This is a genomic window from Tumebacillus lipolyticus, assembly GCF_042682745.1.
In the GTDB taxonomy this organism is placed as follows: Bacteria; Bacillota; Bacilli; order Tumebacillales; family Tumebacillaceae; genus Tumebacillus_A; species Tumebacillus_A lipolyticus.
The window spans coordinates 338,541-395,219 of sequence record NZ_JBHUIO010000002.1; the positions used below are offsets into that span (position 1 = coordinate 338,541).

General features: G+C 53.5%; 57 protein-coding genes (1 of these 57 cut by a window edge). 6 read left to right on the top strand and 51 right to left on the bottom strand.

The window, feature by feature from the left end; translation table 11 throughout:
• From ACFSOY_RS00950 to fabG, 5 genes are all read right to left on the bottom strand, one after another.
• Positions 1–120: the beginning of a GNAT family N-acetyltransferase gene (locus tag ACFSOY_RS00950; RefSeq protein ID WP_386043431.1), read on the bottom strand. The gene continues 309 nt to the left of window position 1, outside the view; the window shows 120 of its 429 coding nt (coding positions 1–120); it begins with the start codon at positions 118–120; the stop codon falls past the left edge of the window.
• Positions 121–363: 243 nt separating this feature from the next.
• Complete coding sequence (locus tag ACFSOY_RS00955) at positions 364–1,893, bottom strand: beta-N-acetylglucosaminidase domain-containing protein (RefSeq protein WP_386043433.1); 1,530 nt, start codon at positions 1,891–1,893, stop codon at positions 364–366.
• 198 nt (positions 1,894–2,091) lie between these two features.
• Positions 2,092–2,256 (bottom strand): hypothetical protein, encoded by a 165-nt coding sequence (locus tag ACFSOY_RS00960; protein ID WP_386043435.1) that lies wholly within the window; start codon positions 2,254–2,256, stop codon positions 2,092–2,094.
• A gap of 731 nt (positions 2,257–2,987) precedes the next feature.
• Positions 2,988–3,569, bottom strand: a complete 582-nt coding sequence (clpP, locus tag ACFSOY_RS00965; RefSeq protein ID WP_386043437.1) for an ATP-dependent Clp endopeptidase proteolytic subunit ClpP — start codon at positions 3,567–3,569, stop codon at positions 2,988–2,990.
• 204 nt (positions 3,570–3,773) lie between these two features.
• A complete protein-coding gene (gene fabG / locus ACFSOY_RS00970) occupies positions 3,774–4,514 on the bottom strand; it encodes a 3-oxoacyl-ACP reductase FabG (RefSeq protein ID WP_386043439.1) in 741 nt (246 codons plus the stop codon).
• A 221-nt stretch (positions 4,515–4,735) separates the two neighbouring features.
• On the opposite strand from fabG, the gene lexA reads away from it, so the two are divergent.
• Positions 4,736–5,359 (top strand): transcriptional repressor LexA, encoded by a 624-nt coding sequence (gene lexA / locus ACFSOY_RS00975; protein ID WP_386043441.1) that lies wholly within the window; start codon positions 4,736–4,738, stop codon positions 5,357–5,359.
• Positions 5,360–5,403: 44 nt separating this feature from the next.
• Here the strand turns inward: lexA and glnA are convergent, their stop codons facing one another.
• The 9 genes from glnA to ACFSOY_RS01020 all read right to left on the bottom strand — a co-directional run bounded on the left by glnA (position 5,404) and on the right by ACFSOY_RS01020 (position 14,556).
• The gene (glnA, locus tag ACFSOY_RS00980) at positions 5,404–6,738 is read right to left on the bottom strand and encodes a type I glutamate--ammonia ligase (RefSeq protein WP_386043443.1); all 1,335 of its coding nucleotides are present in this window, start codon (positions 6,736–6,738) and stop codon (positions 5,404–5,406) included.
• 55 nt (positions 6,739–6,793) lie between these two features.
• Complete coding sequence (locus tag ACFSOY_RS00985) at positions 6,794–7,219, bottom strand: MerR family transcriptional regulator (protein ID WP_386043445.1); 426 nt, start codon at positions 7,217–7,219, stop codon at positions 6,794–6,796.
• Between the two features lie 182 nt (positions 7,220–7,401).
• A complete protein-coding gene (locus ACFSOY_RS00990) occupies positions 7,402–8,667 on the bottom strand; it encodes a methionine gamma-lyase family protein (protein ID WP_386043447.1) in 1,266 nt (421 codons plus the stop codon).
• Between the two features lie 35 nt (positions 8,668–8,702).
• Entirely contained in the window at positions 8,703–9,416 is a 714-nt protein-coding gene (locus ACFSOY_RS00995; RefSeq protein WP_386043449.1) for an ATP-binding cassette domain-containing protein, read from the bottom strand.
• Between the two features lie 2 nt (positions 9,417–9,418).
• Entirely contained in the window at positions 9,419–10,270 is an 852-nt protein-coding gene (locus tag ACFSOY_RS01000; RefSeq protein ID WP_386043451.1) for a hypothetical protein, read from the bottom strand.
• Positions 10,267–10,800, bottom strand: a complete 534-nt coding sequence (locus tag ACFSOY_RS01005) for an RNA polymerase sigma factor (protein WP_386043453.1) — start codon at positions 10,798–10,800, stop codon at positions 10,267–10,269. Before ACFSOY_RS01005 ends, ACFSOY_RS01000 begins: the two co-directional genes overlap by 4 nt.
• 30 nt (positions 10,801–10,830) lie before the next feature.
• Positions 10,831–11,508: a hypothetical protein gene (locus ACFSOY_RS01010; protein ID WP_386043455.1), complete on the bottom strand. Its 678-nt coding sequence runs from the start codon at positions 11,506–11,508 to the stop codon at positions 10,831–10,833.
• A complete protein-coding gene (locus ACFSOY_RS01015; protein WP_386043457.1) occupies positions 11,508–13,685 on the bottom strand; it encodes an ABC transporter permease in 2,178 nt (725 codons plus the stop codon). Before ACFSOY_RS01015 ends, ACFSOY_RS01010 begins: the two co-directional genes overlap by 1 nt.
• Entirely contained in the window at positions 13,678–14,556 is an 879-nt protein-coding gene (locus ACFSOY_RS01020; RefSeq protein WP_386043459.1) for an ABC transporter ATP-binding protein, read from the bottom strand. Before ACFSOY_RS01020 ends, ACFSOY_RS01015 begins: the two co-directional genes overlap by 8 nt.
• Before the next feature lie 176 nt (positions 14,557–14,732).
• On the opposite strand from ACFSOY_RS01020, the gene ACFSOY_RS01025 reads away from it, so the two are divergent.
• The gene (locus tag ACFSOY_RS01025; protein WP_386043461.1) at positions 14,733–15,404 is read left to right on the top strand and encodes an HAD family hydrolase; all 672 of its coding nucleotides are present in this window, start codon (positions 14,733–14,735) and stop codon (positions 15,402–15,404) included.
• 223 nt (positions 15,405–15,627) lie between these two features.
• On the opposite strand, the gene hflX is transcribed toward ACFSOY_RS01025, so the two are convergent.
• Complete coding sequence (hflX, locus tag ACFSOY_RS01030) at positions 15,628–16,998, bottom strand: GTPase HflX (protein ID WP_386043463.1); 1,371 nt, start codon at positions 16,996–16,998, stop codon at positions 15,628–15,630.
• 140 nt (positions 16,999–17,138) lie between these two features.
• On the opposite strand from hflX, the gene ACFSOY_RS01035 reads away from it, so the two are divergent.
• Positions 17,139–17,414: an LPD28 domain-containing protein gene (locus ACFSOY_RS01035; protein ID WP_386043465.1), complete on the top strand. Its 276-nt coding sequence runs from the start codon at positions 17,139–17,141 to the stop codon at positions 17,412–17,414.
• Positions 17,415–17,714: 300 nt separating this feature from the next.
• Here ACFSOY_RS01035 and ACFSOY_RS01040 read toward each other — a convergent pair whose 3' ends face one another.
• Entirely contained in the window at positions 17,715–19,262 is a 1,548-nt protein-coding gene (locus ACFSOY_RS01040) for an ABC-F family ATP-binding cassette domain-containing protein (protein ID WP_386043467.1), read from the bottom strand.
• Between the two features lie 392 nt (positions 19,263–19,654).
• Here ACFSOY_RS01040 and ACFSOY_RS01045 point away from each other — a divergent pair, with 392 nt between their 5' ends.
• Positions 19,655–19,873 carry a hypothetical protein gene (locus ACFSOY_RS01045; RefSeq protein ID WP_386043469.1) on the top strand — a complete coding sequence of 73 codons (219 nt, stop codon included), beginning with the start codon at positions 19,655–19,657 and terminating at the stop codon, positions 19,871–19,873.
• Between the two features lie 39 nt (positions 19,874–19,912).
• Here ACFSOY_RS01045 and ACFSOY_RS01050 read toward each other — a convergent pair whose 3' ends face one another.
• The gene (locus ACFSOY_RS01050; protein WP_386043471.1) at positions 19,913–20,674 is read right to left on the bottom strand and encodes a DnaD domain-containing protein; all 762 of its coding nucleotides are present in this window, start codon (positions 20,672–20,674) and stop codon (positions 19,913–19,915) included.
• A gap of 122 nt (positions 20,675–20,796) precedes the next feature.
• On the bottom strand, positions 20,797–22,095 hold the full coding sequence (gene asnS, locus ACFSOY_RS01055) for an asparagine--tRNA ligase (protein WP_386043473.1): 1,299 nt from the start codon (positions 22,093–22,095) through the stop codon (positions 20,797–20,799).
• Between the two features lie 129 nt (positions 22,096–22,224).
• Between asnS and ACFSOY_RS01060 the strand changes: the two genes are divergently transcribed.
• Positions 22,225–22,758: a GNAT family N-acetyltransferase gene (locus ACFSOY_RS01060; RefSeq protein WP_386043475.1), complete on the top strand. Its 534-nt coding sequence runs from the start codon at positions 22,225–22,227 to the stop codon at positions 22,756–22,758.
• A 99-nt stretch (positions 22,759–22,857) separates the two neighbouring features.
• On the opposite strand, the gene ACFSOY_RS01065 is transcribed toward ACFSOY_RS01060, so the two are convergent.
• From ACFSOY_RS01065 to surE, 9 genes are all read right to left on the bottom strand, one after another.
• On the bottom strand, positions 22,858–24,069 hold the full coding sequence (locus ACFSOY_RS01065) for an acetate/propionate family kinase (protein WP_386043477.1): 1,212 nt from the start codon (positions 24,067–24,069) through the stop codon (positions 22,858–22,860).
• Positions 24,066–24,962, bottom strand: coding sequence for a 3-hydroxyacyl-CoA dehydrogenase family protein (locus ACFSOY_RS01070; RefSeq protein ID WP_386043479.1), 897 nt, complete (start codon positions 24,960–24,962; stop codon positions 24,066–24,068). The genes ACFSOY_RS01065 and ACFSOY_RS01070 overlap by 4 nt, the downstream gene beginning before the upstream one ends.
• 104 nt (positions 24,963–25,066) lie before the next feature.
• Positions 25,067–25,408, bottom strand: coding sequence for a DUF1801 domain-containing protein (locus tag ACFSOY_RS01075; RefSeq protein ID WP_386043481.1), 342 nt, complete (start codon positions 25,406–25,408; stop codon positions 25,067–25,069).
• A gap of 434 nt (positions 25,409–25,842) precedes the next feature.
• Entirely contained in the window at positions 25,843–26,664 is an 822-nt protein-coding gene (locus ACFSOY_RS01080; RefSeq protein WP_386043483.1) for an SRPBCC family protein, read from the bottom strand.
• A 136-nt stretch (positions 26,665–26,800) separates the two neighbouring features.
• Complete coding sequence (locus ACFSOY_RS01085; RefSeq protein WP_386043485.1) at positions 26,801–28,303, bottom strand: AAA family ATPase; 1,503 nt, start codon at positions 28,301–28,303, stop codon at positions 26,801–26,803.
• Entirely contained in the window at positions 28,300–28,839 is a 540-nt protein-coding gene (locus ACFSOY_RS01090; protein ID WP_386043487.1) for a hypothetical protein, read from the bottom strand. The genes ACFSOY_RS01085 and ACFSOY_RS01090 overlap by 4 nt, the downstream gene beginning before the upstream one ends.
• Before the next feature lie 154 nt (positions 28,840–28,993).
• The gene (locus ACFSOY_RS01095; RefSeq protein WP_386043489.1) at positions 28,994–29,554 is read right to left on the bottom strand and encodes a hypothetical protein; all 561 of its coding nucleotides are present in this window, start codon (positions 29,552–29,554) and stop codon (positions 28,994–28,996) included.
• A 24-nt stretch (positions 29,555–29,578) separates the two neighbouring features.
• On the bottom strand, positions 29,579–29,755 hold the full coding sequence (locus ACFSOY_RS01100) for a DUF4264 family protein (RefSeq protein WP_386043491.1): 177 nt from the start codon (positions 29,753–29,755) through the stop codon (positions 29,579–29,581).
• Positions 29,756–29,778: 23 nt separating this feature from the next.
• Positions 29,779–30,537 (bottom strand): 5'/3'-nucleotidase SurE, encoded by a 759-nt coding sequence (gene surE, locus ACFSOY_RS01105; protein ID WP_386043493.1) that lies wholly within the window; start codon positions 30,535–30,537, stop codon positions 29,779–29,781.
• Between the two features lie 106 nt (positions 30,538–30,643).
• Between surE and ACFSOY_RS01110 the strand changes: the two genes are divergently transcribed.
• Positions 30,644–30,844: a hypothetical protein gene (locus tag ACFSOY_RS01110; RefSeq protein ID WP_386043494.1), complete on the top strand. Its 201-nt coding sequence runs from the start codon at positions 30,644–30,646 to the stop codon at positions 30,842–30,844.
• A gap of 120 nt (positions 30,845–30,964) precedes the next feature.
• On the opposite strand, the gene ACFSOY_RS01115 is transcribed toward ACFSOY_RS01110, so the two are convergent.
• The 24 genes from ACFSOY_RS01115 to ACFSOY_RS01230 all read right to left on the bottom strand — a co-directional run bounded on the left by ACFSOY_RS01115 (position 30,965) and on the right by ACFSOY_RS01230 (position 56,644).
• A complete protein-coding gene (locus tag ACFSOY_RS01115; protein WP_386043495.1) occupies positions 30,965–32,263 on the bottom strand; it encodes an amidohydrolase in 1,299 nt (432 codons plus the stop codon).
• A gap of 28 nt (positions 32,264–32,291) precedes the next feature.
• Entirely contained in the window at positions 32,292–32,972 is a 681-nt protein-coding gene (locus tag ACFSOY_RS01120) for a class II aldolase/adducin family protein (protein ID WP_386043497.1), read from the bottom strand.
• 16 nt (positions 32,973–32,988) lie between these two features.
• Positions 32,989–34,017, bottom strand: coding sequence for an S-methyl-5-thioribose-1-phosphate isomerase (gene mtnA / locus ACFSOY_RS01125; RefSeq protein WP_386043499.1), 1,029 nt, complete (start codon positions 34,015–34,017; stop codon positions 32,989–32,991).
• 21 nt (positions 34,018–34,038) lie between these two features.
• A complete protein-coding gene (gene mtnP, locus ACFSOY_RS01130; protein ID WP_386043501.1) occupies positions 34,039–34,830 on the bottom strand; it encodes an S-methyl-5'-thioadenosine phosphorylase in 792 nt (263 codons plus the stop codon).
• A gap of 88 nt (positions 34,831–34,918) precedes the next feature.
• Positions 34,919–35,848, bottom strand: a complete 930-nt coding sequence (ligD, locus tag ACFSOY_RS01135; protein ID WP_386043503.1) for a non-homologous end-joining DNA ligase — start codon at positions 35,846–35,848, stop codon at positions 34,919–34,921.
• Positions 35,849–35,934: 86 nt separating this feature from the next.
• Positions 35,935–36,885: a non-homologous end-joining DNA ligase gene (ligD, locus tag ACFSOY_RS01140; protein WP_386043505.1), complete on the bottom strand. Its 951-nt coding sequence runs from the start codon at positions 36,883–36,885 to the stop codon at positions 35,935–35,937.
• A complete protein-coding gene (ku, locus tag ACFSOY_RS01145; protein WP_386044439.1) occupies positions 36,882–37,760 on the bottom strand; it encodes a non-homologous end joining protein Ku in 879 nt (292 codons plus the stop codon). The genes ligD (ACFSOY_RS01140) and ku overlap by 4 nt, the downstream gene beginning before the upstream one ends.
• A gap of 96 nt (positions 37,761–37,856) precedes the next feature.
• Positions 37,857–38,483, bottom strand: a complete 627-nt coding sequence (locus ACFSOY_RS01150) for a redox-sensing transcriptional repressor Rex (protein ID WP_386044441.1) — start codon at positions 38,481–38,483, stop codon at positions 37,857–37,859.
• A 63-nt stretch (positions 38,484–38,546) separates the two neighbouring features.
• Positions 38,547–39,218, bottom strand: coding sequence for an RNA polymerase sporulation sigma factor SigH (sigH, locus tag ACFSOY_RS01155; protein WP_386044443.1), 672 nt, complete (start codon positions 39,216–39,218; stop codon positions 38,547–38,549).
• 258 nt (positions 39,219–39,476) lie between these two features.
• Positions 39,477–42,362 carry an ATP-dependent DNA helicase DinG gene (gene dinG / locus ACFSOY_RS01160; RefSeq protein ID WP_386043507.1) on the bottom strand — a complete coding sequence of 962 codons (2,886 nt, stop codon included), beginning with the start codon at positions 42,360–42,362 and terminating at the stop codon, positions 39,477–39,479.
• A gap of 150 nt (positions 42,363–42,512) precedes the next feature.
• Positions 42,513–43,481 carry an S-layer homology domain-containing protein gene (locus ACFSOY_RS01165; protein ID WP_386043509.1) on the bottom strand — a complete coding sequence of 323 codons (969 nt, stop codon included), beginning with the start codon at positions 43,479–43,481 and terminating at the stop codon, positions 42,513–42,515.
• A 202-nt stretch (positions 43,482–43,683) separates the two neighbouring features.
• Positions 43,684–45,258, bottom strand: coding sequence for a tetratricopeptide repeat protein (locus ACFSOY_RS01170; RefSeq protein WP_386043511.1), 1,575 nt, complete (start codon positions 45,256–45,258; stop codon positions 43,684–43,686).
• A gap of 80 nt (positions 45,259–45,338) precedes the next feature.
• A complete protein-coding gene (gene panD / locus ACFSOY_RS01175) occupies positions 45,339–45,719 on the bottom strand; it encodes an aspartate 1-decarboxylase (protein ID WP_386043513.1) in 381 nt (126 codons plus the stop codon).
• Positions 45,720–45,745: 26 nt separating this feature from the next.
• Positions 45,746–46,603 carry a pantoate--beta-alanine ligase gene (gene panC, locus ACFSOY_RS01180; RefSeq protein WP_386043515.1) on the bottom strand — a complete coding sequence of 286 codons (858 nt, stop codon included), beginning with the start codon at positions 46,601–46,603 and terminating at the stop codon, positions 45,746–45,748.
• Positions 46,604–46,608: 5 nt separating this feature from the next.
• Positions 46,609–47,475: a 3-methyl-2-oxobutanoate hydroxymethyltransferase gene (gene panB / locus ACFSOY_RS01185; protein WP_386044444.1), complete on the bottom strand. Its 867-nt coding sequence runs from the start codon at positions 47,473–47,475 to the stop codon at positions 46,609–46,611.
• 298 nt (positions 47,476–47,773) lie between these two features.
• A complete protein-coding gene (locus ACFSOY_RS01190; RefSeq protein WP_386043517.1) occupies positions 47,774–48,748 on the bottom strand; it encodes a biotin--[acetyl-CoA-carboxylase] ligase in 975 nt (324 codons plus the stop codon).
• 208 nt (positions 48,749–48,956) lie between these two features.
• Entirely contained in the window at positions 48,957–49,826 is an 870-nt protein-coding gene (locus ACFSOY_RS01195; RefSeq protein WP_386043519.1) for an NAD(P)-dependent oxidoreductase, read from the bottom strand.
• A gap of 120 nt (positions 49,827–49,946) precedes the next feature.
• Complete coding sequence (locus tag ACFSOY_RS01200) at positions 49,947–50,591, bottom strand: dTMP kinase (protein ID WP_386043521.1); 645 nt, start codon at positions 50,589–50,591, stop codon at positions 49,947–49,949.
• A complete protein-coding gene (locus ACFSOY_RS01205; protein WP_386043523.1) occupies positions 50,566–51,405 on the bottom strand; it encodes an isopentenyl phosphate kinase in 840 nt (279 codons plus the stop codon). The genes ACFSOY_RS01200 and ACFSOY_RS01205 overlap by 26 nt, the downstream gene beginning before the upstream one ends.
• 5 nt (positions 51,406–51,410) lie before the next feature.
• Entirely contained in the window at positions 51,411–51,959 is a 549-nt protein-coding gene (locus tag ACFSOY_RS01210; RefSeq protein WP_386043525.1) for a thiamine pyrophosphate-dependent enzyme, read from the bottom strand.
• A gap of 11 nt (positions 51,960–51,970) precedes the next feature.
• A complete protein-coding gene (locus ACFSOY_RS01215) occupies positions 51,971–52,477 on the bottom strand; it encodes a thiamine pyrophosphate-binding protein (protein ID WP_386043528.1) in 507 nt (168 codons plus the stop codon).
• A 147-nt stretch (positions 52,478–52,624) separates the two neighbouring features.
• Positions 52,625–53,872 (bottom strand): MFS transporter, encoded by a 1,248-nt coding sequence (locus ACFSOY_RS01220; RefSeq protein ID WP_386043530.1) that lies wholly within the window; start codon positions 53,870–53,872, stop codon positions 52,625–52,627.
• 876 nt (positions 53,873–54,748) lie between these two features.
• Positions 54,749–55,432, bottom strand: coding sequence for a hypothetical protein (locus ACFSOY_RS01225; protein WP_386043532.1), 684 nt, complete (start codon positions 55,430–55,432; stop codon positions 54,749–54,751).
• Positions 55,433–55,912: 480 nt separating this feature from the next.
• Positions 55,913–56,644, bottom strand: a complete 732-nt coding sequence (locus ACFSOY_RS01230) for a tyrosine-type recombinase/integrase (protein WP_386043534.1) — start codon at positions 56,642–56,644, stop codon at positions 55,913–55,915.
• Positions 56,645–56,679 lie beyond the last annotated feature (35 nt).

Below are 56,679 nucleotides of genomic sequence, written 5' to 3' on the forward strand. Positions count from 1 at the left end.
ACCATCCGGGCAAAGAAATTCGGGTGAGATCCCCGGATGTTCTTCTGCACGAACGTGCGTTGCAAAAAATCGAACAACATCGTTGGCAAAAACTCGCGGTGCTAAACCGATTTGGATCATCTGCAACATACTCCACGATTTTGTGATTTCGTCTACCTTCTGTAGAGCGCTTCTCGAAACGCTCTTCCACCTCTGCAAGCTTCCGCAATGTTGAAACGAGATCGTTTCAGTTAAATGATAACATAATAAATATTATGGAAACTACAATCGGTTGCTACGCATCGATTCGCACAAAATCGATGCAGCATGATCGGTGCGCGAGATCTGAGCGTTTCGCGTGGCAGCTCCGTTTATGCTCTAGCTCTACTCCTTCCAAAGCAGCTGCTCAACATATGCTAAAATCTCTTCTCCGATCTTATACGGCTCCAGTTTCAGCTGCTCCAACTCCACACGCGTTTTCTCGATCAGCTCGGCGCGCTCAGCAGACCCTTGCTCCTTCGCCAACATCTGGAGCGCCAACAGACCTAACTCCCCCTCACGGCTCAGTTTCATCAACCACGGGTCGATCTCCGTTACCAGCTGTCGATTGGTGATCGCTTTGCTCAGGTTCTTTCGCAGATCGCGAAGCTCCTCAAACTCTTTTCGCAATCGCTCTTTGTCACCCGCATCGACCAACGCCTTAAACTTCGGATTCCATTTATCATCGGCAATGATCGACCGACGAGAATAATCTGTAAATTTATTGAATAGTTCTGTACGCTCGATACCGGATAGAGATGATAGGCTCTCCACATACGCTTTTTGCGGATCATAGGAGGCTGGATGATCTAAATATTGTCCGATCGAATACAGGGCAGGCTTGGATGATTCCAACTGCACCATCGTGTTGGCCAGCAGACCGGTCACATGTGTTTGCAGATCGTTGGAGCGATGCTCAAGCGGTCCGAAAAACAGCTTCGGCGCTTGCTCAACTTCGTACGTATAATCGTTGATCGGATAGTGATCCCAGACCAGAGGCTTGCGGCCGAGCAGCTGTGCCGCTTTATCCGCGTCGGCAGCTTCAATTTTTTTGGAGAGGATCTCCGGGCCTGTCCAGATCACTTCGATCGATCCTTCCAACTGCTCCCTCAAAGTCACCCAATAGCTGTTCTCCTTGACGCCATAATATTGGGTCGGCATAAACCACAGCTGAAAGTTCGAATCTTTTTTCCGAACCTCCTCAAGAAGCGAGTTCGCAAGCGTCACATGAGCTTGCGCATAATTGGTGCCATAGGTCCCGCGATCTTTGTCTGACAACCCCCCCTGCGCCTGGTCGAATGACAGCAGGATCGTGTCCACGCCAAGCTTTCGCAACTGCTCCGTCTTGGCGAACAACTTCTGTTGATCTTCTTCCGATGAATAATTGATCGCCTTGCTCTTCATCTCCGCCGAATTGGAACTGCTCTGGCTGGAAAGCGAGAGCCCTGGCGAGATCGAATAGACAAATCTCAAACCGCTCTCCTTGGCTTTCTGAATCAGTTCCTTTAGCTTGGACGCCTGCTCCTCCGGATAAGGCAGAGCCCAGTCAACACGTTGAAACGGATCATTTGCTGGCGCGTATACGTATGTATTGTAGCGGTTGCTTGACATGAACTCAAACATGGACAGACGCTGTTCGTGCGTCCAAGATGCCCCGTAAGTTCCTCCTTCGATGACCCCACGGATGGCGAAAGACGCAGAGGCTTGCTGTTTCTCCTGCTGCTGTTTCAACTGGTCTGCCGAATTCGCCGCAGGAGAAGTGACGGCGGTCGCTTCGCCTTTTTTCTCGTCGTATCGCTGCGTGAGATACCAAGCGCCGCTCGTTCCCAACAACGCGACGAGGACTCCGGTCCAGACAATCGCTCTTTTGTTCACCCTTCTCCCCCATTCCTACACTCTTTTACTGCTTCCTTTACTACCTTAGCAAGAATAAGAAAAAAGCACCACCCAAAAAAGCGAATGGCGCCCGTTTTTTTCAGATTTTTTCGCTTATTACCAATTCTGAGTGAACATAAAAAATCTTATGACAACCAAAACCTCAAATTGACTGTCATTTGGTCTGAAATTTCAGACTTATGATGCGCTATCGTAATTGTGTCTCCACTTGACGATCCACCCATCATGTACCGCTTCAGGCTCGCCTGTTTCGTAGCCGAGAGCTTTTAAGATACATGTATATTTTTCCACTTGGTCCAGCTTGGGCATCGTCATGCTCACCTGCCAGTTCGCCATATCCACCCTCGATCGCCTCCTTCGCGTTCGATCCAAGAAATACCGCCTTGCTCGTCCTTTCGATCTATGGTTCGAGTCAAATTCTCGATCATTCACCATATTGTGCAGGGAATCGATGAGATATCGAATTCGGCCCTCCTCTCGCTCTCACAGTTTCAGCAACGATTCCTTCCTTTATATAGACGAGCATTCCCCGCATTTGGTTACAGATTTTACAAAAAAAAGACCTCCGCTCAAGAGGTCTTGGGGCGATCGATCAGAATCGATGCGTGATCGATCATATTTCTATGTACTTCCAGCGAAAGTCGCTCAACATTGTGAGCTCGGGATGCTTTCATCGTAGATCGAAAATCCTTCGCTCTCCTCATAATCGATCACAAGATCCTGTACGAGTGTCGCCGTCTTCGCGCCAAACAGGAACAAAATGCCCGACTCCATCACTTGCGTATCTCTGTGTGTTGGCTCATCCAGAGCCAATTTATAGGTAGGACCGCCTCAGCCCGGCAACACATAGATGCGCACGCCCAACTGCTCGCCATCCTTTTCGGCCAGCATTTCCTTCATCCGCTCCACCGCAACGTCGCTCACATCGATGATCATTTTGTTCTCACCTCACTTTGAGTGTAGCACAATCTCACCGCAAGATCAGCTTCCTGCCTTGCCCGAACCTCGCTCCTCAGGAAGACGAAAAGACCACCGCAAGCGGTGGATCCGCTCACGGTGGTCGGTGTGGTGCCTTACAGCTTCTCGATCACCTTGTCGATCAAGCCGTACTCTTGCGCTTCCTGGGCTGACAGCCAGTAGTCGCGATCCATGTCGGACGCCACTTTGTCATATGGCTTGCCGGAGCGCTCAGCAAGGACGGTGGTCAACAGCTTTTTCGTGCGCAGCATGCGTTCCATTTGAATCTCCATGTCGGACGCTTGCCCCTGTGCTCCACCGAGCGGCTGGTGGATCATGATCTCTGCGTTCGGCAGTGCGATCCGCTTGCCATCTGCGCCTGCTGCCAGCAAGACAGCTCCCATCGAGGCTGCCATGCCGAGGCAGATCGTCGATACATCAGGTTTGATGTATTGCATCGTGTCATAGATCGCCATGCCGGCAGACGTCGAACCGCCCGGTGTATTGATGTAGAGATGAATGTCTTTGTCCGGATCATCAGCCGCGAGGAACAGCAACTGTGCGATAATCGAGTTGGCCACGTTATCGTTAATCTCGGTACCTAAGAAGATGATGCGATCTTTTAACATCCGTGAGTAGATGTCATAGGAACGCTCTCCCATGCTGGTTTGTTCCACGACGTACGGAACTAGATTCATCAGTATGTACCTCCCTGTCGATGCGCGAAACTATGTAGCAAGGCTTTGCAGCACAACCATTTATCTGGAAAAACGACCTGACAGGTTGCCCCGTCGCATTTCCCTGTTCACCTCGCGCTTTTGCAATACTTTGCGCATCGTAAAAATATAGTAGTACGTTCTTCAATCTTTGTCAAAATGAGACTGCTGTGCCGATCGATCCGTTCAGAAGCTCAAGCCTCCATCGACAGACAGCACCGCACCATTGATGAAGCTCGCCTCATCTGATGCCAAAAACAGATAGGCGTTGGCAATATCTCGCGGTTGACCGAGCCTGCGCAACGGCGTCTGCTCCTTCATCAGCTGCAAGACCTTTTCCGGCACCTTTTCGGTCATCGCCGTCGCAACAAATCCCGGGGCGACCGCGTTGACCCGCACACCTTTTGGCCCGAGCTCTTTCGCCCACGTTTTGGTCATCCCGATCACGCCCGCTTTCGTCGCCGCATAGTTGGTCTGGCCGACGTTCCCGTACAGAGCGACGACAGACGCCGCGTTTAGAATCACGCCTTCCCCTTGGGCGATCATCACCCCTGCCACCGCTTGCGTGCAGAGAAAGACGCCGGTCAGGTTGATCCCGATCACCCGTTCCCACTGTGCTTGTTCCATCTTGACCAGCCAACCATCGCGCGTGATGCCCGCGTTGTTCACCAGAATGTCGACGCGGCCGAAAGCTTCGACTGTGCGCGTAACGAGCTGGTTCACATCGTCTGCAGCCGATACGTCCGCTTTTACAAAATGCGCCTGTGCACCGAGCGCTCGAACCTCTTCGACTGTCGAGGTTCCGCTGTGCTCATCAAAGTCGGCAATGATCAGCTTCGCACCGTTTTTGGCGAACAGCAGCGCCGTCTCTTTTCCGATCCCGTTTGCCCCGCCGGTGATGATCGCAGTCTTATCGGCTAACCGCATCTGCCACTCCCCCTTGCATTTATATGTTGATGCTTTGATTATAGCACGACCTTCTCACATGCGCGGAAACTGTCCGAACGCTCGCCAGCATTGAGAAAATAAGAACTTACGTTTGTATCTATTACCAACCTGTGGTATAATTCTTTCAACAATCAATCTGCGAACATATTTTCTCATTCTGATAACCTACTCATACCCTGTAGTCGAGGAGTGTATTTGACATGATAAAGCTATCGAAGCGTCAGCAAGAGATCATGGAGTTCATCAAGAGAGAAGTAAAAGACAAAGGGTACCCACCGTCCGTTCGCGAGATTGGCGAAGCGGTCGGTCTCGCTTCCAGTTCTACCGTGCACGGCCATCTGGCACGCTTGGAACAGAAGGGGCTGATTCGCCGCGACCCGACCAAGCCACGAGCGATCGAAGTGCTCGACTTGGATCAGTCGACCGACTCTCGCTTTGAATATTCGACTGTGATGGCGCCGATCGTCGGCCGCGTGACCGCAGGCACGCCGATCACCGCGATCGAAAATGTCGAGGATTATTTCCCGCTGCCGACCCGTTTTGTCGGTGACAACAACGTCTTCCTGCTAAACGTTGTCGGAGAGTCGATGATCGATGCGGGCATCTATGATGGCGATCTCGTGATCGTCCGCCAACAGGCGACCGCCCTGAACGGCGAGATCGTCGTAGCGATGACCGAAGATGACGAAGCGACCGTCAAGCGGTTTTATCGAGAAGCTGATCATATCCGCCTGCAACCGGAGAATCCGACCATGGAAGCGATGCGCTATGCAAACGTTTCCATCCTCGGCAAAGTGATCGGCGTTTTCAGAGAGATCATGTGATTGAACGATAAAAAGCCCCGTCCATCGGACGGGGCTTTTGCTGTTTAGTATGTGGTCAGGTACTGCGTGCGCTCCCATTCGTGAACGGTCGTGCGGAACATATCCCACTCGATTTGCTTCGCTTCCACAAAGTTCGCGATCACGTGCTCGCCGAGCGCTTTGACGATCACCTCGTCAGCCAACAGCTCATCGATCGCCTCTTTCAGCGAGGAAGGCAAGGAGTGAATGCCAGCTTCGAGACGCTCTTCTTCGTTCATCACGTAGATATTGCGGTTCACTGGGTCTGTCAGCTGCAGTTCGCGGCGGATGCCATCCAGACCTGATTGCAGCATCGCAGCCAACGCGAGGTACGGGTTGCACGCCGGATCTGGGTTGCGCACCTCGATGCGGGTGGAAAGACCGCGCGATGCCGGAATGCGAACGAGCGGCGAACGGTTTTTCGCAGACCATGCGATGTAGCAAGGCGCTTCATAGCCAGGAACCAGACGTTTGAACGAGTTGACCGTCGGGTTGGTGATCGCAGTAAAGCCGCGAGCATGCAACAGCACGCCAGCCAGGAAATGTTTTGCCGTCTGAGACAAGCCCAGCTCATCCTTGTCGTCGAAGAACGTGTTCACTTTGCCGTTGAACAGGGACAGGTGGCAGTGCATGCCCGAGCCGCTGATGCCAAAGATCGGCTTCGGCATGAACGTCGCGTGCAGGCCGTGCTTGCGAGCGATCGTTTTCACCACCAGCTTGAAGGTCATGATGTTATCTGCTGCGGTGACAGCATCTGTGTATTTGAAGTCGATCTCATGTTGGCCAACAGCGACTTCATGGTGAGAAGCTTCGATCTCAAAGCCCATCTCTTCCAGCGTCAGCACGATCTCACGGCGGCAGTTTTCACCGAGGTCGACCGGTGCGAGGTCAAAGTATCCGCCTTGGTCGTTCACCTCAGTCGTGATGTTTCCTTGCTCGTCAAGCTTGAACAGGAAAAACTCCGGTTCCGGACCTACGTTCATCGTGTCGAAGCCCATCGCTTTTGCCTCTTCCAGCGCGCGCTTCAAGGTGGAGCGCGGGTCGCCTGGGAACGGGGTGCCGTCCGGCATGTAGATGTCGCAGATCAGGCGGGCTACCTTGTAGCCTTTCTCTGTCTCCCACGGGAAGATCAACCAGGTGTTCAGGTCCGGATACAGGTACATATCGGACTCTTCGATGCGAACGAAGCCATCGATGGAGGAACCGTCAAACATCATCTTGTTGTCCAGCGCTTTGTCAAGCTGAGACACCGGAATCTCTACATTCTTGATGACGCCAAGCAGATCGGTGAATTGCAGGCGGATATACCGCACGTTCTCTTCTTTCGCCATGCGTTTGATGTCTTCTGTGCTGTAGTTCATTTCTGGTTCTCCTCCTTAGGCTCCACCCTCATAGGAATGAATGCTCTATATTGTTTTAGTGGAAAAACCGCGACAGATCGCCAGCATTAAACGGGTTGTGCCCCTGCATGCCCGGACGACGCAGCATTTCCTGTTTCAACCTTTCGCGAAGCTCGCGATCGGTCAGATCGCGTTTCGCATCTTGAGCCACTCTCTCCGCCTGTTCTTTCTTTGTATCAGGCAGGAGGCTTGAAGCGGTCTTGGCAGGCCCAAGCACCGTCTTGATCCCTGCAATATTCAGCCCTTGGTCGATCAGCCGCTTGACTTCGAGCAAGCGTTCCACGTCATTAAAGGAAAACAATCGTTGATTTCCTTCTGTGCGCGCCGGCTGTACCAAGTTATGTTGCTCATAGTAGCGAATTTGCCGGGCAGTGAGATCGGTTAGCTTCTGGACGATGCCAATCGGAAAAAGGGCGAGATTGCGTCTGAGTTCATCGTTCATTCACATCAACGCCTCTCCTGTGATAGCCATATTATATGCCGTGTCAAGGATAGGTGTCAACGCATGTAAGGAAATCTGACATAGATTTTTTTCTGGCTCACCGGCCAACAGCAAAAGACCATACTCAAAGCGACTGACGTCACTTTTAACATGGTCTTTTCTGATGTTCCGTATGACAACTGTTACAGCAGTCCTTTCTCTTTCAGCGCTGCAACTGCAGAAAGCACAGCCACTTTCGCATGCGCATAGGTCAGACCGCCCTGCAGATAGCCGATGTACGGCTCGCGAATCGGTCCATCGGCAGACAGTTCGATCGACGAGCCCTGAATGAACGCTCCTGCCGCCATGATCACCTCATCCGCGTAGCCGGGCATCGCCCACGGTTCCGGCTTGACATGCGAATCGACCGGGGCTGCCGCTTGGATCGATTGGCAAAACGAGATCAACCTCTCCCGCGTGCCGAGCTGAACCGCTTGGATGATGTCTGTGCGCGGCGCTGTGGAGGCTGGATGTGTGACCAATCCGAGCTCTTCGAATAGCGCAGCAGCAAAGACGGCACCTTTCACCGCTTCCCCGACCACGTTGGGTGCCAAAAAGAACCCCTGGAACATCGTGCGGTTGGTTCCGAGCATCGCGCCCTGCTCCGCTCCGATGCCAGGCGCCGTCAGACGGCAGGCAGCGCGGTGCACCAGATCGGCGCGTCCAGCTACATACCCACCGCTGTGCGCCAAGCCGCCGCCAGGATTTTTAATCAGCGAACCGACGATCAGGTCTACGCCCACTTCTGTCGGTTCACGCCGCTCCGTAAATTCGCCGTAGCAATTGTCGACGAAGACGATCACATCCGGCTTGATCCCTTTGACGAAGCGCACCATCTCCCCGATCTGCTCGACCGAAAAGGAGGAGCGCCACGAGTAGCCCGCCGAGCGCTGAATGCCGATCATCTTCGTGTTCGGTTTGATCCGCTTTGCAGCGAGTTCGTAGTCGACCTGATCGCCTTTTAGCGGCACCGAGTCGAAGGAGATACCATACTCTTTCAACGACCCCTCCCCCGACTCTCCGCGGACGCCGATCACCTCTTCCAACGTGTCATACGGCTTGCCTGTCAGGTAGAGCAACTCATCGCCTGGGCGCAAAACACCATAGAGCGCCAGCGCGATCGCATGCGTTCCCGAGACGATGTGTGGGCGAACCAATGCAGATTCTGCTCCGAACGCTTTCGCATAGACGCGCTCAAGCACTTCTCGACCTGCGTCGTTATGGCCGTACCCGGTCGAAGAGGCAAAATGAAAATCGCTCACCCGCTCCTCTTGAAACGCTTGGAGCATCTTCGCTTGGTTGTAGACGACCGTATCGTCGATCAGAGCAAACTGTTCGGAAATCTTCTTTTCAATCTTGGCGGTGAGCTGAAGCCAAGTCGGATTTTGTAAGAGTTGCAACAAGGACAAAGCACGTCTCTCCCATCTCTAAAACGTCCTTTTCACTATACCATAAAAAATCGGTGCAGATCTCCTAGCGACTGAACGGTTCCACTCGCTCTCAACGCACCACTTTCGATCACCATCACATCGGCTGTCCCCAGTAGATCGATCTGTTCAATCTGGTGTGTGCTGATGATCACGACCGAATGTTGCGACAACCGTTGCAGCAGATGGCGAAAGTAGAGCATCTCTTCTAGGTCTAGATGTTCGAACGGCTCATCCAAGATGCAGATCGGAGGGTCGTGAATCACCGCTTGAATAAGTCCGACCTTTTGCAATTCACCCCCGGATAGATGGCGGAGTTTTTTCTTGCGCAGAGAATGCAAGCGAGTGCCTGTGATCATCTCTTCGACTCGACTTCTCACCCGCGAAGGGGGGATACCTTTATGGATTGCCGTATTTTTTATGAATTGTTCAACCGTCATTTGCGGATAGCCGGTGAACTCTTGAGGCAAATAGCCGATCAATCTGCGCACCTCTTCGATTGATAAAACTTTCCGATGCCTTCCCAACTGTGGTTGTATGCTCGACTGAGTGAACAGAATCTCCCCGCAACTCGGCGGGATCACTGTGGTCAGCAATTTGAGCAACGAGCTTTTGCCAGCTCCATTGCGGCCGATCACAAAAGTGACCCCCGTCGTAAAGGTATGTTGAATCTGATCTAAGATCGTCATCGATCCGATGCTGTACCCAACGCTCTTTACCAGAATCCGCATGTTCAAACGCTCGTTCCCACCCATCGCTTTTTGTTGTAAAAGAGACTGAGCAACAGCAAGATGATCCCGAATGCTACCCATCTGGATTCAAGAAAATACAGATCACCAGGTGCTGAGAACAGGTCGAAGACTTTTAAATGTTCATGAAACAGCACCTCAATCGACCATACCAAGAGACAACAGCCGATCGCAGCTTTTGTAGACAACAAAGTGGCAATGACGAAACAGGTGACACCGAAAAATAGCATTGGAATCGACCATGACAACAAAAGTCCACCGATTGATGCGCTTTCTGAACCGATCAGCGATGCCAATGGTACAGAAACGATCATATGAAATCCGACCACGAGTACAAAGCGAGCACTCAATTGTTGCATCAGGGTGTAAGCGCTCAACTTTTCCAAGATTTCCATTCCCTCATTTTTTGGCCAAAAAGCATAGGAGACCGAAAGAATCATGATCAATGTTGTTAAACTTACCCATTTGATCAGCACGAAGATTGGAGGCTCAAGCGGCAGGTATGTGATGGTGCCGACTGTTGAAAGAGCCATCAGCAACGCTGTCAACAGCCAGCTGCGACCTCCATATACGTTCCACTGAGCAAGGAAGAGGTTGCACAACTTGCGCAGTGTCAGTCGCTCCCGATGATAGGCTTCTAGTTCAGCCCGCAATGCTGTCTGTTGCGGAGCTACACTTGCTTTTACGCTAGAAATAAGCTGTAAGCTCTGCTCCAAAGTCGGCACCGGAATCGTGAATCTTTCCATGCGTCCGCTCCAACTGCGCTCTAACTCTTCTAGTTCTTCCTCCAAAACCTCTTCCTCTTCAAGCTCAAAAAACGGATTTTGATCCTTCACCTTCTACCCACCTCCGCTCGTATGTCCTCTTCTCGCAAGATGCACTCCAATTTTTTTAACCCACGGCCGACTTGCGTCTTGATCGTATTGATCGGTAAATCGACGACTGAGGCAATCTCGCTATACTTCAAATCTTGATAGAAGCGCAGGTACAAAACGGTGCGATACATGATCGGCAGTTGATTCAACGCATCGATCATCCACTGACGTTCCACTTGTCTTTCGATTAGATTTGCAACCTGTGAAGTTTGTTCACGAGGCGGCGCTTGCAGCGACTCTTTTCGAAAAGAAGCCTTCTTCCAATAATCTTTGCAAGCGTTGGTTGCAATTTTATACAACCAAGGTTTAAACCTTTGCGGGACGATCCCCTGCTGCCCCTGTTGATAGATCGCAACAAACGTCTCCTGCACCAAGTCTTCCGCTACTTTCTCATCGAGCGTCAGCCGATAAAGGTACCCAAACAGCGGCTTGTGGTACCGAATGATGATCATGTCGAGCGCCGCATCGTTGCCTGACGCAAGTTCCAACATGTATTCTTCATCCTGCAAAGCGGGTCCCCCCTAGCGTTCCTTTCTTGCAAACCAAACGATCGTCGCTGTCCCGAGGAGCAAAGCAAGCAAGAGAAAGAAAAGTCGATTGTACAAAATCCAAGTGTCACTGCTGCTAGCAAGTTCATGATGGAAAGCAAAATACCTGACCCCAGTAAAGTGAAGAATCACTCCCGAAAAAGGCCCGAGCAAGCCTCTTGCCAAAGCAAAAAACAGCCAAAACATCAACCCGAGCAACAATCCACCCAGCGAGTGTTTCACAAGCACTGTTCCCAATCCCACGACTCCGGTACAGGCTAGATATACAGGCATGACAAACAGGAGCTCCTTCCAAATCGGAAGGGACATCTGGAAGGAATACGCCACCGAAAGCAAACACATCGTGAGTGAGAACAGCACCCAGCCAAACAGAAAACGCTCAAGGAGTACCTTCCATCGCCATTGCGGATAAGTGAAGATCAGTTCTAAAAACTTCGAATCGAAGTCAACTTTACTCGACCACTGCATGTAGCAGATCAGGAACAAAACACCTACTGTTTCATAGAGCAGGGAAATCGCATCACGCTCAAGCTGTCCCAATCTACCAGTCGCATACACAGTGAGCAAAAAGAGAGCGAGCATTCCGTAAGCTGACCACGAGCGGAAAAAGAGTCGCCAGAACAGTAGATGACGAGCTATCAGTCCATTCATCATAATTCTTCAGTCTGTCGATAAAGTTTTAACGCTTCTTCCAAATCAAACTCATCCGGTGTTTTGCTACGATCAAATTGTTTGTACAAGAAGCTGACCACTCGCTTAAATTCTGTCCTGTCCTTTATGTCATACTCGCCTAGAACATCGATCAACTTTTCGACTCGCTCGCGCAGAACAGCGTTGTCTTGCGAACCAGAAGCCGAAGTGGAAGTCCAGTAGCTGCTCTCTCGATAGAAATCGGCAAAATGAGTGTGCGTGACCCTGTCCTGAAAATGATTGCGCACCACCCACTTCATCGCCTGTACGAAAAGGTCTCGATCATAAGCCGGCTTGGATATTTCCCCCCAGCTCATACCGTTCGCAAACGGTAACTGCACCAGATAATCGGTCTTGTAGTAGTAGTTCTCTTCCTTGATGCGCAACGCCCACGCTCCCCATTTTTGCACCAGCGGATCATCATATACTGGGTCGGCAAAACCAGGGGCACTGATCACAAATACAGTTTGTGGGACCAACTCATCGCCCAACCATTGCTCAAGAAATTTCCAGCCAGACACTTTTTCTTCCACTCGCTTTACCGCTAGTTCAATCAGATCGGGGTGCGCGACCACCCGAATCCCACTCACTGAACGCTCGGTCAAATTTCCAGATAGGAGTATCAGATCTGTGCTTCGCCCAGAAAATGTCATTTCATCCTGTTGAGCGATCGACATGACAAGCGGATTCTTGGTCGGCATCTCGCTTTCAATCTTCACCGTAAAATCGGTGGGACTCGGCTCCCGCTCTGACACCTTGTACAGAACAGCGTTAAAATAGCGACCGTTGTGCGCATATGCTTTCCATAATGATCGCTTCCCGATCAAAGGATACCATCCGCTCGATTTGCTCAAATTGATCCGATCAGGTTCTGCAAATGAGCTTTCGGCCATCAGGTCGTCACTTGTTTGTTGAATGCTTCCTTCATACTGGAGGGTCAGGTGTAACGGCTGCTCAGCAGCGATCGGCTCAGGGAACATGACCGCGATCTGATCCCCCTCCTGCTCCCACTCGATTTCTCCTGCGTTTTCGGCAACCAAATCAGCAATTTTCAGACTCCCTAACAAGGTGAGATCAAGGCGCTTCGTTCTCTCTTTGCCATGATAAGTGACGGTCAACATCGCCTTTGCCTTGATCTGATCGCCTCCGAACAACCGCACTTCAAGATTGGTACGATCCATCGTAAAGCTCGTGTCAGCTCGATCGTTCATGCCTGCAACAAAAGATCCGGTGTCCTCCTCGACCATTCTCTCCTCAACAAATTCCCTATGACTCTTCATTTTCTCCTCGAAAGCCTCATATCGAAATGTGGCGAGCGTCGTGCCCGCAATGAAGACCACAAGCAACATTGACCAACCCCTTCGGCGCTCCCAGACCTCCATGCGAAAAATGCGGTAAACGCTTAACAAAAGCAGTAAAAAGCACACACCGGTCAAAATGGCGGCAGTCTGATGCACCCAAACCTCTGGAAATCGCCCTGCTAACTCGAACACATCCTCGAATGGGGAAAAATAGTACACCGAATCATATGGAGCCAAAAGTCGCCATTTCGGATTCCAAGAGGAAACTCCAGTGATGTTAAGTTGAGCCCAAACCATCACACCCCAAAGTGCTGTCAGCAGCAAATAGACGAAGCGACTGCGCATTGCATGTCCCAGCAAAAAACCGAGCGAGGAATAGAACAGCATCCCGCCTCCGACATTTAGCAACACGTAGATCATGTGTTGGAACCAATCCAGAAGACCATAGCTGCCTAAGCCAAACCAACTACCGCAGACAATCAATGTGATCGAAGTGATCACGCCCACATAAGACTGCAGCACTATCCACTTGCCGAACAACCAGACATCGTTTTTTACATTCCACGCAAGAAACAGCTGTTCAAAACCGCTCACTCGATCCTTACGCGCAAGATGCACGCCGGCCCACCCGGACACAATCAAGAGCACCCACAACGTGTATTGTCGAAACAACATCTCATAAAAATAACCGGCACGCGGTTCAGGGACTTCCGCCATCACATAATACCCGATCGCCCCCGCCCAAAAGAGCGCGTACAAAATCAAAAAACTGATCGCCACCCTGTTTCGCAAAAGCAACAGACCTTCGAAGCGTATGACTTTCAGCAATTTACGCATGGGCAACCCCCTTCAAGATCGCCATATAACCGTCTTCTATGGACGGTTTGACAAGCTTCGTCTCATACGGAGGCGGCTCTTGTGCCAACACGCGCAAGATCAGATTGTTCTGCTCTTTTCTCGAAGCGAGAATGATATGATTTTTTTCGAACTCCTCATAATGACTCGCTGGTATCCCCACTTCGTAGACGAACCCGTCAGCCAGTGACGCAAGCTCTGACAACGAGCCTTTAAACTCCAGCTCTCCTTGTAAGAGCACAGCCGCTTGTTCACAACTCAACTCAATATCGCTTACGATATGTGTAGAAAGCAAGATCGTTCGCTGCTCGCCAAGGCTCGCGATCAGATTGCGAAAGCGGATTCGCTCTGCCGGATCAAGCCCAGCAGTCGGTTCATCGACGATGATCAACTTGGGTTCACCAAGCAGAGCTTGCGCGATTCCAAGCCGCTGTTTCATACCGCCAGAATAACTTTTCACTTTTTTCTTTGCACATTCTTCCAAGTTGACTTCAATCAGCACACGCTCAACCTCACGTTTGCGCGCTCGTTTATCCAACACCCCTTTCATCGAAGCCGCATACTCCAAAAATTCCTCACCGGTAAATTGTAGCGGCAAGTTGACCTGTTGCGGGAGATAGCCGAGCATTTGGCGCACCTGGTGCCCCTCCGTTCGCAAGTTCAAACCATGCACAAACACTTCGCCTTCCTCATAGGCGAGCAGCGTGCTCAAAATTTTGATCAACGTCGTCTTCCCCGCTCCATTTGGGCCAAGAAGTCCAAATAGTCCCCGCTCTAGCGTTAGGTCGATCCCCTTTAACGCTTGGAATTTGCCATATGATTTTCGCAACCCTGCGATTTCTAGCGTTACCATGAATTCTCCTCTCCGAACATGTTCATTCCCAATGTTTGCATTTGTGATCACACTATTTACACGACTTCACAGCATAAAAAGTTTCATCGAAGGGTCGAAAAATATGAAAAATCAAGATTGACCGCACGCGGTCAGCTCGCCTATTCTTGTATTAATCTTCCAAAGGAGGCATCGCGATGATCCGAGCCATCATCTTCGACTTTGACGGATTGCTGGTCGACACGGAGACACCGTGGTACGAAGCACTGCTTGCAGTCTACCAAGAACATGACGCTCACCTTCCGCTAGACACCTATCTGCAGTGCGTCGGCACGAGCCTCGAACAGTTCGACCCTTACAAACATTTGGCGACCTGTATCGGTCGCTCGCTCGATTTAGATGCGATTCGGAGGAGAACTTCCGAAAAACATGCGCAGATCATGGAACAGGTCGGCCTGCGCCCCGGCGTGGAAGCATACTTGGATCAAGCAAGATCGCTAGGACTCAAGGTCGGCCTCGCTTCCAGCTCCAAGCGAGAATGGGTGGTCGGCTATCTGGAGCGCTTCCGCATTCGAGAGCATTTTGAAGTGATTCGGACTGCCGATGATGTCCAAAAGGTCAAACCTGATCCGGAGCTGTATCGATCCGCGCTGCAGGCACTCGGCGTCGATCATTCGCACGCGCTCTCGTTTGAAGACTCCCTCAATGGTCTTCGCGCTGCCAAAGCTGCTGGTATGCACTGCGTCATCGTCCCCAACTCGATCACCCAGCATCTCGCATTTGCAGGGCACAGCTATCGGTTGGAGTCGATGTCCGCCCTGCCGTTGCAAATGGTGATCGAACAGGTTCTGCGCGCAGAAGTGCAATGATCACCCTGCTCGATCGCCGGTTTCCAATGCAAGAAGGAGCACCCGAGGGTGCTCCTTCTTTCGCTGCTCTCATCATCTCTTTTTCTCTATTGCTTTCAGTATAATCTGATGATTCCATAAAGTCAATAAGTTTCCTATTGAAAAAATTCTACTCTGTATCTAATTCGCCTAAATAAAATAACCCCCGGAATTTAACAACATTCCAGGGGTTATTCGACGACCTCTATTGTAACGTCGAATCGGTCATATCGAAAATCATCTGATCACTTCGCTTCGCCTGCTTGCTCACCTTCACTGCTTGTGGTTCGCCAATCAGGTGAGCGCGCAGCTCTTCTGCCAACCACTGGGGAACTTCCGCGTGCAAGAACGTGCCCAGCTCACGGTGCTCCTCCTGAAACAGGCGTCCTTCGCGATATACTTTGGCCACCAGCGCACTTTCCTTGTATGGCACTTCCGCCCGGACGATCAGATGTCGAACCCCGACCAGATCGTCGATCTTCTCCATCATATCCTGCACGCCATCCCCCTGCAGGGCAGAGAGGCGGATCGTCTCCGTCGCGTTCGGATCATTGCCGATCCAAGTTCCCGGCACGAGGTCAATCTTATTGAATGCGGTCAGGACCGGCCGGTTCAGCACATCCAGCTGTGCGAGCACCTGATAGACGGTCTCCATCTGCACATCGCAGTTCGGGTGCGACGCATCGACCACATGAACGATCAGATCTGCCTCTGCCGTCTCTTCCAATGTCGAGCGAAACGCTTTGACCAAGGAATGCGGCAGCTGTTGAATAAAGCCGACCGTATCGGAGAAAATCGCCGTCTTACCATCTGGCAGTTGCACTTGGCGCGTCGTCGTATCCAGCGTGTCGAACAGTCGGTTGCGCCCTTCTGCCACCTCTTTGCTGCCCGTCCCGTACCGCTCGACGATCTTGCGCATCAACGTCGATTTGCCCGCGTTTGTGTAGCCGACAAACGCGATCACCGGCACTTCTTGCTTTTTCCGCCGTTGGCGATGCAGCTCGCGATGCTTTCGCACCTCGTCCAACTGGCGACCAAGCTCGACCAATCGGCGATGGATATAGCGGCGATCCGTTTCCAACTTGGTCTCACCCGGTCCGCGAGTCCCCACACCGCCGCCCAATCGCGACATCGAAACGCCACGGCCGGTCAAGCGCGGCAGCAGGTAGTTGAGCTGGGCGAGCTCCACCTGAAGCTTGCCTTCTCTCGTCCGCGCGCGCAAGGCGAAGATGTCGAGGATGATCTGCGTCCGATCGAGCACGCGGCAAGGCAAAGCCGCTTCCAGGTTGCGCACATGTTTCGGCGATAGTTCTGCGTCAAAAACGACGAGATCTGCTCCCAGCTCCTCAATCACCGCGCACAGCTCGGCTAGCTTCCCACTGCCGATATAGGTTGCCGCATCGGGAAGACCTCGATTTTGCACCACTTCTGCGATCACGTCAGCCCCTGCGGTCTCGACCAGTCCGCGGAGCTCCTCGAACGCCATCGTCCAGATTTCATCTTCCTGCTTGTTCAAGCGCAGTCCGACGAGCACCGCTCGTTCTGTTCGGTTCTGCTGCTCATTTATTTCATGCATAGTATCATCCCTTTTTCTGTTCTTCTTCGTTATTTTACACCGCGGCGCATCCCGCGACCACCACCTCCACTTTTGTTCCGTTCTCCGCTTCGAGTATAATGAAGCGGAGAACGGAAAACGCGATGGAAAGGATGAGCGCAATGCGTTATCTAAAGTTTAAAGGTCAAAAGGTAGGCATTACGACAGATCGCATTCAAGAGGATGACCGAGATCCGGAGCTCTATTATTATGAGCTGCGACGCGATGAGGATCGCCCTTATCTCCCTTACATGATCGAAGAGTCTGTCCAAGCGGATCACTTCTGGGGAACGATGGTCGCCGAAGCACCGATTGAGTTTAACCAAGGCGACTTTCATACGCTGAGCGAAGATCTCGGTCACAAGCTCGCCGAAAAGTTTGGTCTGTTGCCCGCATAGTCAGTTGGCAAGTTCCTTACACGAGCAACCTGCGGGCGGCGAACAGCAGGTTGGACTTCGATCGTCGCTCCTGCACGAGCACCCACTTGACGCGATCGACAGGTGGGGTTGCTCGCTCTCCTGTGCGGTTCGATGCGGCTCAGAGCGCTGCGACCGCGCTACCCACCGCGCTCCTCCGCACGCTGCCATTTCCGCGGAAATGAGATCTTTCGATCATTTTCCCCCTCAAAAAGCATTTTCTCGTCATGTCCTGTCGCTTCACCAGCGATGTGCCATCTGCACCCGCGCTCTACCCATCTCTTATTTTTTCCAATGTACGACATCCCACACGCGGTTGACCCAGCTTTGATAAAATTCAGGTTCATGCGAAACGACCAGCACTGTACCCGCATACCGGCTCAGCGCTTCTTGCAGTGCCTCTTTGGCCACGCTATCCAAATGGTTGGTCGGCTCATCGAGCACGAGCAGATTGCTGTCGGAAAGCATCAGCTGGCACAGGCGCACTTTCGATTGCTCCCCACCGCTCAGCGCTTTCATCGGCTGTCCGATATGCTCCGTCCGCAACCCGCATCGCGCAAGTGCTGAGCGCACCTCTTTTTGCGTCATTTTCGGGTGAGCATGCCAGATCTCTTCAAGCGCTGTATGCAACGCTTGCGACTCTGCTTCCTGCTCAAAATAGGCAGGTCTGACCCGCTCGCCCAACTTCACCACTCCGTCCAAAGCGGGAAGATGACCGAGCAAAGTGCGCAAAGTGGTCGTCTTGCCGATGCCGTTGTATCCGACCAGCGCCACCTTTTCCCCGCGCATCAGCTTCAGATCGAGCGGTTGAAAGAGCGCGCGCTCATATCCGACCGTCAGCTTTTCGGTCGTCAGCACTTTGCTGACCGGCTCCACGTTGATCTGAAAAGAGAAGCTCGGTCTCGCCGTCTGAAGCGGCTTGTCGATCCGGTCGATCTTCTGCAGGCGCTTCTCGCGGCTTTTCGCCTGCTTGGCGGTGGAAGCGCGCGCTTTATTTTTCTGCACGTACGTTTCCAGCTTTTGAATCTCCTGTTGCTGCTTCGCGTACGCTTGAAAGACTTGCTGTTTCCTAAGCTCATACGCCTGCAAAAACTGCTGATAATCACCAGGGTAGCGCGTGAGTGTCTGATGCTCCAAGTGATAGACCACGTTGATCACCCGATTCAAAAAGCTGGTGTCATGGGAGATCAGGACGAATGCGTGCGGATAGCCTCGCAAATATTCGACCAACCACTCGATGTGTGCCGTATCCAGGTAGTTGGTCGGCTCATCGAGCAGCAGCACATCTGGCTTTTGCAACAGCAGCTTCGCCAGCAGCAGCTTGGTGCGCTGACCGCCGCTCAGATCGCGAACATCCCGCTCCAGTCCGAGCTCGATCAAACCGAGCCCCGCAGCGATCTCTTCAACCCTTGCATCGACCGTATAGAAATCCTGCTCTTCCAAAAACTCTTGCAGCTGCCCGAAACGCTTTAACATAGAGTCTAACGAAGCGCCAGTGGCGGTCCCCATCGCTTCGGCAGCCTTGATCATCTCTCGCTCCGCTTGATAGAGTTCCTGAAACGCATCGCGCAAAAAGCTGCGCATCGTCTCCCCTGCTCGCAACTCCACATGCTGCTCAAGAAAGCCGCGACGCACTTGTGGTAGCCAATCAACCCTGCCCTCATCAGGCAGGATCTTTCCGGTCAAAACTTTTAGCAATGTCGACTTTCCCGCTCCGTTTGGTCCAACCAGGCCGATATGCTCGCCTGGGAGCAGTCGAAATTGGACATTGCGCAATACGATCTTCTCGCCAAAACTATGCGTCAGTCCTTCTACATGGATCACGCTCATCACAGTCACTCCTCCGCTTGGTTTTTCTTCCAAGCGCAAGCCGCGAAACTGGCAACAAAAAACGGGTAGAGCAAACACGCTCTACCCGTGTGTATGGCAAAAGAAATACCTACACCTGAGGAAATCCGTGTGCTGTCTCGCTGTGCTTGCAACTTGGAATTGGCAAAAATGGGCATAGTTCTCCCGTCTTAAGCCAATACGCGTTGCATAACAACAGACATAGACATTGGATTCCTTCAACTCCTTCGCAGATAATAGTACATAATTTACCACGACCGGATCAAAAATGCAACCCTCTCGCAAATATGAACCCTCATTTCTTGAACAGTTCGCATAGGCCAAGCGCCTTGTTACGTACTGTAGGAACAATACAAGAACAGGAGGTCTTGCATATGCCATTGGTCCTGTTAGAAGATATGCGAAAACCGATGCCCAAAAAGAGCTTTGCCTTGATCGGCTCGGTGCGTATTTTTCGGCCGCTCGTCAAAATCGCCAGGTTTGCCTATCAGCGAAGTTCCGCCCTGCTGCAACGGGGAATCGAACGGTTGCAGAGGATACGTGAGGAACGATCGCCAGAACCGAACAGCCCTGTCGAAAGACAAGGCCTGTAAAAAGCAAAAAAACCGAGGCATGCGCCTGGGTTTTTTGCTTTATTCTTGACCGCCATATACTTTGTAGAACATATCATACTTATTTCCCGTTTCTGGAGTCGGTGCTTGCTTGGCAGCGGCCGTGCTTCTGCTGTTCTGTCCGCGTGTCGGAATACGATTGCGAAACTGCTCGCGATGAACGGTCAGGTCTTGCAAGGAACGGATGTTGTTCTTTCCCCACTCGAAGAGGATGCGGTCGATGTAGCGGAAGTTAAACTTACCCGCCAGCACCGCCTCGCGCAACGCTTCGCGAATCAGCTCTTCACGATGCATGTCCTCATCGATCCAACAGGCGATGCGCTCATATTCGATCGGGGAAAGCGGGCGACCAAACTCCTGTTCAAACAGGCTAAACAGATTCTTGCTGTCCTTCTTCTCCAACAGATCCAAGCTCGATTGATGGTTGACTTTCACATTCGCTTGCAGCAGATCTTCTAATTTTTCATATAAAGGCTGAATGCTCAACGACTCTTCTCCATACCCGGGAGCACCCGATGTCTCGATGTCGAGAAATCCCCTGTTCATCAGCTGTTGTACCATGCTGGTGATCATTTCGGTGCTCAGCGTCATGCGTCCACTCAGTTCGAGCGCCGTCGGGAAGGCAACCCCTTCCTGTCGAAACTGGATCAGTTGGAGCAACAACATCATCTCATTTTCACTTAAGCCCAACCGCTTGTACTCGCGCAATAAAATTCCCGGAACGGTGACAAATCCGGATGTCATGAGAACGGAGAAAGCATTGTTAGGTGACAGTCTCTGCATCCGTCTCTCCCCCTCTTCTCTAGTAGCGACAATAAGTATACCACAAAACAAATGCGAACGGATGTGCGCACATGCAAAAAAAGAGGACGAGCTATTCTGCTCGCCCTCTTGTCGCCACAAGATTACGGATACAGTCGATACAGAGTGCGCGGGATCATGATCGTTTCCCGAATGTGGTCGATCCCACAGATCCATGCGATCGTGCGTTCCAAACCGATGCCAAAGCCAGAGTGCGGAACGGTACCATATTGGCGCAACTCCAAATACCAGTTGTAGGAGTCATCAAACTTCTCTTCTTCAAAGCGCTTCTTCATCAGCTCATAGTCGTGAATCCGCTGCGAACCGCCGACGATCTCCCCATATCCTTCCGGTGCCAGCAGGTCAGCTCCCAAGATCAGATCGGGGTTGTCCGGGTCAGGCTGCATATAGAACGCTTTGATGTTCGCCGGCCACTTTTCAACAAACACCGGCAGATCGAAGTGATTGGTCAATTCGGTCTCATGCGGCGCCCCAAAATCTTCGCCGTACGGGAAATCATGCCCTTTATCTTGCAGAATCTGAACCGCTTCCGCATAGGTGATGATCGGGAATTTCTCCTTCACGATCCGTTCGAGCGGCTCAAGGTTGCGATCCAAAGCTTTCAGTTCGTATTGGCAATGCTCAAGCACATGCTGGATCGTATATTTGACCAGCGCTTCCTGAATTTGCATATTCTCTTGATGCTCGACATACGCCATCTCCGGCTCGATCATCCAGAATTCGTTCATATGCTTGCGGGTCTTCGATTTTTCAGCGCGGAAGGTCGGGCCGAACGAGTACACGCGACCGAGCGCCATCGCAGCCGCCTCCATGTAAAGCTGACCCGATTGGGACAGGTATGCGCTCTCGCCGTTCACATATTCGGTTTCGAACATGTTGGTCGTCCCCTCTGCAGAAGAAGGGGTGAGAACTGGTGGATCGACCTGGGTAAAACCGTTCTCGTCAAAGAAGGCACGCATGCCTTTGATCACCTCAGCGCGCACTTTCAAGATCGCGCGTTGACGGGGTGAGCGAATCCAAAGATGGCGATGGTCGAGCAGGAAGTCGACACCATGCTCCTTCGGAGTGATCGGGTAATCCTCCGTGCGCGCTACCACCTCGATATCGCTCACGGTGATCTCGTAGCCGATCGGAGAACGTTCTTCGCGGCGCACCAACCCGGTGATGCGAATCGAAGACTCTTGGGTCAGCCCTTTGGCCAGGGTAAACAGTTCCTCCGGCACATCTTGCTTGGCGACCACACATTGAATAAATCCGCTTCCGTCACGGAAATTCAAGAAGGCGATCTTGCCTGAGGAACGCTTGTTCCAGAGCCAGCCTTCGAGGACAACTTCTTGATCGACATATTGGCCGATGCGGTCAATTCTTGCTTTTACAGTCACTTGCTATCCCTCCAACTGTTGCGAAAACAGAGTATTACTCCTGTATGTAGATAGCCAATATTATAGTCCACTTTGTCCAAAATGACCAGTTTTCGTTTATACTTTCGATCAGAGAGAGGTGGCTAACGGATGCTACAGTTTCGCATTTTACAAGAGCAAGACCTTCCGCTTCTGCACGATTGGCTGAACAGGCAGCATATCAAGCAGACTTTCAGCGGGCCGCTCGGCATGACCTATGAAAATGTCAGGCAGAAATACATCCCCCGCATCTTGGGCGAAGATCCTGCTCGCCCCTACCTGATCTGCGCTGATGAAGTTCCGATCGGGTATATACAGACCTACCTGTGGCGCGACTATCCTGCCTACAGCAGCGAACTTCAGCTCGAACAGGTGACGGCAGGCCTTGACCTCTTCATCGGCGAGGAGGCGTATCTCGGCCGCGGATTGGGCGCGGAGCTGATCCGATCGTTTGCCCTGCAGGTGATCTTCGCCGATCGGGAAGTCGAAAGCTGTGTGATCACCCCGCTGATCAGCAATCGTCGAGCATTGCGCGCCTACAGCAAGGCAGGGTTTCGACAACTAGCTACGATGCACCATCCGGAAGAGCCTGAGCAGATCGCGGTGATGAAGCTCGATCGCCACGATCTGCTCGCGCCGATGTAGGCTGACCGCGAAGCAAGTGCCGCCCTGATCTGATGGGAAAAGCGTCTGCACGATCTGGCGCATCGAGCGAGGATCATCGCTCTTTTTCGGCGCAGGCGATCATTCCTCATCTCTTTGCAACCCGATGACCAGCGCGTGTGCATCGCGAGCGATCATCAGCTCTTCAGCGGTCGGGATGACGCATACTTTGATCGCCGAGGCAGGGCTTGAAATGATTCGCTCGCCCGTCCCCTGCTCGTTCGCTTCGCGATCGAGCGCAAGTCCGAGGTAGGTGAGGTTGGAACAGATCAGCGCTCGCAGGAGCGGCGAGTTCTCCCCCACGCCGGCGGTGAACAGGAGTACGTCAACCCCGTTCATCGCCGCCGCATAGGCGCCGATGTACTTGCGAATCCGATATTCGTACATCGCGAAGGCGAGCGTCGCGCGGATGCTGCCCTTTGCCCGCGCCTCCAGGATCGTCCGCACATCGCCGGAAATGCCGGAGATGCCGTACAAGCCGCTGTGCTTATTCAACATCGAGGCCAGCTCATCAAAGCTAAGCCCTTCGCGCTCCATCACAAACTGGTGCAGGCTCGGGTCGAGATCGCCACTGCGCGTCCCCATCATCACGCCTTCCAGCGGCGTCATCCCCATGCTGGTGTCGATCGAGCGCCCGCGTTCGATCGCCGTCACGCTGACACCGTTGCCAATATGACAGGAGATCACCTTTAACCCGCTCAGGTCATGCTTGACCAAGGCTGGGACGCGAGAAGCACAATAGCGGTGTGACGTGCCGTGGAAACCGTAGCGACGCACCTTGTGTCGCTGGTACAGCACAAAGGGCAACGGATAGAGATAGTGCTCCTGCGGCATCGTCTGGTGAAAGGCTGTATCGAACACGGCGACCTGTGGCACGTTAGGCAAGACTTCCTCCATCGCTTCGATCCCGAGCAAGTTGGCCGGATTGTGCAGCGGGGCAAGCGCCGACATCGCCCGAATCGACTCCTTCACCTCGGCGGTGAGTACGACCGAGGAAGAAAAGACTTCCCCACCGTGCACGACTCGATGTCCGACCGCCCCGATCTCCTGCGCAGAGCTGATCACCCCAGCCTGCTTGGACGTGAGCGTCGCCACCACTCGGCTCAGCGCCTCGCGATGGTCGTAGATCGGCTCGGTCAAACTGCTCTCCTCACTTTCAGTCCCATAGCGATGAATCGCATCCTCTGTTCCGATCTTCTCGATCACACCTTTGGTCAACACGCTCTCCTCCGGCATAGCAAACAGCCGATATTTGAGTGAAGAACTGCCGCAGTTGAGCACAAGGACTTTCATCTGCTGGCTCCCCTTTCGCTCGCCTCGATTCGATTCCCCAGCTCATCGTAGCGATAAAATCCTCGACGGACATTCTGCCCGACGTGCCCCGCTCGCACCAGCTTGCGCAGATAGGCGGTCGGCCGGTAACGTGGATCGGATGTCTCCTCATACAGCGATTGGAGCATCTCCACCACCGAGTCCAGCCCGTACTGATCGGCAATCTCGAACGGGCCATATGTAAACCCGCACCCCACCTTCATCGCAGTGTCAATATCGGCGATGCCCGCCACCCCTTCCGCCAAAAGGGAAGACGCTTCATTGATCAGGGGCAACATCAAGCGGGTGGTGACATAACCTGGCGACTCGTAAACTTCGATCGCCGTCTTTCCGATCGTGTGAACGAAATGTGCTGCGACTTGGAATGTCCGATCTGAAGTCTGCAACCCTCGCACCACTTCCACCAATTCGTGATGCTGTGGGGGATGTAGAAAATGGAGACCGATCATCCGCTCTGGATGTTTCGTCTTTGCCGCGATCTCAGTCAGCGACAAGGTCGAAGTGTTCGAGGCCAAAATCGTGTTGGCCTCAACTACATGCTCGATGCTCGCCATCAGCTCGCTTTTCACATCGATCCGCTCGGTCACACATTCGATCAGCAGTTGACAGCCGCCTAGCTCCGCAAGTTCGGTCGTACATTTGATGCGTGACAGGATCGCCTTTTTCTCCGCCTCCGTAATCCCCCACTTGTTCAGCCGTTGGTCGAGCAAGCGTTCCAAACTGTGCTTCGCCTGTGTCAACGCCACCTCCGTTCGATCGAGCAGAATGACCTCGATGCCGACACCGGCGATCGCCTCTGCGACCTCTTGCCCTCTGCTCCCAGCTCCGATGATGCCAACCTGTTGTATGTTCATCGAACCCCTCCTCCCTGTAGCATAACCAAAAAAGACCTCCGCTTTTGCGCGGAGGTCGAGGGAGGTTCAGTCGATCGAATCGCTGCTACAGCCTGCAGAAGCGCTTAAAGCGTTTCTACTGCCTGGCTGACAAACGATAACAGCTGGTCAGCATCGAACGTTTGCCCTTTTCGTAGCTTCATCGTCTTTCGCTCTTGCGGGCCCTCAAACATTCCTTCTGGAAGCACCAGCTCGCTTGCGTTAAAGATCACAAAACTCACCGCGTCTTTCGAAGTGGAGATGACGGCCGCATATTTTCCATTTTTCAAAAAGTGAGGTTTCTTATATTGAATGCGCTCTTGGACTTCCGGTACTGCCTGATGGACAACTTGCCGAAGTTGGACACATAGCTCCTTTTGCCACGGTTCTTTTACCGCTTCGATAAAATCTGTCACTTCCTGATTCATCTGACATGCCCCTTTTTAGTGGATTGGAACTGCACCGTAGAATTTATTTCCAGTATATAAAATGTAAGGGAATAAATAAAGAGCTGAATGTATTAATCGAAAAGATCAATCAGATTGCAGTCGATAAGCTCGCTGCAGCCTAACTAGCCCACCTTCAAGAAACAAAAATTATTTCCAATCAATGATTTACGAAACGGTGAAACGGACAAAAATCGCTGGATCGCCGTTTCTGGAAGATCTGGTAGCACAGGTTGCTTTCAATAGAAAGACCGCCTGCCTTGATCCTGATGATCTGCAAGCGGTCTTCCGTTCATTTGTGCTTTGACAACAATTATATCTGAAGTGACGTACCGCTTGAATCGATCCATCGCTCCGTTCGATCGAAAATGTTCTCAGCTTGTTCTCAGCAGTGGTAAAAATTGAATGAAACGCACCTACAGACTGGAAGCTTCGTAGCTATAGAGATGGTTCCATAACAATCCTAACAGTCGACTCCAGCCTTCCTCATGCTCATGATACTCCTGATCCCACTCCGGTCCGATGCCAAATCCAACATGTTCGACATGAACGCGCGTTTCATCAGATGAAGATTGCAACTCGACGCTAAGTTCGGTTGGCGGCAATGAGGTCATGTACCATTGCCAGGAAAGGCGGATGCGCTTGTTCGGTACCAATTCGAGCACATAGCCGGTGCCATCTGTGGGAAACTGATCCCGCAATCGATAGGACCCGCCTTGGCGCATGTCCACATCAGCCTCGCGAACAAACCAAGTAACCAGCTGCTCAGAATCGATAAACGCCCGGTAGACACGATCTGCTGGAAAAGGGACGACCGTCTCTTTGACGATTTGACGGGTTTTCGCCAGCCCGGTCAGATGGGCGAGCGTATCGAGTGCTTCATCCCAGCGCTCGCTGAGATCTGCGATCGCAAGGTCCCAGCGGTGACCCGCTCCGAATCCTCTCTCTGTCAGCAAGACGCGCGAACCGCCAGCTTCCGGATGAATCGTAAAACTCACCTGCGTCTCACCGGCAAGATGTGCGCCCGCCCAGCGAAACGAAAACGATCTGCCCGGGGTTTCTTCAACGATCTGACAGTCGATCAAAACAGTCCGCTCTGCCAACTCCCAGACCAGCTGCATCGCGTTCTCGCTTCTTGAGACATGATGAGCGAGCCACCGCTGCATTTCGGTAGGTTGTGTGAGCATCATATACGCTTCGTTTGCTGTCAGATCGAGCACCATACTTCGTTGAATCACCCGCGATTTGCCTTCAGCGTGCATGTTCACTCGTCAAAGCACCGCCTTTCTCACAGCGAGATCTTGCACTCATTATAAAAGATCAGGTGCGGAAAAACAAAAACCGCTATTCCCGACTGGGAAAGCGGTTGTCAAGCTAGACGAGTGCCGGTTGCAGTTCATTTTCTGCCATCCACATGCGGAACGCATCGCCCGACATGTTCTCCTCTTCGACGAGCGTGACCGACAGCGTGCGCAGTCCTTCCTGATAGGCGGACAACAGCTCACGCGTCGCTTCGTACAGCTCCGCAAAGATGCGACGAATCTCCTCATCGAGCACATTGCGCTGCAAGTTGTCGATGTCGACGATGCCGAGCGAGGACAGACCGCAGGCGACGATCGTTCTCGCCATGTTGGTCGCCTGTTGAATATCGCCCTGCGCACCTGTGGAACGGTTGCCATAGATCAGCTCTTCCGCCACGGTGCCACCGAGTGCGATCTTGATCTGATCGACCAATTGATCATAGGTGTAGAGATATCCATCCGCCTCAGGCACTTGGCGGACAAAACCGAGCGCGTTGCCGCGCGGTGCGATCGTAATGTGCGACACAGATCGTTTGCGCACGCTCTCGCTCATGATCGCATGGCCGAGCTCGTGGACGGCCACCCGTTCCAACTCCTCTTGACGCGGGCGCTTCCCTGTGCGCTCGCCGAGCAATACTTTATCGACCGCATCGCGAAGATGCATCTGTTCAATCTGCTCTTTGTTCTCACGCATCGCGAGGATCGCCGCTTCGTTGCACAAGCTCTCCAACTGTGCGCCAGAAAAGCCGTACGTTTCGGATGCCACCTGATCCAAATCGACAGAGCTTGCCAGCGGACGAGTTTTCGTCTGGATCTGCAAGATGTGCAAGCGTCCATTTTTGTCTGGTAGATCCACTTTGATCTGGCGGTCAAACCGTCCCGGACGGATCAGCGCAGGATCGAGCATATCCAAGCGGTTGGTCGCTGCGATCACAAGGACGAGCGGCGAAGAGGTGGTCTGCATGCCATCCATTTCGGTCAGCAATTGGTTCAATGTCTGATCGTATTCTTGATGCGATTGGCTGCCACCTCGTTTTCCGCCGATGACATCGATCTCATCGATAAAGATGATCGCTGAGTCTTTCGCTTCTTTTTTCGCCTGTGCGCGCGCCCGCTGGAACATCTGGCGCACGCGCGATGCACCAACCCCGACATACATCTCCACAAACTCAGAGCCGGACGCTGCCACAAACACCGAATCGGTGTAGGTGGCAGCCGCTTTGGCGAGCAACGTTTTCCCCGTGCCCGGCGGCCCGGTCAAGATGATCCCCTTGAGCGGGTTGATTCCAAGTCGTTTGATCTTGTCGCGGTGACGAAGGAAGTCGAGCGCCTCGGTCAATTCTCGCTTCGCCATCTCTTGTCCGCCGATCTGATCAAACTCGACGCGGTGCGATTTGGCCACTTCATGCGAGACGGTCGCCGCAGCCCCCCGGTTGCGATCCGCCACAAAGGCAAAGGTCAAAAGAATGGCAAACAACAGGACAAACGGGATGGTCAGCTGTTGGAAATTGACCGCGACAAAGGCGATGGTCGTCACTCCAACCCCGATGATCAGCTCTTTGAGGTATCGTTTCATGGCGAAGGCACCTCCTTCAGCACAAAGGATTGTCTCGATTGATACGGTACCACCTCATACAGATAATGATCCGCTTTCTTCAATTCGACAAAGATATACTGATCGTTCATCGAAATCTTCGATTCGATCTGCTCCTGTTTCGCCTGATCGTTCATCTTTTGAATCATCGCCGGAAACTCGCCTTGCGCGATGCCTGCGTACAGTGCTGGCTGCAGATCGCGATACGTGTTTTGCAGCTCGTCCTGACGCTTGTCGACCAGGTCGATCGTCACGTAAGACCCCAAACGATCTTTCACGATCGTCTCAACCTGCAGATAGGCAGCCTGCAGATCGGGCACTTGCTTCATGTCGACCTTGATCACACGCTGTTGGCCGTTTACGACAGATTCGACATGCTCAACCGTTCCGGTCGCCATCAACTGCTCTTCGAGGGGGCGTACCAGTCCGAAATTGCGGTACAACTCCCATCCACCAAACAGCAGCGACAACGTAACACAAACGATAGCCAGAATCGGAACCATCCGAATTCGAGACATGGTCATCCCCTCCTTAACCTGTTCTATTTCAAGTCGAACGACTCGAATTATTAGTTTACATAACGTACAACTCGACCCTGACAGTATAGCACATCGATCAATTGATCTGAGCAGGAGAGTAATGGAAAACGCCACTTCCATCAGGAAGTGGCGTTTATTTCGACTGCGGCAACTCGATCTGCCACAGCACTTCTCCGCTTTTAAAATCGAGATAGGTGTAACCATGCTCACCGTTGTCAAACGTTCCGTAGAACTCCCAGACAAACTTGCTCGGCGCTGTCTGAAACTCTGTCTTCGCTTTCGGAACGACCGGGCCGGGGGTGGCATGCAGCACTTCGACCATCGGCTTTAACTTCTGCTCCGCCAGCTCCTTGCGCACCAGTTGCTGCGCCCAAACCGGCTTCTTCGCCGCTTCGATCGCTTTCTCCTCCGTCAGACCTTTGTCCGCATACGTCTGAGCGACCACTTTCCCCGCCTGCGTCCAGACATAGACTTCCCGCTCCAGCTCATCGATGCCTGCGATGAAAAAACCGTCCATGCCGCCCGTGTAAGGCTTCACATCGCGCACCTTTTGCAGCACAGTCGTATCGAGCGCAGTCTGTACCGACTCTTCCGCACCCGCATATTGGGAATACATGATTTCTCGCACCGCAAAGATGGCTCCACCGACCAGAGCCGCCAGGATGAAAATGGTGATCCAGATGTACTTCTTCATCCAAAATGCTACTCGCTTTCTCTCTTATTGCTCCAATTCCTCATAGACCGAAATGTGGAGGAGACCGTCTTCGCCCTTGCTCAAACCGAACACAAAGCGACGCTCTTTTAACGTGTGATTCAAAAAATCGACGACGTGGTAGAGATCGCTCGGATTGTCAAATTCCGCAGTGCCCAATGTGACAAGTTTGGTTTCTTCCATTTAGTTTCCTCCTCTTTCGCCCGTTAGTCAAGGGTCCAATTGCGCAGATCGTCCATCAACTGGAAATGGGTAAAATCGAAATGCACCGGCGAAACGGTCACATAGCCATCGATGATCGCTTGGATGTCCGAGTCTGGTTCGACGGCGAGGTCTTTCAGGTCACCTGCGAGCCAGTAGTAGGCTTCACCGCGCGGGCTGTAGTGCTTTTCAAAAATGTTGTGATAGCGCCGTTCGCCAAGCTTGGTGATCCGAACGCCTTTGACCGCGTCCGGCTTGAGCGCCGGGTAGTTCACATTGAGCACCGTATCTTTGTTCAGCCCGTTCTTCATCACCTGGGTGATCAGTTTGGCCGTAAAGTCGGCCGCCCCTGCGTAGTCGAGCTGACTGTGCCCGCACTGGGAGACAGCGATCGATGGAATTCCTTGAACCGCCCCTTCGATCGCAGCGGAGACGGTGCCCGAGTACATCACATCACTGCCCAGATTGCTACCTTCGTTGATTCCCGACACGATGAGATCTGGTCGAGCGTCTTTCATGATCTCGTTCACGCCGAGCTTTACACAGTCGGCAGGCGTTCCCGAGACGCCGTACGCATCCACGCCATCACAAAGCTTATGATAGTTTACGAACAAAGGTCTATGTAAGGTGATGCCGTGCCCCGCTGCACTGCGCTGACGATCTGGGGCGACCACAACCACTTTCCCTACCGTCTTCAAACGCTCAGCAAGCACGCGAATCCCTTCTGCTTGCACGCCGTCATCATTCGAAATCAAAATACGCATCATTCCACTCTCCTTTCCGACCATTGTACCCGAATGGTAAAAACCATTCAACATACTGCCCTAGCCAGCGGAGATACTATGGCTACAACACTAGGGGGTGAACCGGATGACAACTTCAACCTGTAGGACGGTTTCCACCGAGGAGGTCAAGCGTTTCACCGAAAAGATGGCGCAAGAGGTTGGGCTGGCCGACCTCTTGCAGATGGAACTTTGGGCCACGCCCAACCTTCGCGAGCTGACAGTCCCCGACAGCCTGAGCAAGATGCGCAACAGCCAACTGCGTTTGCGTGGAGAGACGAATCGATAGCTTGCACATCGGTACTTTGCCCGTTACAAAATGTGACTATACATGCAAATAAAGAGGAAGAGATCAGCTGCTCTTCGCTGATCCCTTCCCCTTGCTCTTTTGCAGCGCGATCGATTCGCCTTATTCTGCGAACAGGCGAGCACAGACGCGCTCGATCTCCGCGTAGATCTTTTGCTCGTCCATCGTCAGCACCTTGCGATCTTCGACCACAAGCTCGCCATCGATCAACACATGCGTCACATCGCGCGAACCGGCCGAGTAGACGAGGTGTGCGATCATGTTGTGGCGCGGATAGAAATGCGGCTGATCGATGTCCAGCAGCAACAGATCGGCCAGAGCGCCCGCCTGCAAAGTGCCGAGCGACTCTTCGAGGAACAGAGCGCGCGCCCCATCTGTTGTTGCCATCTCCAGCGCTTTAAAGGCGTTGACTGCGATCGCGTCTTGATTCACTCCTTTGTGGAGCATCGCAGCCATCCGCATCTCTTCGAACATATCCAAGTTGTTGTTCGACGCCGCCCCGTCCGTGCCCAAACCGACGGTGACGCCCTTCTCCAGCATCTTGGTCACCGGCGCTACGCCAGAGCCGAGCTTCAGGTTGGAGTCGGGGTTGTGCGCGACGCGGACATCATATTTTGCCAGGATCTCAATGTCCTCATCTGTCAGGTGCACACAGTGTGCCGCCAAAGTCGGGCGGCTGAACACGCCGAGTTCCTCCATCAGCTTGATCGGCGTCATGCCATGCTGCTCGATGCACTCACTCACTTCGCGCGCAGTCTCGGACAGGTGAATCTGAATCGGCAAATTCAGCTCTTCGGAGACGGCGACCACCGTCTTCAGGTAGTCGGGCGGACAGGTGTAGGGCGCATGCGGGCCGAAGGTGACGGTGATTCGATTGTTTGCTGCGCCATGCCATTTCTCGTTGAACTCGATCGCCTGAGCGCGAGACGCTTCCCCTTTCGGTGGGAAGCCGATCAATCCACGCGACAGCACCGCGCGGATGCCAGAGTCTTTCGCAGCTTGCGCCACACCATCCATCTCAAAGTACATATCGGTAAACGTGGTGGTGCCGCCTTTCAACATCTCCAGAATCGCCAGCTGCGTCCCCCAGAAGATGTCGTCTGCCGTCATCTTGTCTTCCACCGGCCAGCAGCGCTCCTCCAACCAGGTCTGAAGCGGCAGATCGTCCGCATATCCGCGCAAGAGCGTCATCGCCGCATGGCCGTGCGTGTTGATCAAGCCTGGCATCGCCAGCTTGCCTTTCGCATCGATCACCCGATCAAAACTTTCCTGCGACCCCTGATAAGCGCCTGTGCCCACCTCTTGAATGCGATTGCCCTCCACGATCAGATACCCTTCCGGAATCCAAGCGTCTTCCGTCGCTGTGACGATCACAGCGCCGTGGATCAACGTGCGTGCCATTCTCATTTCCCCTCTCTTTTTCCAGCGTTTACTTTTGTCCGTAGCTGTGCAGATAGCCGTGGCGCAGGTGCTCGACATCTTCGAGCGATAATAAGACCGGGTTGCCGATCATCTTGGCGACCGCCTGAATCTGAGCGCCCTTTTCGACGATCAGACAGGTGCGAAACGCTTCGTCCACCGTGTGGCCAACGCCGACGACCCCGTGGTTGGCAAGCAGGACAGCGCCCTTTTTCCCCAGCGCCTTGACGACGTTTTGACCGAGTTCTGGAGTGCCTGGCAGCGCATATTTCGAACAGGTGACAGAGCCTCCGACCACCTGCGCCAAATCTTCCACCACCGGCGGGATGTCTTTGTGCGCGACGGAGAACGCGCTCGCATAGTTGCTGTGCGTGTGCATCACGCCGAACACGTCCTCGCGGGCGCGGTAGACGGCCAGGTGCAAGAGCCGTTCGGAAGAGGGCTTAAAGGTGCCTTCGACCACTTCCTCCGTGTTCAAATCGAGGACGCAGAGCATGTCCTCTGTCAACGTTTCATAGTCGACTCCGCTCGGGGTGATCACGACGAGGTCGCTTCCTGGCACTCGCGCCGAAACGTTGCCCCACACAGCGGCAACCAAACCGGAGCGGTACATGTTGAGAGAAGCGGTGAGCACTTCCCCTTTTGTCTTCTTCACGAGTTCGCGGTGTTGTTCCAATGTTTGCTGCGTCATTCGCGCTCGCTCCTCCTTACTTCAGCTTCGCCATGCGATCAGTATCGGGACGTTCGACCGCACCGCGATCGGTGATGATCGCCGTAATCAACTCGTGCGGGGTGACATCAAACGCGGGATGCAGGGCTGGCACCCCTTCTGGCGCCATCCGCTTGCCGCCGATAAACACCACCTCATCTGCGGAGCGCTGTTCGATCTCGATGCTCGCGCCCGTCTCCAGCTCGTAGTCAACCGTAGACATCGGTGCCGCAACGTAGAACGGGATGCCATGATGCTTCGCCAAGACGGCCAGCGAGTAAGTGCCGATCTTGTTGGCCGCATCGCCGTTTGCTGTGATCCGATCCGCCCCGACGATGACCAGATCGACCATCCCCTGCTGCATCAGGTAGCCGGCCATCGAGTCGGTGACGACGGTGACCGGAATGTTGTCCCGATGAAGTTCAAATGCGGTCAGACGAGCGCCCTGCAAGTAGGGGCGCGTCTCGTCCGCGTAGACGGTCACATTTTTACCCGCTTCGTGCGCCGCGCGAATCACGCCTAAGGCGGTGCCATAATCGACAGTCGCCAGCGAGCCGGTGTTGCAGTGAGTCAAGATGCGAGCATTGTCCGGAATGTACGGCAAGCCATGCTGTCCCATCTGTTTGTTCAGACGCACATCCTCTTCGGCGATCAGATTCGCTTCGGCGAGGATCAGCTCGGTCAGCTGCGCCACTTCCAGCTCAGCGTTCGCCTCGATCAGCCCGCGCATGCGCTTGATCGCCCAGAACAGATTGACCGCAGTCGGGCGAGTCTTTGCCAGCCGCTCGCAGACGCCCGCTAAGAACGGGAGAAACTCCGCTTTGCTCAGCTCGCTCCCCTGTTGGGCTCCGATCGCAATTCCGTAGGCGGCCGTCGCCCCGATCGCAGGCGCCCCCCGAACTTTCATCTTTTCGATCGCCTCCGCTACCCCTTCGTATGTATCGCATGTTTCCCAGATCTCATGCTCGGGAAGCTGAGTTTGATCCAGAACTTCGAGCGTTCTGCCGGTAAAGCGCAATGGTTGCATGATTTCTCCTCCAGTTTCAGTCTACAGCGAGCCCAGTTCTGCCAGCGCGTGCGGGCAGGCGCAGGTGCGCTCCCCAGAGTCGCTCGCGATCGCATGGAAAAACAGCTCGCGAATCTTTTGCACGTTCGCTTTCATCGTGTCGACCACCTCTTGATGCGTGAGCGGATGCGGAGAGATCCCGGTGCAATAGTTGGTGACCATCGCGACGGTCGCATAGCACATCTCCGACTCCTTCGCCAAAATCACCTCCGGCACCGAGGTCATCCCCACCACGTCGCCACCCCAGGCGGCGTAAAGGCGGATCTCAGCTGGTGTTTCAAAGCGCGGCCCTTCTGTCGTGACATAGACACCGCCAGAGCGCACCGCGAGGCTGTGCTCCCCCGCCACCTCTGCGAGATGTTGACGCACCCGACCGCAATACGCATCGGTCATGTCGATGTGCACAACACCTTCTGGCGCGCCTTCATAAAATGTTTGCGGGCGGCTTTTCGTCACATCGAGAAAATCATCGACGATCACCAGATCGCCAGGTGCGAGCTCCTGCTTGAGCGAGCCGACAGCTGCGGTCGCAAACACAGTGTGCACCCCGAGCTGCTTCAAAGCGCGGATGTTTGCCCGATAGTTGATCTTATGCGGAGCCACGCTATGCTTGTACCCGTGGCGCGGCATAAAAGCGACGCGCTTGCCCGCATAGGTGCCGAGCGTCAGTTCTGCAAGGCCGTATGGAGTTTCGATCGTATGTCGTTCTGCGTCATGAAGCATCGCGGGATCGTATACGCCTGTCCCGCCGATGATGGCATACTCTGCATGCATTTATTTTCTGTGCCTCCTAGTGTTACCAACAGTCATTCAGTTCCATTTAATCAGAGCGCTTTCCACTTCGTCAAGGGATGAAACACGATCAACCGAGCGGATGGTTCCTTATAAAATTAATTATCTCTCCGATTTCAACACCTGGCGAACACATCGGCGCAAACAGATCGCCATGTTTTTCCACTCGCTTGGGCATCGTTCTGATCGTGAACAGCTCAGGCAGCACTCCCTCTTCGACCTCCTCCCAAGCGAGCGGCGCTGAGACTGCCGACGAGGGAACTGCCCGCGGCGTGTAGGGGCCGGCAAGCGTTTTGCTTCTGTGATGCTGAAGAAAATCGAAGTACACTTTGTCCCCGCGATCTTTTTTCAAGCGCTCGACGGTGATCAGTTCGGGTGCCTTTTTCGTCAGATACTGTCCGAGAAACTGTGTGATCTGCCGCGTGTCAGCAAACGAGTAGCCGCTCGCGATCGGCACAAATACCTGTAGCCCTGTGGCGCCGGACGTTTTCGGATAGCTGGGCAACCTGAGATCATCGAGTGCTTCTTTCAGCAGGAGCGCCGCGCGGCTCGCTTTGCGAAACCCGGCGCGATCGACGCTTTGCACCGTCGGATCGAGATCGAACGCGATGTTGGTCGGCCGATCGAGGTTGTCGATCTTGGAAAAGGACAGGTGCAACTCCATCGCTGCCTGATTGGCCAACCAGATCATCGTCGCTCTGTTGTTGGCGAGAATGTAATGAATCTCCCGCTTCGAGTCATCCGACCAGACCGGGTAGGTTTCCATCCATTCGGGCGCTCCGGCAGGAATGTTTTTCTGGTAAAACGATTGCTGGTGAATCCCGTGCGGATAGCGGACGACGGTGAGCAACCGCTGCTGGTAATGTCGAACCATCACCTCGCTCATCGCGATCATGTAGTGGATATATTCTGCCTTTGTGATCCCCTGCTCTGGCCATAGCACTTTGTCCAGATGGGTGACAGACACCGGGTATTCGGCCATCAAGGTGTTTGAGCTCATCCTAAACCTCCGTCGACCTTGTCAGTTTCAAGCAGATCATGTTCGATAGCCGGCAGAATCACCTCGGTACGATCTGACCAACTTGCTCAAAATATGCAGCTGCGCGGATCTCGCTCCCGAAACCCACGCACGCTGGGCGCACGCAACGTCAAATCGCTCGTCCACTCCAAAAACTGCACTTCCACCACCAACTGCGGCGGAAGGTAGGCGATCTGATCATAACGAGTGCCCGCTGTGAGCTGTGGAAGGCTGGCGAACGGGTGCGGCTGGCGCGGGAGCTGACCGACAAAAGCGGTCAGCGCTCGCAGCTGATCGCCGGTCAGCCCGGAGCCTGCCTTGCCGATATAGTGCAGTCGACCTTCCTGATAAAGTCCGAGCAGAAGTGAATTGACCTGGCCGCCCCGCAGGGAGACGCCACCGACCACCGCGAAGAGGGTGCGAAAGTTTTTCACCTTTTTCCACGTTGGATGCCGCTCGCCGATATGATAGCTGCCCGCCTTCTCTTTGATCACAATCCCTTCCATTCCCTGTTCGCGCATCAGATTGAAAAGCTGTACCCCCGAGCTGTGGTTGGCGACCAACTGCACGTGCGCGGTAGGCCGAAGCGCGTCTTCCAACCGCTCTTGCCGCGCGGTGAGCGGCAGGTCGATCAACCAGCGTCCGTCGAGGTAGAGCAGGTCGAACACCAGATAGTAGATCGGGATCTTCCGCACCAGCGAGGCGATCTTGTCACTGCGCAGCGCGAGATCGCGCTTGAGGATGTTCGAAAAATCAGGTTTGCCCCCTTCCCCCAGCGCGACGATCTCGCCGTCGAGGATGGCGGAGCGCGCTTTCATTGCAGTTTTGATCTCCTGCAGCTCTGGGTAGTTGGCGGTGCGCTCTCTCTGCTTGCGATTGAACAGCAGAAGGCCCGATTCATCCAAATAGGTGACCATCCGCACTCCATCCCACTTGATCTGGTACAGGCAATTCGGGTCATCGAAAGGCTGCTCGACCAAAACGAGCGCCATCGGCTCAAGCGGCGTATTGGTGATCATTCTGCCGTCTTGCGGCGACGTCGCTTTGGCTTGGCGTCAGACGGAAGAGCGCTTGCGTCCCCTCCAGCATCTGTCCCACGCACTTCTCCCACCGCAACCGGCCGCTCCACCTCCGCGTCGCGCGTCACGTCTAAGCTCGCTTGGAGCGCCTTCATCAGATCGTGGATCTCATCTCTTCGCTGTTCGGCAGGCAGCGTGACCTCTTCCCCTTCCACCTTGTGCTCAATCATCGCCAACACCCGTTCTCGATACTCATTTTTGTACTGGGCGGGTTGAAACTCGGAGGCGAGGCTTTCGATCAGCTGTTTGGCCATGCTGACCTCCCGCTCGTCAAGCTGTAGATCGTTCGGCACCGACGGAATCTGACTCGCTTGGCGAACTTCATCCGGATAGAAGATCGTCTCCATCACCAGCACATCTTCAAACGCACGCAGCACGGCCAGCTGCTGGTTGGAACGAATGATCATCTTGGCGACTGCGATCTTTCCCGTCTCGGCGATCGCCTTCCGCAAAAGCGCATACGCCTTGCTGTTCGTGTCCTGCGGTGCGAGGTAGTACGATTTATTAAAATAGATCGGATCGATATCCTGCAGCTGTACAAAGTGCAATATATCGATCGTCTTCGTTGGCACCGGCGCAATTTTTTCAAACTCCTCATCGCTCACGATCACAAACTGTCCAGGTTGATATTCATATCCTTTTACCACTTCGCTCCATTCGATCTCTCGCTCACAGCTCGGACAGGTCCGAATGTTTTTGACCGGAGTGTTGCACTCGCGATGGAGGTAGCGAAACTTGATATCATGATCTTCTGTGGCTGCAAACATCTTGACCGGGACGTTGACCAACCCGAAAGAGATCGAACCTTTCCACATGGTATGCACTCGCGCTCACCCCTAGCTCAGTTTGCGCTTAGTATGTGTCAGGGCACAAAAAACCCCTCATGATCTCCATGAGGGGTTCTTCTCGTATCACGATTCTTCGATGTAATAGGCGAGCGACTGAAGCTCGGTCGTCACGTCAGCACTGCGCAAATGCACATCTGAAGGCACGAGGAGCGAGACGGGAGCAAAATTTAAAATGCCCTTCACACCAGCCTCGACCAACCGATCTGCAACCCCTTGTGCATAAGGTGCCGGTACGGTGATCATGCCGATGCGTATCTCCTTTTCGCGCACCGCCTGTTCTAACTCATCGATGTGCTGAATGATCAGATTCCCAACTTGCGTGCCGATCTTCTCCCGGTCGGTATCGAAAATGGCTGCGATCGACATCTTCTCATTCGTGTATCGGTTGTAGTTGGACAGCGCGATACCCAAATGACCTGCGCCGACCAGCGCAACGTTCAAATGACGATCGAGCTTCAAAATCTGCTTGATCTTTTCGACCAGGTAGCCCACTTCATACCCGATCCCCTTCCGCCCGAACTCGCCAAAATAGGCAAGATCCTTTCGGATCTGAGCAGGGTTCATATCGAGCTTTTGCCCGAGCTCGTAGGAGGAGACCGTGCGAATATTCATTTCATCAAGCAGTTGCAAATACCGCAGGTAGACGGGTAGCCGTCGCACAACCGCTTTTGAAATTTTCGGCGTCTTCAGGTAGATCCCCCCTCATAGCGAATATCCTAGAAACTTCGCCGTTTGGGGAAAAACTCCTGCGAACTACGAGGTGAGCTTTGTCATTTTTTTATTGGAATAGAACGGAAGCAGTTTGCGCTTGACGCGACAGAGAGCATTGTCGACCGCCTTGGTGGTTGTCCCCATCTCGTCCGCAATCTCTTTATACGTATTGTGATCGACATACAGCGTCAACACTTTCAACTCAAATGGAGAAAGGGAGCCTGCCAGCTCTTCACGCAGTTCTTTCAATTGCTCGCGGACCAAAAAGACATACTCCGGATCACAGATCGCAGGGCCTGGCAATGTATCCATCAGCGTTCGATCCGTGTCCTCTTCATACATCGGCCGGTTGAGCGAGAGATAGTAGTTGAGCGGCTGATGCTTGAGTCGCATCGCAGTTTTGATCGCTGTGATCAATTGGCGGGTAATGCAGATCTCCGCAAACGCGCGAAATGGGATCTGCCGTTCCTGCTGGAAATCCCGAATTGCCTTATACAAGCCGATCATGCCCTCTTGGATCAGGTCTTCGCTGTCAGCGCCCGCGATAAAATAGGACCGTGCTTTCATTCTCACGATCGGATGGAAGCTGTGAAAAATTTCTTCAACCGCAAACTCATCACCTTGCTGTGCTCGCAACACTGTCTCTTCAAAAGTAAGATCAGCGCTCTCTGCTCGAACGGACTCTGCTGTATAACGCACTTCTGCCTTTGCCATTGCCACCGCGATCACCTCAAGTTCATCTGCGTACTGTTCAACTTACCTCATAAAATCTATTAATTTGTCATAATCTTAACTTCCCTCATTAAGATACGTCAAATGACGAAAATCGCCGATATTTCCAATTTATCTCCCGAATATAGCGCTATTTGGTTCTTTTTCGACATTCCTGCACCATTGAAGAAAATTCCGAAAATAATGTCGAAAAGTGAAGAAATAAATAGAAAAGGAAGGATTCAATACGAATCCTTCCCATCAATCGACCACTAATGGAGATTTTAGCCAATTATAGACGGTGCGCAACACTTCGCGCTCCGTTCCTTGATAGAACCAAGGACCGGGCAGCGACTTGATAAAATGACGTCCATAGCGTGATTCGACGATGCGCCGATCATAGACGACGATCGCACCCCTGTCCCGCTTGGTGCGGATCAGACGGCCAAACCCCTGCTTAAACCGAATGATCGCCTGTGGCACGCTGTATTCCATAAACGCGTTGCGCCCTTCCCGCTCCAACTTCTCAGTTCTCGCTTCGACGACCGGCTGGTTGGGCGGCCAGAACGGCAGCCGTGCGATCACCAAAAGCGACAGCGCATCGCCTGGGATGTCCACCCCTTCCCAAAACGAATTCGCCCCGAACAGCACCGCCTTCTCATGCCGCTGAAATTCTTGGACAAGACGATGGCGGGAGGTGGAATCGATATTGTGTGCCAACACGCCGATGCCGTGCTCGGCAAGCGAGGGCTTGACCTTGTTGTAGGTCTCGCGCAGCATTCGATGCGATGTGAACAGCACGAGCATCCGCCCTTGCGATGCGCGGGCGAGGTTGGTTAAAGATTCGGCAAAGGAGGTGGTAAATTCGCTCTCGCTCACTCCCTTGACCGGCAATGCGTCAGCAGGCACGCAGAGCAACGATTGCTTTTTGTAGTCGAATGGAGAATCGACCTGAAGCGTCAACAGTCGATCCACCTTGTCAGATTCGGACAGCCCGAGCTGCCTGATCGCATATTTAAAATCATGGTTGATCGACAGCGTCGCGGAGGCGAGCACGATGCTCTCCTTTTTGGAGAAGAGATGAGTGTGCAGGAGCGGCGCCACATCGATCGGGGCTGAATTGAGAAAGACGACCGGCCGATGCGTCCGATCTTCCGCTTCCATCCACAGCACAGAGGTCTCCGAGCCGACGGAGCGCAAAAACGTCGCCAGCCCTTGCCAGCCGGTATCGAGCTCTTTTACCTGTCCGCCGATATCGGTGAGCAGACCTGCGTACATCTCATCGCGCATCAGCTCTTCCGAATAGTCCTCCATCTTCCCGGCGAAGCGACGAAACGACTGCATGTCCGTCTGCAGATTTTCAGAGGCGGACGCGATCGCCTCCCAAGCTTTCTCGACCGCTTCGCTCTCAAACATCTCCATTCGCAGGCGCAGCGTATATCGCCCGTTGTCTGTGCCTGTCGAGTTGTGAATCACAAACTCTTGCAGCATGCGGAACACCTCTTCATTCGAGTCCCGCAGCTCCCCGATCTGCTCAAGCATCGCCTCGACCGCAGCGCGCAGATCGGCATACACCTCCCGATCTCCGCCTTGCATGATGTCGATGTTTTGCAGGAGTTGATTGAGCAACCCTCTGTTCTTGTCGCGGAACAGCCTGTTCAGCGCACCGTACATCTGAAAGTAGGAAACTTCTGTGCCGAGATGCTTCGTCGCCTCGTCTTCGATATGGTGCGCCTCATCGAGCACAAGGTGCTGATAGCCGGGCAATACGTTGTGATCCGCTTTGACATCGGTCAACACCAGCGAGTGGTTGGTGATCACCACATCGGCGTTTTGCGCCAGTGCTCGCGCGCGGTGATAATAGCAGTTGCGAAACCAGGGGCACGCTTTGTTGATACAGGAGTCTGACGAGGAAGCCACCTTGCTCCATCCGTCCGCTTGCGGTCCGGACAAAGTCAACTCTTCGCGATCGCCGCCGCCCGTCTCCAGCAGCCAGGTGAGCATCCGCACGTTAAAGGTGATCTCGCTGTGCTCGGTGATCAAGCCAGGATGATTGACTCCCATCGCCACTTTGCGCATGCAAAGATAGTTGCTCCTCCCTTTGAGCACCGTGATCTCAAAAGGAAAGGGAACCACTTCGGTCAGCAAGGGCACATCTCGCTCGCGCAGTTGCTCTTGCAGGTTGATCGTGTGCGTCGCCACGACGACGCGCTCTCCCTTCGTCTTCGCGTAGTAGACAGCCGGAATCAGGTAGGCGAGCGACTTGCCTGTCCCCGTCCCCGCTTCGACCAGCAGGTGTTTGCCTTCGTCGAACGCCTCCGATACGGCTCGCAGCATCTGCATCTGTGGTGGCCGCTCCTCATAACCTGGCATCAGATCGGACATCGGCCCGCCTTTGGCGAGCACCGACTCCACCTCTTCGACAGAAAAGCTGGCAGACGATCCCCCCGACTCATTCTCCTTGGCTGGTATCACTACCGGTCTGTGCATCAGTCGATCGATCGTGACACACCCTTCCGGCTCGTCGATCTGCATCAGCGATGTGGTCGACTCTGCCAGCCTGCGGAACAGATGGCGCAATGGCCAATCGCTGTACTCGGTCAGGCCGTAGATCTGTTGCAGGATCAAAAACGGCAATCGCTCCGCTTTTTCGAGCAGCAGCGTAAACATCGAAGCGGTCGCCTTCGCATCGGCCAGGGCGCGATGCGCTCGCTCATGTTCAAGGCTGTGCTTTTCAACGAGCGACCCCAATGAAAAACTGGACTCGCGCGGCCAGACGATCTGGGCCAGCGTGACCGTGTCGATCACCTCGCCCACATAGCGCAGGTAGCCGCACTCCTCAAGCGCTTCATTTAAAAAGCTGAGATCGAAGTCTGCGTTGTGCGCAACCAGAATCGAATCGCCAATAAACTTTAAAAAGGACTCGATCGCTTCCTCTAGCGATGGGGCGTCCTGTAGTTCATCATCCGTCAGACCTGTCAGTTCACGAATGTAAGCAGGAAGGGGCTGACCTGGATGGATCAATGTTTGAAATTCTTCGCTGATACGGCCATCGACTAGCTTAACCGCACCGATCTCGATGATATGATCCTGAGCCGCGTTCAATCCGGTTGTCTCAAGGTCAAACACCACATATATCTCGGACACGCTCTGGGTCAGCTCCTATTTATCGTTTGTGAATAGACTCTGTTCGCCTTTCGTTCGATAAATCCTGCCGTCTGCATTCGTTTGACATAAAAAAGAGAAGCGGCGTCATCGCCACTTCTCTTTTTTTCCTAGTACAGGAAACAATATTCATCAGTTGAGCAGGAAGACGGGCTTGGTGGAGGCCGCAGTCTTCAGCACGAGCACCGGATATGCGATCATCTCCGGGTTGATCGAGCCAGGTGTAGGCGCATTGACTTTCGTTCCGACAAAAACGGCTCCGTCCGACTCGCTCAGGCTGGTCACTTCGATCGAATAGCCTGGGTTCGGCATCGAACCGCCTGCGACCACAATGTAGCGCACACCTTCCTCGTCGACCGTGTAGACGCCCGCCTCCGTCTTATTCTCTTGCACCAGCGTGTGCACCGTCTCCGGCAGCGTGCCCTTCAGGACATCATATTTTGCCGGTTTCGCCAGCTGGTTGGCGCGGGAGAGGACTTTGTCGAGCAATACAGCCGCTTCCGCTCTGGTCAGCTTCGCCTGCGGAGAGAAGCGACCCTGACCATCGCCGATCATGATGCCCAGCTGGTAAAGATAATGAATCGAGCTTTGCTCTTCTTGGGAGATTCCAGCCGTATCGGTAAACGGATATTTGAGATTGGCTCCGTTGATGCCGGTGTTCATCGCCGGCAGCAGATCTGCCAGCCAGACGGCCGCCTCAAGGCGGGTCACCCCTTCGCTCGTTTCCAGCGCGGTCTCTTTCTTGCCCAACAGGCGACCGACCCAACTTACAAACTCTTTTTTCTTGATCTGTTCGTTCGGTTTAAAGACACCGAGCTCACCGCGCGTCAGCACGCCCGCTTTGAGCAGTTGCTGAAGCGAATGTTGCGACCAATGCCCATCCAGATCTTGCAGTTGCGGAGCCTTGATTTGAATCGTATGGAGATCCGGATCGTTGATCATGCTGCCTCCTGGAGTTTTTCCGTCAGGATCGAAGACGGTGATCACCATCTGATCGGACGATTTTACTTTTGGTGCGCCGACCATCGCCCACGCAGACTGCGAAGAAAGCACCAATCCGGCTGCGAGGAGCCATGCAATCGAATGTTTCGCCTTGCTCACAAAAACGCCTCCTTATGCTTACATTTTTAAAAATCATTGATCGAAGAACCCTCTATTACTAAGGACGCTAGTTGCGGCGCGATAGTTTCACAGCTTGGAAAGAAATTTAGAAAATGATGACTTTTCGGCGCACTCGACCGCATCGGCGTGTCTAGCGGAACGAACAAAAAAGACCAGCGACCAGGCTGATCTTTCCCATTGCTCAAGCGTATACCTCCTCCTGTGGAAGCGAGGTCAAACGCTTGCATTTTTCGAAACACTGATCGGCTCGCTCCTGTTCACCGAGCGCATAATGGGCGATGCCTTTGTAAAAGATCGATTCGACACAGTTCCGATCGTAGACGAGGGCTGCGTTAAAGTACCGCAATGCCTGCAGGTATGACTCCTCTTCGATCGCCAGCCGACCCAGATTGTAGAGACCGAGCTTCTTCTCGGCCGCCCCTTCCATCGCCACCAGCCGCAACAGCTGATCTTTCGCTTCCGCCCGCTTCCCCGTCACGCTCCAAGTGCGGGCGATGCTTGCCAACGCGAAGATGTCGCGCGCATTTTGGCTGAGCAGCTGTGCAAAGCATCGCTCCGCTTTCGAATAATCCCCGAGGTGATACGCCGACCAGCCGAGATTGAACATGCCTTGACGGTCGTTCGGTTTGAAGGAGAGCTGTTTTTTAAACAGGGCGGCCGCCTGCTGATGATCGCCCGCACGCATCCTGATCCACCCCAGTCCGCCGTACGCTTCCGCCGAGTCGGGATGGTAGCGGAGCACCTTTTGATACAGCGCGACCGCATGCTCGGCTCGCCCCATCTGTTCGGACAGACGAGCAAACTCGATCATCACCGCTTCATTTGCCCCGTTGACATCATAGGCGCGCGCCAGATGGCGGTAGGCGCGCTCTCGGTTGCCCAGCTTTGCGTTCAGCAGCCCACACAGCCGATGCGCCTCCCAATCTTCCGGGGACAGCATCAGCGCTCGCTGAAAGCTGAGCAGCGCTTCTTTCTGCTGGCCGAGGTTGAAGTGACAACAGCCGATGTTAAACTCGATATCTCGGAAGTCTGGCACGAGTTTGCGCGCCGCTTCAAACTCGATCACCGCCTGTCGATACTGCGCCTGTGCGGCAAAAATATGGCCGAATGTAGCATGTACCGTCGCGCGGATCAGCTCGTCGTCCTCCTCCAGTTTCAGCTGGTTGAGGTGCTGGCTTGCCGCCTCATACTCTTCCTGGGCAAGACAGCCGAACGCCAGATACAACCTCGCGATCGTAAACGATGCATCGACCTCAAGCACTCGGCTGAACTCTTTTGTCGCTTCCTGAAACATCAACAGATCGAAATAGCCGAGACCGCGCCGAAACGAACGAACCATGCCTTCTTCCACCGGCCTGATCGAGGACCCTTCTCCCATCGAGAGGATCACTTTCGGAGTGGGAGCTGGCCCGTCGGCGAAGGAAGTTAGTTCCTCAGCGCCTTCCATTGCCTCCGGTGCGTCTTCCTCTTGGCGCATCGTGGGCAGATACGGTTTTTGCAGGGCGGACAGCTTCTGCTGCATCGCCTGCAGCTCCTCGCTCGGCAGTGTGCCATCGAGATCGAGTCGATAGGTTTCCCCCAGTTCGGCTACGCGCTCTTCAAAGGCGAGCCATTTTTCGACGAACGTGTCGCAGGCACCGCGAAGGGCGAGAAGTTCCTCCCCCAAGATGCGCTTCTGATCAAGGTCGGCGCTCTGCAGCTGGAGCTCGATGCGATCCACGGCGCGCTTGAGCAGTTCAAACGGTTTCTCAAACATGACAAAAAGCCTCCCGTTCCTGTCAGACTTACTTCCTAGTCTTGGCGCGGGAGGCTTTTTTTATCCAGATCAAGCAAAAGTTAGACGATGGTGCCGTGCGTTTCGCTGATGATATCGGCGATCTTGTTCTCGCTGTCCATCAGGGCGACGACCGGATGGTGCTTTCTCGCTTCCTCGTCCGAAAGCGTCGCATAAGAGATGATGATCACCGTATCTCCCGGCTGCACGAGGCGAGCGGCCGCACCATTCAGGCAGATCACACCGGAGCCGCGAGCACCGGAGATCACATAGGTCTCCAAGCGTGCTCCGTTGTTGTTGTTGACGATCTGCACTTTCTCATTTTCCAAGATATCCACCGCATCTAAAATATCTTGGTCGATCGTGATCGAGCCAACGTAGTTGAGGTTGGCCTCCGTCACCGTCGCCCGGTGGATTTTTGATTTCATCATCGTACGAAACATAACCCGATTCTCCTTTTTCTAAGAAGCTATCTGCCCGCCAAAACGGTGTTGTCGATCAGGCGAGTTTTGCCAAAGCGCACCGCGAGCGCCAGCAAGGCTGGCTGTTCGATCGTCAGGATCGTCGCAAGGTCGCGAAAATTGACGATCTCCACATAATCGATATCGGCCAGCGGCTGCGCTTCGATCATCTCGCGCACGAGTCGCTTCAGCTGCAAGACATCTCGCTCACCGGCTGCCACCGCCGCTTCTGCCGCCTTGAGCGAGCGGGAGAGCACGAGCGCCTGCTGACGTTGCTCATCGGTCAGGAACACATTTCGCGAGCTCATCGCCAGACCGTCAGGCTCGCGCACCGTCTGGCAAGGAACGATCTCAACCGGGATGTTCAGATCATCGACCATCGTCTGCAGAACAGCCACCTGCTGCGCATCCTTCATCCCAAAAAACGCTTTGTCAGGCAGGATGATGTTGAAGAGCTTCGACACCACCGTCGCCACGCCGCGAAAATGACCTGGGCGGGACGCGCCGCACAGCTGGTGGGTGACCTCTTCCACATCGACGGTGGTCAGCACTTTGCCGTCGCCGCGCGGATACATCTCCTCGACGCTCGGGGCAAAGAGGATGTCGCATCCGGCCGCCCCAGCCACCTCTGCATCGCGCTTCAGGTCGCGAGGATATCGTTCGAAGTCCTCGTTTGGGCCAAATTGCAACGGGTTGACAAAAATGCTCATCACCACAGCATCGCTCTGCTCTTTTGCTGATCGAATCAGCGACAGATGGCCTTCGTGCAGATAGCCCATCGTCGGGACGTATCCAATGCTTTTTCCGGCTGCGCGCAGATCGCGCACATGCTTTCGAATCTCCTGAATCGTATGGACGATGATCATAGTGACTAGTAGCTCCTCTGGTTTATCTCACTCTTTAGTCTCTCCAAAACATCCTCATTCATTTTAAAGCTATGCTGGGCGGTTGGAAAGAGGCTATCTCGCACTTCTGTCGCATAGTTGTTGACCGCTGTGGTCATCTCTTGGAAAAGCTCGCTGTATTTCTTCGCAAATCTTGGCATATAGCGGTCGGTGATCCCGAGCATGTCGTGGATGACCAGCACCTGTCCGTCAGCCGTATCGCCCGCGCCGATTCCGATCGTCGGGATGTCCAGATGCTCGCTGATCAGCTTGGTGAGCGGAGTCGGTATGCATTCGAGGACGATGGCGCAACATCCTGCCGCTTGCAGCATAAGCGCGTCTTCGAAGATGCGCAGGGCCGATTCGTAATCTTTCCCCTGCACTTTAAAGCCGCCCAGCTGGTTGACCATCTGCGGCTGCAGCCCGAGGTGTCCGACGACCGGAATGCCCGCTCTCACGATCGCTTCGACCCCCTCGATCACCTCGCGTCCGCCTTCGATCTTGACCGCGTCCGCTCCACCCTCTTGGATCAGGCGCCCGGCGTTGCGCACCGTTTCCGGCGTGGAGATGTGGTAGGAGAGAAACGGGAGGTCAGCGACGATCATCGTGCTTTTCGAGCCGCGTGTAACCGCTTTCGTGTGATGGATGATGTCTTCCATCGTGACCGGCAAGGTCGTTTCGTAGCCGAGCACCACCATGCCTAACGAATCGCCGACCAGAATCATGTCGGCCCCGCCTTCTTCTGCCACCCGCGCAGTCGGAAAATCGTAAGCGGTCAACATGACGATCTTCTTGCCTTCCTGCTTCATCTCGCGTAGCTTGACTGTCGTTGCTTTTGTGGTTGTCACAGCCAGACTCCTCCTTGTTGAGCCTGCCATAAGCCAAAAAAGACCCCATGAGCCGCGAAGAGGCACACAGAGTCCTGTCAGAATCAAGATTAGTCCTGTCTCGGTCCGCATTCGGCTCAGAGCAGATTCAGTTTAAATTGCATTGCGCTTGTATGACATGCGGAGTACAGTTCATTCCATGATACCGTCTCCACCATCAGTATACATTGGAATGGATTGTCTGTATAGTGTTCTCGCTTACATGAAAATCCAATCATCCGCATTTTTTAAACGCCTCTGCACCTGCGTCGATCGCGTCGTTCCTCTATGTAAACATGATGTCGGCCGAGTAGATTTTTTTCTGCTCTCCCGACTGGTCTTCCACCAAAAGCACGCCAAATTCGTCGATGTCGAGCGCGCGTCCGCGAATCGTCCCTTGCGCAGTATGCGCGACGATCTCCTTGCCCAAGGTGATGTTCATCTGCTTCCAGTCTTCGCGAAGCGTTCCGAACCCACCGTTTTCCACATATTGACGATAGAGCGGCTCCAGCTCCTCCAGCACCGTCTGCACAACCTTTGCCCGCGGAAGGGTGGCGCCTTTCACCGCGCGCAACGATGTCGCAATGTCTTGAATCTCCTTTGGGAAATCGGCTTGCGCGACATTCACATTGATGCCGATCCCGACGACAAGATGATGAATCTGGTCAAACTCTGCGCTCATCTCGGTGAGGATGCCGCAACATTTCTTTTTGCCGAACAGAATGTCGTTCGGCCATTTGATCCCGGCGCGTTCGCCGGTCAGCCGTGTCAGCGCCTTCGCCAGCGCGATCGCTGTGACGAGCGTGATCTGTGGCGCATGAGCCAACGGCAGTTGCGGCCTGAGGATCAACGACATCCAGACTCCAGAGCGAGGAGGCGAATACCAGTTGCGGCCGCGACGGCCTCTCCCCTGCTCCTGCTCGTCGGCGATGACGAGCGTTCCTTCCAAAGCCCCGTTGTTGGCAAGCTCTTGGGCGAGATTGTTCGTCGAATCGATCGTCGGTCGAAAGACGATGCTCTGCCCGAAGAGCGTCGTGGTCAGACCGTCCCGAATTTCGGCAGCTGTCACCAGGTCGGGGGCGGAGAGCAATCGATAGCCCTTGTTGCGAACCGCCTCGATTTGATAGCCTGTATCTTGCAAATCTTTAATATGTTTCCAGATCGCCGTACGCGATACGCCGAGCGCATTGCACATCGCCTCGCCCGATACGAAATCGCCAGGGCGCTCGCGAAGCATTTGAAGGATGGAAGATTGCATCATTGGTGGCTTGGCTCCTTGTAGTTGAAGGTTCAATCTGTCAGAAAGCCCCTCCACGCGCGGAGGGAACTGCTTCTATTTTATGAGCTAGCCGATCGGTTGTCCAATCAGCGTTTCCCGATCGGAGCAGATTAAGATCGACATGGTCGAAACACCACCGCCGAACGGCAAACCGAAAAGATGCCAACCGATCTGGATCGGTTGGCATCTGCTATTGTTCGAGCAACAGCTGAACACATTTCGTTTGATCGACCTCCGGGTCTTGCTGCTGCGCTGCCAGCTTGAACAGCTGTTGAGCCAAAGCGCCCATCGGAATGGAAACGTCATACTGATCGGCGACAGAATGAGCCAGCCCCAGGTCTTTCAACCGCACAGCAAGCGACGTGGAAACGGTGTCGGACGGCGCCAACATGCGTTCGAAGAGCACGCCCATATAGGTGGAGTACCCGCGCATCGAAGAGAGCGCCGTGTGCAGCGTGGAGAGGTCGATGCCCGCCTTCAGTCCGATGGCGATCACTTCGCTCGCCGCCAGCAGGTTGATGCTCTCCGCCAAATTGTTTAACACTTTGATCAGCTGCGCCTTGCCCGGCGCACCGACATAGTGCAGTTTTGCCGTGAAACGGTCGAGCACCGGACGCGCCGCGTCCACCGCCGACTGCTCACCTGCGATCACCATGCCCATCGTTCCCTTGAGCGCACCCTCGCGACCGCCGGAGACGGGAGCTTCGAGATAGTGCAGATCAGCTTGGCGCAACCGTTCATGCAGGGAGACTGCAAAGTCGGGGCTCACCGTGCTCGTGTCGACCACACAGATCCCCCGTCTGCCCGCAGCGGTGACTCCCTGATCTTCATCGAAGAGGAGCGACTCGGCTGCCGCCTCTCCTTTGACGCAGAGAAAGAGGATCTCACACGTTGCTGCCACCTCGCGAGGAGAGGTGGCCACCTGTGCACCGAACGCTTCCAGCTCACGAGCTTTTTCTACCGTTCGATTGTAGACGACCACTTCAAGCCCGCACTCCAGCAAACGCTTGACGATCGCAGCGCCGAGCACGCCCGTTCCTAACCATCCAACCTTTATCATAACTTCACCCACCTTGATAAAACTGGACAGAAGACTCGCGAACAGGTCGCAAGCCTTCTGTCATCTGCCAGCCGCATCGCTTGCCCGTCTAGCTTCGCGGCGACAGGATCAATCGTTTGCCTACACCTGTTCGTGAGCGCTCGCCAACAACTGATCGATTTGCGCCATCACCTGCTTGGTGATCTCCGCCTGATCTTGCAGCGAGGAGACCACCTGCCAGCCGAAACGATCAGACCAGTCCAACATCCGCGCCCGCAGCTTGGTCTGATGGGCCAAAAATGATGCTGGCCGACACTCGGGGTCGCGCCCGCATTCATAGACATTAAAATCATCTTTGCGCTCGAACGCCACCTCTGGTGTGACATCAAAATAGAAAGTCAGGTCGGCAGGGCGGAATTGACGCGCCGTCTGCTCGATCCACGCGGGATCACAACCGTATTCGATCTCCACCGCCGCATGCTTCATCCAGTAACCATCCAGCAGGTAGATTTTCGATCGGTCGTCCAGATCATCGCGGGTCATCGTGATCCCGATCGCCCAAAAGAGGAACAGAGCTCGACTCGGCCCTTCCATCTCGCCGACCGCATTTTTCAGATCTTCCAGCTCGATGTTGATCATGCGGCACTCTGGAAACTTTTGATGATCCCGCACATCCCACTTGTCGAGCACTTGAACCTGATAGCCACGCTCTTCCAACATGCGCTTCACCGCATGTACCTGCGTGCTCTTCCCCGCTCCGTCACATCCCGAAAACGCAATCAACATCTGCTTTTTGCCTCCTCATGTTGTTCACCCACGGTCGAATGAAAGTGCCAGCAGGGCGCTCATCGAACAGGGCCGGCAGCAACGCCTCCGGGTCGGACCCGCTGGTGATCACGCCTTCCACGCCCCGCTCAGCAAGCCGCAACAGCGCTTCGAGCTTGTTTTTCATCCCGCCTGTGATGTCCTGCTTCCGCGAGGGCCCTGTGCACAGAAGCACTTCGCGAAAATTTTCCTTTGTCACGGTCGGAATCAGCGTTCGCTCATGCCCGTCCTGGTCGAACCGCATCACGCCTTCAACATCTGTCATCATCACCACGCGGGTCAGCCGCATGCGCTCCACAAACAGCTCCGGAATGTTGTCGCTCGAAAAGATGGTAAATTTTCGCGAGAGATCAAACACGAGATCGCCAGAGAAAACGGGGAGCACATTGGTCTCCAAAACATGTTGAACAGGCTCGATAAAATAGCGAAGCGGATGCTTATCATCTGTTATCACATACCCGCTCGTCTGAAACGGATAGCAGGGAACGCCCTCTTCTCGAAAGATCTCGGTGACCAAAGACAGCCACTCGAACATCTTGACGGTCATCATCGAGAGATCCTGCTCTCTCCACGGGAGCGATGCGTCCTTTAAATTGTAGCGAATCGGCACCGCATTTCCGTACGAGCCGCCTCCGACGATCAGGATCAAGTTGCCGCTCAGCCTGTCCCACTCTTTGGCAATCAAGCTTGCATATTGACGCACCATCTCCCTGTTGGGGGCACAGTACCCGTCTTTGTTGGTGAGCAGACTGCCGCCAATCTTGACCACGTACATCAGATTCACCCTCTTTCCGAGTTCAATCGGAACCGAGCGACCAACTGTTGTGGCGTCCACTCGATCCGCTTGCCGATCTTCTCCGTTCGCGGGTCGATCAAAGCGTGCACAAACGTCAGACCGTTCGACTGCTCAGCGCTCTCCATCTCAGACGGTTGCTCCATCTGGTACGCGTGCTGGTATCCTGCCGCAAGCGCTACTTGCACCATATTTTCAAACCGAGCGGGCTTCTGCCCGCCTGTGCTTTCATAGGAACGATTGTCGAGCACGACATGCACGAGATTCTGCGGGCGCTCGCTGGTGATCATCGCGATCACGCCAAGGTTCATCAGAAAAGAACCGTCGCCGTCAAACGCGACCACCGTCTTGTCCGGGTGCGTTAAGGCCAATCCCAGAGCGACAGGAGCTGCCATCCCCATCGAGCCGAGCAGGTAAAAGTTGTTAGAGCTGTCCTTTAAGTTGAACAGATCTCTTGAAATATAGCCGCATGTGCTCACATATAACGCATCCGGGTAGCGGTCTAACACCGCCTGCATCGCATCTGCCATCTTCATGATCGCTCACCTCACAACGCTTCTCGAATCAGCAGAGCAACCGGTTTTTGCTCCGCCTCCAACCTGGCCAAGCAGGCGTCCACACTCGCTTCAATCTTGTCCGTTTCGAGAAGCACGTAGGGAATGCCCACCGCCGACAACACATCGGGCATGTTTTTCCCCATCACTTCATGCTCCACCGCATCGTTCATCCCTTCAGCCCCTCGCCAAGAGATGATCAACAGCATCGGAATCGAGTAGACGAGATGTAGCGAGGTCAACACGTTTAAGCAGTAGCCCAAGCCGGAATTTTGCATCAGCACCACCGGCTTTTCGCCGCCGAGGTACATCCCGACCGCCAAGCCGAGCGCCGAATCTTCACGAACTGCGCTCACGTAGCGGATGCGCGGCCGTTCCTGCTCCATCTCCCCTTCTAAATACCGAAAAGCACCTTTCAAGAGCGAACATGGTACACCTGTATACGAACGGTGCCCTCTGTCAATCAACAGTTGAAGAAATTGTTCTGCCACATTGCTCATATGAAAATCTCCTTTAGTTAGTACGTATAAAAAGTATAATATAACTTCGATAAGAATTAAAGTGTAAAATTTCAGACAACAAAGTACCAGAATTCTATTTTCACTTTATATCGCTAAAAATAGAAATGGTGGTCGCCTAGATTCCCGCTAGAGAGAATCGGCGACCACCTTTGTCGATGTGCGATAATTTCGAATGGCTGGCAAGAAAAATGCGGCGAGCACGATCAGCATTTCCACCGTTCCGTTCAGCGCGAGCACGCTGTTCACGCCGATCGCCTCCACCAGATAGCCGCTCGCCGCCCGTGCGATCGGCACAGAGCCTGACATCAGCAAGATCATCACCGCGACCACTCGCCCCATCAGCTGAGGCGGCACGATCGACTGGGTGACGCTCGGAGCGATCACGTTGATCGCCGCATCGGTGATGCCAAACAGCGCCAAGAGCAGGAGCGCGAGCAACAGATGCCCAGTCAGCCCGAGCAAGAGGATGATCAGGCCCTCAAAAAAACAGGCGATCAGCGTCATCCGCGGCGTCGGACGCCTGATGACCAACAGCGCAAACAAGATTGCGCCGACCGTCCCGCCCACACCGATGCTCGCGTTCAACCAACCGAATTCCTGTTCCCCGCCCCCGAGCGCACTGGCCAGAAAGGGCGCTCCGATCGGCACGACGCTTGCGCACGCATTGACGAGAAAGGCGGTGAGCGAGGTGACCAGCAGAATGGGCGTGCGCAGGATAAACGAGACCCCTTCCTGCAAATCCATCCAATAAGAAGCTCGAACTTTTGTCGCCCCTTCCTGTTTCACCGCCGCAAGCGGATCGATCTTCACCGTCATCAGCAAGAGCACGCCGCCGAAAAAGGCGGCGATGATCAGCAGGAGCACCGTCTGATCGCTTCCGAGCGCAGTCAGCGTGCCACCTGCGAGCGGTCCGATCACCGCAGTCGTCTTCATCGCGATCATCAACAGCCCGTTCGACTGAGTATACAACTCCGGCTTCACCAATCGCTGACGAACTGCCGAAGCGGCTGGCCAGAAGAACGCTTCCAGCGTCCCAAATCCGAACGCTGCAGCGAACAGGCTCCACAAGGGAAGCGATCCGAACGCGCTGAGCAGAAAAAGAAAGCCGATCAAAAGCACTCTTGACCAGCCGCAGAGGATCATCGCTTTGATCGGGTTGATCCGATCGACAAGCACGCCTGCAAACGCTGTCAACAGGACTTGCGGCGCACCGAGTGTGAGAAACAAAGCGCCGACCACCGCCCCCGAATCGGTCGCGTCATACACCATCCAAGTCAAGCAGAGCGCGAACACAGCATCGCCGAGACCGGAAAACAAACTGCCAACCCAATACTTCATAAAATTACAATCTTTGACGATCTGTGTTGAAATCATCTTTCTCCTACCCTGTCCATATCAGTTTTCAGTCTAGTTTACAAAAAACTCCTTTCCGGCTCTGTCAGCATCAAAGCCGATGCTCTGAACAACACCACCAGCGTTGCATAAAACACCAACAATGATATTTACCGCAAAGAGAAACGAGAGAACAAACCTGCGGAGGTAGTCTTATTCAAAGATATCCTCTCGGTCGAATAACGTAGGTTATGTCCTTTTCATCAAGGAGCTGTTCCATTTGTGAACGATCACTGGGCTTCGCCGTTAAGAGGGCAATCTTGTCAGGCGTCATCCTGATTGGCGAACGAGGGGCGCAGGTGAAACCCTGATACCAGCCTTTGTTTGCCGGAACGTGGCCCACTTGTGTTTCTTGAAGCGAAGGTGTTGATCGGAATCAAGGATTTTGACGTTTTGTTTGAAATGCGCCGCAGACGAGGTTTGATTTTGAGAGTTCAGTTACGAGGTCTTGAAAAACTCCCGCGGGTAGCGCTAGATTGACCTTGATTGTGTGGTATCGCGAGAGTTGGGGGCACTGATGGAAATCGAAGAAATTCTTGTACGAGATCAACGAAGTTTTTCTAATCGACAATGCCCCTTCCTCCTCTTTGTAAGGGTACTCGTAAAAATTACTTACTTTCCGGTCTTTTTTTCATTAGTTTTCTCATTACAGAATCTACAATCACAATGACTAGCGTTGATACCAAAAAAGTGACCAAAAGATTGGAACTGAAATAATCAACTTGAAAAACCGTAGTCAAAATTGCGCCCACAATGATGGCAAACAGGATACTTCTCATAAATTCAACCTTCCTTCCTTAAGTCGTCTATATAAATATGAACCACCGAAATTACTTCGGTGGTAATCACAGTGCGATTTTAGTAGCCGTATGAAGCAGCGTTTTGCCCAGTTCCATAATAATACACTTTTGACGGAGAAGTGTAGTTGGAATTTTCGTAGAACACGATGGTTTCATAAATTTCGTAGTATCCGTAATAGCTGTTCCATGCCTTTGAGGTCTTATATCCTACATAAGCGTACTGATGAGTATTCAGCCACCCGTGAAGGTATACGAGCCAAGTTTGAACAGTTCCCTGTAACCAAGCCGGTGACTTAACTTGTGCCAATAAGTAAAACGAGACAGTACGGACGGAAGCCTCCACTATAAAGTTTGTAACGGTGTTGTCATGGGTTTTGTAAGCTGGACCTGAAATGGTGGTTGCTCCACCTTCACCAATTGGGACATAGGAAGGGTCTCCATTGGAGGCATTGTTGGAGGTAATTGTTGAGTTTTGAGTTTGAGCATTTTTGTCATTAGAGAGCATGAGGGCAATGTCGGTCTCAAATTTCTTTCTATCTTGATCAGACACCCCCCCATTTTGAAATACTTCAATCTCAAGGTCTTTGTAGTTCCAAGAAGTTGCTTTTTCCTCCTGATTAGAGTGTGATTTCACTTGATGCTTTTGTGTTCCCTGAACAAACGAGGCTTCAGAGACAAAGCTAGAAGTTAAATTGCACACTGCTAGGGCAATTGCTAAGGTTCCGAACAACTTCCTTTTCATGTAAATACCTCCTTTTAACATAAAATAATACTTCCTAATTTACTTGTCAATACACTTTTTGAATGAATCCAATGATTTCGTCATCACATTTCGGGTTTCTTCTAAAGTGGTTCACTAGCGTTGCACATTTCCATAGGGAGTGAAAGTTCCGAAGTTATTTATGCAACGCTAGTGAGCTATGGACACATTTGCACTTATATTTCAGTTCATAATCAACAAAAAATGCCCCCATCTGGAGGCACTGACTAACACAAGCTTTGATTACTTCATTCTGTTACACGCCGAAGAATCAGCATGTCTTATGTATGTAACCAATGGTTGTCAGAGTTTTACCGATTTAGGAAACTTGGTGAGAACGTTTAAGGCCAGTTCTGATGCGGATTTTATAAAACTCTGACTAAATGACTCGGATATTCGTCTCCTTCGCTACCTGACGGCCTCTATCGCCTTCCTGAGATCGTCTTCTGACGGCTCCACGTATCACATCGTCGTCTGGACGTTGTCATGCCCCATCAATTCCTTGACTTCATTGAGCGGTCGTCCAGCGTCCACCTGACGCTTCCCAAACGTGTGACGCAGCGAATGGCACGAGTGCTGTCCCTCCAACTTCTTGCCGTCAGCTGACCGTTCCAACAAGCCGCACCGCTCAAGGTAGGTGTCCAATATGTGTTCAATCCCTCGCGTCATCATTTTGCCCACACGTTCCGAAACGAACAGATACCCTCTCTCTCGGTGGAACGGCTTTTCATTTGCTTCTCTAGCCGCAATCCACGTCTTTAGCACCTTCTTCAACTCCGTATGCATCGGAACAACACGGAACTTCCCACCCTTGCCGTCCATAACGCTCACGATCTCACGCCGTAGATCAACATGCGTCAGCTTCAAATCACTGACCTCCCCGACCCGCAGCCCAGCGCGAAACATCGTGTAAAAGATCGCCCGATCTCTGGTCACTTTAAACTCGTTTCTCTCCGTCTCTAAGGCGTATGTCAGCCGATTGATTTCTTGGTCGGTCATCCACTTGGGGGCCGAAAACTGCTGGACGCGCTTCATACGTACCTTGCGGGCTGGATCGGCGGCGATGTGCCCCGCTTCCACTGCCCAAGTGAAGAACGTCTTTAACGTCGCCAGCGCCTTGTTGATCGTGGCGGGCTTTTGGTCCAGCGTGTTCATCATGTACGAGCGATAATCCTGTATCATGATCGTTGTCACGTCTTTCCGCTCGAACGCCTAGCCCTCACTCGTGT

What these genes read in the sequence shown, in the direction of transcription:
- ACFSOY_RS01060 (WP_386043475.1), top strand. Translation starts at nt 22,225, where the DNA reads ATGCTACAGTTTCGCATTTTACAAGAGCAAGACCTTCCGCTTCTGCAC.
- ACFSOY_RS00985 (WP_386043445.1), bottom strand. Translation starts at nt 7,219, where the DNA reads ATGAACGATGAACTCAGACGCAATCTCGCCCTTTTTCCGATTGGCATC.
- ACFSOY_RS01110 (WP_386043494.1), top strand. Translation starts at nt 30,644, where the DNA reads ATGACAACTTCAACCTGTAGGACGGTTTCCACCGAGGAGGTCAAGCGT.
- glnA (WP_386043443.1), bottom strand. Translation starts at nt 6,738, where the DNA reads ATGAACTACAGCACAGAAGACATCAAACGCATGGCGAAAGAAGAGAAC.
- ACFSOY_RS01045 (WP_386043469.1), top strand. Translation starts at nt 19,655, where the DNA reads ATGCCATTGGTCCTGTTAGAAGATATGCGAAAACCGATGCCCAAAAAG.
- ACFSOY_RS01190 (WP_386043517.1), bottom strand. Translation starts at nt 48,748, where the DNA reads ATGATGCAATCTTCCATCCTTCAAATGCTTCGCGAGCGCCCTGGCGAT.
- ACFSOY_RS01015 (WP_386043457.1), bottom strand. Translation starts at nt 13,685, where the DNA reads ATGCGTAAATTGCTGAAAGTCATACGCTTCGAAGGTCTGTTGCTTTTG.
- ACFSOY_RS01205 (WP_386043523.1), bottom strand. Translation starts at nt 51,405, where the DNA reads ATGTACGTGGTCAAGATTGGCGGCAGTCTGCTCACCAACAAAGACGGG.
- hflX (WP_386043463.1), bottom strand. Translation starts at nt 16,998, where the DNA reads ATGCATGAAATAAATGAGCAGCAGAACCGAACAGAACGAGCGGTGCTC.
- ACFSOY_RS01005 (WP_386043453.1), bottom strand. Translation starts at nt 10,800, where the DNA reads ATGTTGGAACTTGCGTCAGGCAACGATGCGGCGCTCGACATGATCATC.
- fabG (WP_386043439.1), bottom strand. Translation starts at nt 4,514, where the DNA reads ATGCGGTTAGCCGATAAGACTGCGATCATCACCGGCGGGGCAAACGGG.
- ACFSOY_RS01040 (WP_386043467.1), bottom strand. Translation starts at nt 19,262, where the DNA reads ATGAGCGTGATCCATGTAGAAGGACTGACGCATAGTTTTGGCGAGAAG.
- ACFSOY_RS00995 (WP_386043449.1), bottom strand. Translation starts at nt 9,416, where the DNA reads ATGCGGATTCTGGTAAAGAGCGTTGGGTACAGCATCGGATCGATGACG.
- ACFSOY_RS01220 (WP_386043530.1), bottom strand. Translation starts at nt 53,872, where the DNA reads ATGATTTCAACACAGATCGTCAAAGATTGTAATTTTATGAAGTATTGG.
- surE (WP_386043493.1), bottom strand. Translation starts at nt 30,537, where the DNA reads ATGCGTATTTTGATTTCGAATGATGACGGCGTGCAAGCAGAAGGGATT.
- ACFSOY_RS01065 (WP_386043477.1), bottom strand. Translation starts at nt 24,069, where the DNA reads ATGAAAGTCCTTGTGCTCAACTGCGGCAGTTCTTCACTCAAATATCGG.
- ACFSOY_RS01195 (WP_386043519.1), bottom strand. Translation starts at nt 49,826, where the DNA reads ATGATAAAGGTTGGATGGTTAGGAACGGGCGTGCTCGGCGCTGCGATC.
- ACFSOY_RS01115 (WP_386043495.1), bottom strand. Translation starts at nt 32,263, where the DNA reads ATGGCACGCACGTTGATCCACGGCGCTGTGATCGTCACAGCGACGGAA.
- panD (WP_386043513.1), bottom strand. Translation starts at nt 45,719, where the DNA reads ATGTTTCGTACGATGATGAAATCAAAAATCCACCGGGCGACGGTGACG.
- ACFSOY_RS01020 (WP_386043459.1), bottom strand. Translation starts at nt 14,556, where the DNA reads ATGGTAACGCTAGAAATCGCAGGGTTGCGAAAATCATATGGCAAATTC.
- ACFSOY_RS01225 (WP_386043532.1), bottom strand. Translation starts at nt 55,432, where the DNA reads ATGAAAAGGAAGTTGTTCGGAACCTTAGCAATTGCCCTAGCAGTGTGC.
- lexA (WP_386043441.1), top strand. Translation starts at nt 4,736, where the DNA reads ATGATAAAGCTATCGAAGCGTCAGCAAGAGATCATGGAGTTCATCAAG.
- ACFSOY_RS01010 (WP_386043455.1), bottom strand. Translation starts at nt 11,508, where the DNA reads ATGAATGGACTGATAGCTCGTCATCTACTGTTCTGGCGACTCTTTTTC.
- ku (WP_386044439.1), bottom strand. Translation starts at nt 37,760, where the DNA reads ATGTGGAAAGGTTCGATCTCTTTCGGGTTGGTCAACGTCCCGGTCAAG.
- ACFSOY_RS01075 (WP_386043481.1), bottom strand. Translation starts at nt 25,408, where the DNA reads ATGAATCAGGAAGTGACAGATTTTATCGAAGCGGTAAAAGAACCGTGG.
- ACFSOY_RS01035 (WP_386043465.1), top strand. Translation starts at nt 17,139, where the DNA reads ATGCGTTATCTAAAGTTTAAAGGTCAAAAGGTAGGCATTACGACAGAT.
- ACFSOY_RS01215 (WP_386043528.1), bottom strand. Translation starts at nt 52,477, where the DNA reads ATGAGCAATGTGGCAGAACAATTTCTTCAACTGTTGATTGACAGAGGG.
- ACFSOY_RS01090 (WP_386043487.1), bottom strand. Translation starts at nt 28,839, where the DNA reads ATGTCTCGAATTCGGATGGTTCCGATTCTGGCTATCGTTTGTGTTACG.
- ligD (WP_386043505.1), bottom strand. Translation starts at nt 36,885, where the DNA reads ATGATCACCAATACGCCGCTTGAGCCGATGGCGCTCGTTTTGGTCGAG.
- panC (WP_386043515.1), bottom strand. Translation starts at nt 46,603, where the DNA reads ATGATCATCGTCCATACGATTCAGGAGATTCGAAAGCATGTGCGCGAT.
- mtnP (WP_386043501.1), bottom strand. Translation starts at nt 34,830, where the DNA reads ATGCATGCAGAGTATGCCATCATCGGCGGGACAGGCGTATACGATCCC.
- ligD (WP_386043503.1), bottom strand. Translation starts at nt 35,848, where the DNA reads ATGAGCTCAAACACCTTGATGGCCGAATACCCGGTGTCTGTCACCCAT.
- mtnA (WP_386043499.1), bottom strand. Translation starts at nt 34,017, where the DNA reads ATGCAACCATTGCGCTTTACCGGCAGAACGCTCGAAGTTCTGGATCAA.
- ACFSOY_RS01120 (WP_386043497.1), bottom strand. Translation starts at nt 32,972, where the DNA reads ATGACGCAGCAAACATTGGAACAACACCGCGAACTCGTGAAGAAGACA.
- clpP (WP_386043437.1), bottom strand. Translation starts at nt 3,569, where the DNA reads ATGAATCTAGTTCCGTACGTCGTGGAACAAACCAGCATGGGAGAGCGT.
- ACFSOY_RS01210 (WP_386043525.1), bottom strand. Translation starts at nt 51,959, where the DNA reads ATGAAGATGGCAGATGCGATGCAGGCGGTGTTAGACCGCTACCCGGAT.
- ACFSOY_RS01050 (WP_386043471.1), bottom strand. Translation starts at nt 20,674, where the DNA reads ATGCAGAGACTGTCACCTAACAATGCTTTCTCCGTTCTCATGACATCC.
- ACFSOY_RS01170 (WP_386043511.1), bottom strand. Translation starts at nt 45,258, where the DNA reads ATGTTTGAGAAACCGTTTGAACTGCTCAAGCGCGCCGTGGATCGCATC.
- ACFSOY_RS01025 (WP_386043461.1), top strand. Translation starts at nt 14,733, where the DNA reads ATGATCCGAGCCATCATCTTCGACTTTGACGGATTGCTGGTCGACACG.
- ACFSOY_RS01085 (WP_386043485.1), bottom strand. Translation starts at nt 28,303, where the DNA reads ATGAAACGATACCTCAAAGAGCTGATCATCGGGGTTGGAGTGACGACC.
- ACFSOY_RS01095 (WP_386043489.1), bottom strand. Translation starts at nt 29,554, where the DNA reads ATGAAGAAGTACATCTGGATCACCATTTTCATCCTGGCGGCTCTGGTC.
- sigH (WP_386044443.1), bottom strand. Translation starts at nt 39,218, where the DNA reads ATGGCAAAGGCAGAAGTGCGTTATACAGCAGAGTCCGTTCGAGCAGAG.
- ACFSOY_RS01070 (WP_386043479.1), bottom strand. Translation starts at nt 24,962, where the DNA reads ATGAACATACAACAGGTTGGCATCATCGGAGCTGGGAGCAGAGGGCAA.
- ACFSOY_RS01200 (WP_386043521.1), bottom strand. Translation starts at nt 50,591, where the DNA reads ATGTTGATTGCGTTTTCGGGATGTGACGGAGCGGGGAAGAGCACGCAG.
- ACFSOY_RS01100 (WP_386043491.1), bottom strand. Translation starts at nt 29,755, where the DNA reads ATGGAAGAAACCAAACTTGTCACATTGGGCACTGCGGAATTTGACAAT.